Here is a 53,641-nt window from a genome sequence, read left to right on the forward strand (position 1 = left end):
CCCGTCCGCCGCTAAGGTAATAGAGCAAGCTCCACTACCTCCGCTCGACTTGCATGTGTTAGGCACGCCGCCAGCGTTCGTCCTGAGCCAGGATCAAACTCTCTTGTAAAATATATATCTCAAAACAAGTTGTATCCCGCTCACTGTTTAATTGGCAAGGTTCTCTCAGCCTCTCGGCTGACGATTTCTTATTTTACTACTTACCTGGCTGTCTGTCAAGGGCTTTTTTGCTCCCTCCCGACAGCTCTTATACTTTACCATCGTTTTGTCTCTTTGTCAAGGGGTATCTCTCGACTTTTTTGTCTCCTTGCCCCTCTCGCGATGGCTTTATTAATATACCACAGCTCTTATGTGGCTGTCAAGGCTTAATCATCTTCTTTTGCAATCCTATCTATTGATGTAATAACATCTCCGTTAACGTCCATAATTTTAACGCCCTGGGCATTTCTATGCATCACAGATATACTTGATACTGCTGTTCTTATAAGTGTTCCATTGGACGTTATCAACATAACATCATCATCATCTTTAACAATCATTATAGCAACCAATTCACCTGTTTTATCTGTTATATTACTGGCTATCAAGCCTTTTCCGCCTCTAGATTGTGTTCTAAATTCACTTAATTCTGTTCTCTTACCATATCCATTCTTTGTAACTAACAATACTTTAGCATTTTTATCCACTAAATCCATGCCGATGATATAATCATCATCGTTTAACGCCATAGCTTTTACACCGCAAGCACTTCTGCCCATAGGCCTTACGTCTTTTTCATTAAACCTTATAGCCATACCTTTTGATGTGCCTATTATAAGCTCGTCATCGCCATTGGTCAATTTTACGCTTATAAGCTCATCGCCATTGTTTAACTTTATAGCTATAATGCCATCTTTTCTGATGTTTTCAAACTCTGATAACTTAGTTTTCTTAATAAGACCATTTCTCGTCACCATAGCTAAATAGCATTTGCTTACCATATCCTCATTTATACCACCTAGCGATATAACGGCATTTACCCTTTCATTAGGTTTTAGCGATAGCAAATTAATAATAGCAGTTCCTTTTGACTGCCTTCCGGCCTCAGGTATTTCATAGGTTTTTAACTTAAATACTCGTCCCATATTCGTAAAAAACAGTATTTGATCATGGGTAGTCGTAGTAAATATGTTCTCCACAAAATCATCTTCTTTTGTATCCATACCCAGTATACCCTTACCGCCCCTCTTCTGCGTCTTATACGCATCTACAGAGAGCCTTTTAATATATCCAAAATGGGTCATGGTTACAACCATATCCTGTTTCTCTATAAGGTCTTCGACATTTATTTCATCGATTTTGTGAGTTATAAGTGTCCTGCGTTCATCAGCAAATTTATTCTTTATCTCACTTAACTCATTTTTTATAATATCCAAAACCATCCATTCATTTGCTAATATTTCTTTGTAATGTTGAACTTTTTTCATTATCTCATCGTATTCTTCATCGATCTTTTTTCTCTCAAGGCCAGTAAGCCTCTGCAATCTCATATCCAGAATTGCCTGTGCCTGAACATCAGAAAGGTTAAAGTTTTTCATAAGGCCATCCTTTGCTACCTGTACGGTCGGAGACGACCTTATGAGGTTTATAATAGCATCAATATGATCCAATGCTATTTTTAAGCCTTCCAGTATATGAGCTCTATCCTGAGCTTTATTCAACTCATAACGAGTTCTCCTCACTACCACATCTTTTTGGTGTTCAATGTAGTAGTGGATTATTTCTTTAAGAGTTAAAACCTTTGGTTGACCATCGACAAGGGCCAGCATTATCACACCAAATGTATCTTGCATCTGCGTATGTGCATATAGTCGATTTAAAACTACGTTGGGATTGGCATCTCTTTTTAATTCTATTACTATCCTCATACCTGACCTATCGCTTTCATCCCTTAAATCTGCTATTCCTTCTATTTTTTTATCCCTTACCAATTCTGCAATCTTTTCTATGAGCCTTGCTTTGTTTACCATATAAGGAATCTCTTTGACTATTATCCTCGTCTTTGTCTCAGATACCTGTTCTATCTCCGTTTTAGCTCTTACTATGATCTTACCTCTTCCAGTAGTATAAGCCTCTCTAATACCCTCGTAACCCAGGATAATTCCACCTGTCGGAAAATCAGGGCCTTTGATATAATTTAATAACTCATCAATTGTTATATCAGGATTTTCAATAGTTTTTATAACAGCATCAATAGCTTCTCCTAAATTGTGAGGCGGTATGTTTGTCGCCATACCCACTGCAATCCCCTGAGAACCATTTACTAGGAGATTTGGAAAACGAGACGGCAGCACTTTTGGCTCTTGAAGAGTCTCTTCAAAATTAGGCATAAAATCAACGGTTTGTTTATCCAGGTCCGTAAGCATCTCCACAGCTATCTTAGAAAGCCTCGCCTCAGTGTACCTTTGAGCAGCAGGGGGATCGCCATCTATGCTTCCAAAGTTGCCATGACCGTCAACCAATGGATATCTTATAGAGAAGTCCTGAGCTAATCTCACCAATGTCTCGTAAATGGCAGCATCACCATGCGGATGGTATTTTCCCATTACGTCTCCCACAATAAATGCGCTTTTTCTGTATCCTTTATCAGGCATCAAACCTAATTGATACATAGAATAGAGTATTCTCCTGTGAATAGGCTTTAACCCATCTCTCACATCAGGTAATGCTCGTCCCACGATCACGCTCATTGCGTAGTCGATATAGGATTTTCTCATCTCATCTTCTATATTTACAGGTAAGATATTTCCTTCTATTGCCATATAATCACCTCAAATCTATATATCAAGATTTTTGACCATTTTAGCATATTTTTGTATAAATTCCCTTCTAGGTTCTACCTTATCTCCCATTAAAATAGTAAATATCTCATCAGCAGCCATAGCATCTTCTAAAGATACCTGTAACAATGTACGGGTTTCAGGGTTCATAGTGGTATCCCACAACTGCTCAGGATCCATTTCACCAAGACCTTTATATCTCTGTATGCTTACATTCTCCCTTCCAATTTCATTTAAAATTTTTTCTAATTCCCTATCACTATAGGCATATCTGACAATATTTTTCCCTTTTTGTATCATATAGAGAGGTGGTTGCGCTATATACACATAACCTGCTTCTATCAGTTCCCTCATATACCTGAAGAAAAACGTCAATAATAAAGTCCTTATATGAGAACCGTCAACATCAGCATCTGCCATAAATATGATCTTATGGTATCTAACTTTTTTAATATCAAAATCATCACCTATACCAGCGCCAACAGCTGTTATTATAGATTTTATCTCCTCGTTTCCAAGTATTTTATCAAGCCTTGTCTTTTCTACATTAAGTATTTTACCTCTTAAAGGCAATATAGCCTGAAATTCTCTATTTCTTCCCAATTTAGCAGAACCACCTGCAGAATCACCTTCCACTATATACAATTCACACAATGATGCGTCTTTTTCAGAGCAATCTGCTAATTTTCCAGGTAATGAACTACTTTCCAGAGCACTTTTTCTCCTGGTAAGTTCTCTAGCCTTTCGAGCCGCCTCTCTGGCCCTTAAGGCGTTTATAGATTTTTCTAATATCGCTTTTGCTATAGGTGGATTCTCTTCAAGAAATGCAGTAAATTTATCATAAAAAATATTTTCTACTAATGTTCTTATCTCGCTATTGCCCAATTTCGTCTTAGTCTGGCCTTCAAATTGTGGATTGGGTAACTTCACACTTATAACAGCTGTTAAACCTTCCCTTACATCATCACCAGATAGGTTCTTATCATCACCTTTTAGGAAACCATATTTCCGGCCATATTCGTTTATGGCTCTGGTTAAAGCGCTTTTAAAGCCACTTACGTGGGTGCCTCCTTCTTTTGTATCTATATCGTTAGCAAAACTATATACATTTTCTACATACGTATCATTGTATTGCAAGGCTATTTCAATCTCAACATCATCTTTACTCATTTCTATATAAACAGGATTTTCATGAAGAACCTCTTTATTCCTGTTTAGGTACTTAACAAATTCAACCAGTCCGCCCTCATAATAGTACTTTTCTTCTGTGCCATCCCGTTCGTCTTTTAATATAATTGTAAGCCCTCTATTCAAAAAAGCCAGTTCCTTAAGCCTTTGAGACAATATTTCAAAATCAAATTCTAATTCCTCAAAGATCTGTCCATCAGGCTTAAATTTGATAAAAGTACCTCTCAGATCGGTATCTCCAACAACTTTTAACTCCGTTACAGGCTTTCCTCTCTCATATCTCTGTCTGTAAATATGCCCATCTACCCTCACTTCCACCTCTAACCATTCTGAAAGCGCATTTACTACCGAAAGCCCTACACCATGGAGGCCACCGCTAACTTTATATCCGCCACCTCCAAATTTTCCACCCGCATTCAACATAGTCAAAGCCACTTCTACAGCAGGTATACCAGCCTGTGGGTGTATGCCCACAGGTATACCTCTTCCGTTATCTTCAACACTTACAGAGTTATCTTTATATATTACAACCACTATCTTATCGCAAAAGCCGGCCAACGCTTCATCTACACTATTATCAACTAATTCATACACAAGATGATGAAGACCCCTTGACCCTGTTGATCCTATATACATTCCGGGTCTTTTTCTTACATGTTCTAGACCTTCTAATATCTGTATTTTACTTGCATCGTATTCTGTCTCTACACTTTTCCTGTCGTTCTTCATAGAATACCTCCATACCTCTAAAAATCATAAAATATTCAATTCATCGACTATATAAGCGCGCTTATAAAGGGTTATCGAAGAAAAAGGCGAAAAATATACTACTTGCTTTCCATCTACATTTGCTATTATCACGGATTTTGACTCTTCATCAGATAGTTTTTCCACGCGGCCATTTATAAGAGCGTGCCTCAACAATTCTATATTGCATTCAGCATTGTTAAAGCTATCTATGTCTAAAATAGCAATTACATCCTTTAATGCGATATCCTTTGTTTCAACAAGGTGAAGAAACATAATCGTCCCTCCAAATCAAAATTCTTTAATATCTCTATTTTCAACGATGTATTTTTTTGCATTAATATTGGAGTTATGCTGTATGTGTGTTCCTGTTATAATAGTTTGATATTTATTTAGTATTTTCAATAGCGACTCTTGCCTCTCAAAATCTAACTCAGATAGCACATCGTCAAGAAGCAATACCGGATACTCGCCCATATCCTCTTTCATTATTTCCATTTCTGCCAGCTTTAAACTTAGTATCAATGACCGCTGTTGACCCTGTGATGCAAAATACCTAGCATCCATATCATCTATAAAGAACCTGATATCGTCTCTATGAGGACCACATGTAGTAGTTTTGAATCTTATATCACTTTCAATCGAATCTCTCAGTCTCTTGCGATAACTATCTTCTATATTCTCGGAATCAACTACATTTGAAATGTACTTTAATTGCACTTTTTTTATTTCAGGCATAAAATCAAAGTGAATTTCCTTGAGCAATTGCGATATTTTCTTTATAAATGCCATTCGATCTCTTACTATCTTAGAACCGTATAATACAAGTTGATCATCCCAGATATTAATCATATCATATTGCTTTTGATTTTTTAAGAGATTATTTCTCTGCTTTAAAACCCGGCCATATTGAAGCACATTATAGTAGTAATCCGGTTTAATCTGTATCAAATCTATATCAATAAAGCGCCTTCTCTCATAAGGCCCTTGTTTGAGCAGTTTTAGATCATCGGGTATAAATACTACCACGTTTAAATTGCCAAAAAGTTCATTTATGTTCGATATTGTACTTCCATTCAATCTTATATACTTTTTATCACCTTTTTTATAAAAAACCTCAATTGTCTTATCACTGCCTATATCATCAACAGTACACTTTATAAAAAAACTATTGTGATGATACATTACCATATCGTCATTTTTCGCATTTCTATATGATTTCCCTAAAGCGCATACAGTTATAGCTTCCAGCAAATTGCTCTTTCCCTGAGCATTTTTTCCTAAAATGATATTAAGGCCATTGTTAAAAGAAACAGTTATATGCTCAAAATTTCTAAAGTTATCTAGCTCAAGTTTTTTTAAAAACAAATGATCACCTCATCAGATAACAAATATGTCATCTTGACCTTCAACGCTGATCACATCGCCTTTTCTAATCTTTTTTCCTCTCTGAAGACATACACTGCCATTGACCTTAACATGCCCATCCTTTATCATCAATTTTGCCTGGCCGCCTGTTGGCACAACATTGGCTAACTTGAGCACCTGTTCCAATTTAATATAATCCGTGTTTATCTTTACATTCATACAGCTTATCACCTCGCAAGCTTTACAGGTAGAATAAAATATATATAGCTATTTCCATCTATTGGTTTAATTATACATGGTCCCACGTTATTTGTAAATTCCATGCATATACTTTCATCATCTATAGCTCGAAGTATTTCTATTAGGTACTTTGAGTTAAATCCTATTTCTATGTCGAGGCCCTCCACATTCGCTGCCATTTCTTCATAAACACTACCGTGTTCTGAACTTGATGTTATTTCAATTCTGTTATTGTTTATATTCAATTTTACAGTGTTGCTTTTTTCATCGCGGAGGATAACAGAAGCGCGTTCTATGCTGTCCTGAAATTCACGGGTATCCGCTATAACCCTTGTCTTATATTCAGTTGGTATTATTTTTTCATAATTGATAAAGTTACCGCTTAAAAGTCTGGAAACAATTGTTATTTCCTCCGTGTTAATCTGTACACTCTTATCGTCAAATATAATCGTTATATCACCGTCGATATCAGAGAGTATTTTTGAAATTTCTGATAGATTTTTTCCTGGTATTATAACTTTGTTAGTTCCATAGTTCCTATCCATTTTGTCATTTCTGATGGCCAGCCTGAATCCATCCAGGGCTACCAATCGTATTTCGTCGTTATCAATTGACAATAATTCTCCAGTGAAAACAGGCTTTGTTTCATCTTGAGCTACAGCAAATATAGTTTTCTTAATCATATTGTTAAATTTTTTTGCACTTATTGTTATAAAATTATCAGATATTATCTTCGGTATATCCGGAAAATCTATAGGATCGATTCCTAGTATATCAAATTTAGAATTCCCAGATCTTAACGTAACTATGTTGTTATGGTCTTTCTTGTATTCTATATGCACTCGATTGTCAGGTAACCTTTTTACAATATCACTGAATATTTTTGATGAAACAACGACGGAACCTTGTTCTTTTACATCCGATTCAATACGGCATCTTATAGCTAATTCAGTATTGTTGCCGGTTAACGTTAGGGTATTGTTATCTGTCTTAAGCAATATGCCTTCCAATATAGGAAGGGTTGATCTTTCGGATACAGCTTTCTGCGCGTTATTCACAGCGCTATTGAGTTTATTTCTTTCACAGACTAAATCCATTTTTTCTCCCTTCTTTTTTTTATTTTTGTAGTAGTATCTAGTAGATATCTGTTGATTTGTGGATATCTAAAATTTTTGCGTAAAAATAAGTAAAAAATAATGTTGATATTGAAGTTAGAGTTATCAACATTATCCTATTTTAAAATCGCGACGATTAGATATCCACAATAAGCTGTGGATATGTGGATATCAGTTTTCCACAATTTTTTTCTTTATTTTGTTTATTTCATCTTTAAGAGTTGTGTCTTTTTCAATATCATTGGAAATTTTTTCACAAGCATGGATTACCGTAGTGTGATCTCTGCCGCCAAATTCTTCGCCTATTTTAGGCAGTGATTCGTCTGTCAATTCTCTGCAAAGATACATGGCAATCTGTCGTGGGTATGTTATATTTCTCGATCTCTTCTGGGATTTAAAATCTTCAACTTTTAAGTTAAAATGTTCTGCTACGACTCTTTGGATAAGTTGCAGCGTTATTTTCTTATTTTTGTTGGGCGTTGCTATGTCTTTTAATGCTTCCTGTGCTACGCGTTCATCTATAACTCCTCCTGCCAGTGATGCGTATGCAATTAATTTTATCAGTGCTCCTTCTAACTCCCTAATATTTGAAGTTATATGGTTTGCTATAAAAAGCAGTATATCGTTGGGTATTTCTATGTTTTCTGATTCTGCTTTTTTCTTTAATATAGCTACTCTTGTTTCTAAATCTGGTGGCTGTATATCAGCTATTAACCCCCACTCGAATCGCGATCTTAGTCTATCCTCTAATGTAGGAATTTCTTTTGGTGGTCTATCGCTGGATATGATGATTTGTTTATTTGTTTCATGGAGCGAATTGAATGTGTGGAAAAATTCTTCCTGTGTGCTTTCTTTTCCAGCAATGAACTGTATGTCGTCTATTAATAGTACGTCTACATTTCTATACTTATTTCTGAAAGACTCGTTATCATGATTTTTAATGGCGTTTATTAATTCATTGGTAAATTTCTCAGATGTCACATACATGCAGTTCATGTTTTGATTTCGTTCCATTATATAATGACCTATTGCATGCATGAGATGAGTTTTTCCAAGACCTACGCCACCATAAATAAACAGAGGATTGTAGGCACGGGCTGGATCTTTAGCTACTGCCAGTGCTGCTGCATGAGCAAATCTATTGCCGTTGCCGACTACAAATGAATCAAATGTGTATTTAGGATTTAAATTACTTGATGCAATTATTTTTTCTTTCTTTTTGTTTTTTGCGTTGTATGATTCTCGTAGTGTTTCTAATTCTTCATCTGATGCTATAATATATTTGATCTTGATGCGCTGAGATGTAAATTTGTAAAAAGCCTCTTCTATCAAGCTGTCATATCTGTTTTTTAAGACATTTCTGGTAAAAAAGTTGGGAACGGCAACTATTAAGTTTCCTTCGTCGATAGCTACAGGATGCATAAATTTGAGCCAGGTATCAAAGCCAACTTCTGATATCTGGCTTTTTAAGTATTCTAAGGACTTTTGCCAGTTTTCATAAAGGTCTTGCATATTTTTTTCCTCCTGTAAGGAATTATATTACCTGTTTATATGTGCATAATAATAAATAACAGCCTGTGGATATTTTGTATTATTTGATCGGTGTAAAAACTTGTGGATAAAGTTATATACATAATTAATGCCTTTATAGATAGGGTTTAAACGATTAATACAAAAATAACAAACAAGTTTTCCACATAGTTTTCCACAACTTGTGGATAAGTTAAGTTATCCACAGCTAAGTATTATATTATCAAATAATTGATTTTATATCAATTATTTATTCACATATCCACAGAAGTAACAAATAATATAGCAGGATAGTGTTGACACGAAGTACATCTGCATATATAATCATTAATATAGTTGGGTAGATTGGGAGGTGTTTTTTTTGCTTAGAACATATCAGCCTAAAAGAAGGCGTAGAAAAAGAGTACACGGTTTTAGACAGAGAATGAGAACTCGTAGTGGTAGGGAAGTCTTAAGAAGAAGAAGATTAAAAGGCAGAAAGAGATTAACTGTATAAGGCCCGTAGTGGCCTTTTCTGCGAATTTGAGGAGTTTTTATGTTGCATACTATTAGGTTAAAACGCTCTGATGATTTTAAGAACGTTTTTGAAAATGGTAGATATTTGTCTAATGAGTATTTCGTTGTGTACTATTTTAAAAATGGATTGAACTACAATAGGGTTGGTTTTTCTTCATCGAAAAGAATTGGTAAAAAAGTACGTCGTAATAGGGCTAAGAGATTGCTTAAAGAGGTATATAGGATAAATGAGGAAAATATTAAAAAAGGGTATGATATCGTATTGATTGCAAGGGATGGTATTTTTGAAGTAGATTTTTATAAATTGCAAGAAACCTTTATTTTGACACTTAAAAGGGGTAATTTGATTGCTGATTAAAAGAATTGTATTGCTTTTGATAAGGTTTTACCAGATTTATATTTCACCGATTAGGCCTGGAAAGTGCAGATTTCGTCCAACGTGTTCTCAATATACATTGGAGGCAGTCCAAAAGTATGGAGTAGCAAAAGGGTTAATTATGGGTCTTTGGAGGATTTTAAGATGCAATCCGTTTTGTAAAGGTGGTTATGATCCCCTAAGATGATATGAGGAGGTTGTTTGTTTGAGTGTAACAGAAGTTCTGGGTTATATATTTCGATTTATATACTCGTTTACCCACGACTATGGTATAGCTATTGTAGTTTTTACGGTGCTCATAAAAGCCATATTATTGCCGTTTTCTTTTCAACAGTTTCATTCGATGAAAAAGATGAGCGATATACAGCCGCTTATTGCTAAATTACAGGAAAAATATAAAAACGATAAAGATAAACTAAATCAGGAAATAATGAAAGTATATCAGGAGAATAAAGTTAATCCATTAGGTTGTGGCCTACCCATAATAATATCGTTTATAATACTTGTACCAATGTATAATCTTTTGAGAGTCTATCCGGAATTTAAAGGTGTTCCATTTATGTGGTTACCGGATCTTTCAAGGCCGGATCCCACGTTTATATTGCCTGTCTTAACAGGTATTACCATGTATATTTCATCTATCACTGCTACACCTCCTGGTGCTGCCCAGAACACTGCACAAAATAAGTCTATGAGTATATTTATGAGTATATTCTTTGCATGGATGACCATAAATTTTCCATCTGGTCTTGCAGTATACTGGATAGTAAGCAATATATTTCAGATCGTACAGCAGCTTATTTTTATAAGGATGTTGTATAAAGGTATAGGTGAGGATGCTGTTGCTGTAAGTTCAGTTAAGAAAGATAGTAAAGGCAAATAAAAGGGGGGTTACTCGATGATCGTCGTTGAGAGAAGCGGTAAAAGCGTTGATGAGGCGGTAAATCGGGTTTTAAAAGAGTATAACGTTGACAAAGAGAATGTAATTGTGGAGGTATTGGAAACTGGTAATAAAGGCTTTTTGGGTATATTGGGTAATAAACAGGCGAGAGTAAAAGTCATGATTAAAACCCCTTTGGATTATGTTAAAGATTTTCTGGATAAGACCATAGAAAAAATGAACCTTGAAGTTAGTTACGAGTTAAAGCAGGAAGGGGATTTGATAAAAGCTGATTTTACTGGATATAATGTGGGTTTATTGATAGGCAAGCGGGGTGAAAATCTGGATTCATTGCAGTATTTGTGCAATCTGGTAGCAAATAAATTCAGTAATGGAAAACATGTTCGTGTTTTATTGGATGCCGAGAATTATAGAAGTAAGAGAGAAGAATCATTGAGACAGCTGGCATATAGAATGGCCAAAAAAGTTGTAGAAACGGGAAGAAATATCGCCCTTGAACCTATGTCTTCGTATGAGAGAAAAATTATTCATCTTGCTTTACAGGATAATCCAGATGTTGAGACATATAGCCTCGGTGAAGAGCCTTATAGAAAAGTTATAATCGCGTTAAAATAAACCCAGTGTACACTGGGTTTTTTTGTGGAGGAATATGACATGAACATGGATGATACGATTTGTGCTATTTCTACTCCTATAGGCGAAGGCGGTATAGGCATTGTAAGGATCAGTGGACCGCAGTCTCTGGAAATTTTGAGTAAAATATTTAGCGCAAAAAACAGGGTTTTTAATTATAAATCCCATACTATCCACCACGGGTTTATAATAGATCCACAGGACGGCAGAGTAATCGACGAGGTGCTGGTTATGTATATGAAAGGGCCAAAGACATATACGAGGCAAGATGTGGTGGAGATAAACTGCCATGGCGGATTGATTCCGGTTAAAAAAGTACTTGATCTTACCATAGCCTGTGGTGCCAGATTAGCTGAACCAGGTGAATTTACGCTGAGGGCATTTATCAATGGAAGAATTGACTTGTCACAGGCAGAGGCGGTTATTGACCTTATACGCTCAAAGACAGATTTATCTCATATCGCATCGGTGAACCAGCTAAAAGGTGGATTATCTGATAAAATTAATGACATAATGCAAAGACTTTTAGGCTTATATGGTCATATAGAGGCATTAAATGATTTTCCGGAAGATGAAGTAGATCCGCTGGGCGATGAGACGATAATTGAGGTTATCGATGCAAGTATCAATGAAATAGAAAAGCTTCTGGAAACATATGATACTGGCAAGATCTTAAGAGAGGGTTTAAATGTGGTGATAATCGGCAAGCCCAATGTGGGTAAGTCGTCGCTTTTAAATGCCCTTTTGAAAGAAAATAGGGCTATTGTGACCGATGTACCTGGTACTACAAGGGATATTATCGAAGAGTATATCAATATAAAAGGTGTTCCTGTTAAAATAATTGATACGGCTGGGATAAGGCGTACGGAGGATATAGTAGAAAAAATAGGCGTTGAAAAGTCATTAGAATACTTAAATAAAGCTGATTTGATTGTGTTTATGGTTGACGCGTCTATACCTTTAGATGAATTGGATATGGAAATTGTAAAATATTTAGAGGGTAGAAATGTGATAGTATTAGCAAACAAAATTGATCTTACCATAAAAGCAGACATAAGAAAATTAAGTTCGATTGGTGATATAATTACTACATCCACGAAAACAGGGGAAGGACTGAATGTCCTTTATGATGCCATATATGATAGAGTTTTTAAAGGAAAGAATATTTTTGGAGATCTGGGTGGCAGTATATTTATAAATGCGCGCCATAGATCCCTGTTATTGAAGGCCATTAATGCTTTAAAAAGCTGTGAGAAGACCTTTGACCAGGGTTTACCATTAGATTTTGTATCCATTGATTTAAGGACTGCTATTGACGCTTTGGGTGAAATAACAGGTCAGGTTGTATCGGATGAAGTTCTTCACAGTATCTTTGATAGATTTTGTATAGGGAAGTAGGTGAGTGAAATGTATTCAGCAGGGTATTATGATGTGGTGGTAATCGGTGCCGGTCATGCTGGATGTGAGGCAGCTTTGGCATCTGCCAGACTGGGGCTTAAGACATTGATCGTAACTATAAGCCTGGAAGGGATTGCAATGATGGCATGTAATCCGTCCATCGGCGGTCCTGCTAAAAGCAATCTGGTTAGAGAAATTGATGCCCTGGGAGGAGAAATGGCTATAAATAATGATAAGGCTATGATACAGATAAGAACGTTAAATACAGGAAAGGGACCTGCTGTAAGAGCTCTGAGGGCTCAATGCGATAAAAAACTTTATCAAAGTGAAATGAAAAAAACTCTTGAACGGCAGGAGAATTTAGATATAAAACAGGATGAGGTAGTAAAGATATATGTGGAAGACGGACATGTTACTGGCGTGCTTTTGAAATACGGGGCGAGATACGACGCCAAAGCAGTTATCGTGGCTACGGGTACGTATTTGAGAGGTAAAATAATAGTAGGAGATGTAAGCTATAGCGGTGGGCCAAATGGTTTGTTTCCGGCCAATGAACTATCAAAGAGCCTTGAGGAATTGGGCTTTAAATTGAGGAGGTTCAAGACAGGTACTCCTGCCAGGGTTGATAAGAGGTCAATAGATTTTAGCAAATTAACGATACAGCCGGGCGATGAGAGGATTACGCCATTTTCGTTTATGAACGATGAACTGGATATCCCCCAGATCCCGTGCTGGCTTACGTATACCAATGAACGTACCCATGAGGTCATAAGAGAAAACATCCATCTTTCCCCGCTTTATTCTGGAGTTATAAAAGGGGTGGGGCCAAGGTATTGCCCCTCCATAGAAGATAAGGTCATGAAATTTCCTGATAAAAAAAGTCATCAGATATTTATAGAACCGGAAGGTAAAGATACTTTTGAGATGTACGTACAGGGAATGTCCAGCAGTTTGCCTGAAGAAGTTCAAGTGGCTTTCTTGAGGACTGTAAAAGGTCTTGAAAATGTTAAGATAATGAGGACAGCCTATGCCATAGAATATGATTGCATTGATTCGACAAAACTTAAACACACGTTGGAATCTAAAGACATAAGTGGATTGTATTTTGCTGGACAGATAAATGGAACATCAGGATATGAAGAGGCAGCGGCACAAGGCATTATAGCGGGTATAAATGCAGCTTTAAAGATAAAAGGTCAGCCCCCTTTTATACTGGATAGATCTAACTCGTATATCGGTACATTGATTGATGACCTTGTTACAAAGGGTACCAACGAGCCGTATAGGATGCTTACTTCAAGGTCTGAATACAGGCTTTTGTTAAGACAGGATAATGCTGATTTGAGGCTTACAGAAAAAGGATATGAAATAGGCCTGGTTACTCGTGAAAGATATGAGAAATTTAAGAAAAAGAAGGCCCAGATAGAACAGGAGATTGAGCGCTTAAAGAATACCAGGGTATCGCCAACGCAGGACGTGGTGAATTTCTTAAATGAAATGGGCAGCGCTGGAATATACAGTGGAATAACTTTATATGAGTTGTTAAAAAGGCCTGAAATTAGTTATGCATCCCTTGCTAAAATTGATCCAGATAGGCCAAAGGTAAGTATGGCTGTAGCTGAGCAGGTAGAGATACAGGTAAAATATGAGGGGTATATAAAAAAACAGCTCCAGCAGGTGGAGCAATTTAAAAAACTGGAGAACAAAAAACTTCCACCAGACCTGGATTATTCAAAGATATATGGATTAAGCCTTGAAGCAAGACAGAAGCTAAATGACATTAAGCCTGTTTCTATTGGGCAGGCATCTAGAATATCTGGAGTATCTCCGGCAGATATTTCAGTACTGCTGGTTTACCTGGAGAAAGGCAGGAAAGGCGATGGATGATTTAAAAGAATTGCTATATGATACGTGCTCGAGTTTGGGTATAGAATTACATGAGGTACAAGTAGAGCAATTATTAAAATACATGGAATTGTTAAAGGAGTGGAATAAGAAATTTAATCTTACTCGAATAACCGATGACAGAGAAGTGATCATAAAACACTTTGCCGATTCATTAGCCATTATTAAAACAGGAGAAGTACCTGAAAAGTGTTATGCTATAGATGTAGGCACAGGAGCAGGTTTCCCAGGGATACCTTTGAAAATATATTATCCTGAAATTCATATGACACTTCTGGACTCTCTTAAAAAAAGGGTTGGTTTTTTATCTGAGGTGATTAAGCAACTGAATTTAAAGGGGATTGATGCGGTACACGGCAGAGCAGAAGATATAGCGAGGGATGTAAACCATAGAGAAAGGTATGATTTATGTCTTTCCCGTGCTGTAGCACCCATGAATGTTTTATGTGAGTACTGCCTTCCTTTTCTCAAGGTAGGCGGTACCATGGTAGCGATGAAGGGGAGAAATGTAGATGAGGAGATAGAGGATTCTATGAAAGCGCTGGATATCCTTGGTGGTCAGTATATAAGTACATTTAAATATCAATTACCACCAGATATTATTCACTGTGCGGTTATAGTAAGGAAAAAAAGATCGACACCTGGAAAATATCCTAGGAAAGCAGGCACGCCAGAAAAAAACCCCTTATAAAATGAATAAAAAATTTTAGGAAATAAAGAAGGATTTTCCAAAAATATGTAGAATATAATATTATGAAGTAGGCCAATAGGTTTAATGAAACCTAATATAAAGGTATTTGATATAGCAGCTGATGCTTTTAACAGTAGAATTGTAAAATAATAAGTGGTAAGGAGAGATGGAAATGGGTCAAATATCCATGAATAGTGAAGTTGAATACATACCCATCAACATGATTCTTCCTAATCCATATCAGCCACGAAAGCATTTTAACGACAGCAGTTTAGAAGAATTAAAAAATTCTATTATGACATATGGCGTATTACAACCTATAAGTGTTAGAAAGATAAGCGAAGAAAAGTACGAATTGATAGCGGGGGAGAGAAGATTAAGAGCGTCCAAGTTAGCCGGTATGGAGGTTATTCCTGCTGTAGTACTTAAAGCCGACGAGATAGATTCTGCGATTATTGCGTTAATTGAAAATCTCCAAAGAGAGGACCTGGATTTTTTAGAGGAAGCTGAAGGCTATCAAAATCTACTCCACAATTACAATTTTACTCAGGAGGAATTGGCACAAAAGATAGGAAAAAGCCAATCGACGATTGCTAATAAGATTAGGCTTTTGAAGCTTTCGCCGGAGGTATTAAAGATTATAAAAGAAAATAATTTAACAGAAAGGCATGCTAGAGCTTTATTGCGTCTTCACGATGACAAAATACAATTGAAGGTATTAAAACAGGTTGTAAAAAAGAAATTAAATGTAAAAGAAACTGAAGATCTCATTAACAGGGTTTTAGACTCATTGGAAAACAGAGAAAAGGTAGAAAAGAAGAGAAAATTTATAAAAGCATTGAAAGATGTGAGGATTTACATAAATACTATTAAACAAGCCGTAAATCTTATGAACAAAAGTGGTGTCAAAGCGGTATTGAACCAGGTTGAGGGCGATGATTATGTGGAATTTATCGTCAGGATTTCAAGGTGATTTGTCTGCATAGTTCCTCGAGAAATTCTTTATCAGCCTCATCAAATGCAGATAATTCATCGCTATCTATGTCTATCTCACCTATAATTGCACCGTTTTTGTTGTAAAGGGGTACAACTATTTCTGATTTTGTCTCGACGCTACAGGCGAGATAGTTGCTTTCTTTTGTTACATCTTCTACGATTATAGTGTTATTTTGCGCAACAGCGCTACCACATATTCCTTGCCCAATTTCGATTCTTGTGTGTTCAGTAGGCCTGCCTATATAAGGGCCTAATTCTAAAGCACCATTTTTTATAAAGTAAAAGCCAACCCAATGATAGTGTGGGACATTTTCTTTTAATAATTTAACTATTTTTTCATACATCGTGTAATCATCATTGGCTGATATAACCTCTCTGATTTTTTGCATTAGATCAGCAAAAAGTTTTTTCTTTTCATTAATGCTCATCATAGACATACTCCTTTGTATAGAATTGATCTTATATTTATTATAACATAATCTTCTCATGTATACTATTTTTTAAATTCATTTATTTCAATTCGTAATTTGAATGGTGCAAAATCATTTGAGTACGAAATATTGTAAATTACGAGTAAAAGATTTATTTAACGACGAAGCTTGCGTATAAAGCAGGAATCACAATTTATTAAACAGTAAAGTTATTCCCACAATAATAAAGACGATGCCAGAACCCGTTTGTATGAGGTTAGAGGGTAGATATTTGTTTATTAGGGTGCCCCCTAAAACTCCGATTAATGCGCTTAAAATCAGTGCAAGGGATGATCCTATATAGACACCCCATATATTTCTATACCTGCTGGCAAGTAACATGGTGGATAATTGTGTTTTATCTCCTAACTCAGCTAGAAATATTAAGAAAAAAGACAATATTAATTCCCTGTACATTTTTTGCACCCCACTTATTGTTTATTTGTTGTTGTTATCTTTTGAGATTTTTTCTTTTGTTTCACGTGAAACAGTGTTATAATATAGAGCAGATAATATGCTGCAAAAATTGTCGTAATAAATGACATAATGAATTGTCCCTGGATCGTATTTACGTGAAGCAAGATGCCAAGATAGATATTGATTAAAGCAGGCAATGATATCAATCCCCTTAGAGGGATATTGATGTCGTTAAATACGGTAGTCCATGAAAAAAACAGCCAGATCAACAAAATATACAATAATTTTATCTTTCTCATCATTTTTTGACACCTTTATTAAAATATGCAATTACATTTTATTTATTTATATTTATAAAAGATAAAAAGTATGTTATAAAGTGGGTTGAGTGATATGAAAAAAATATTGGCAATTGCAAATCAAAAGGGTGGTGTGGGCAAAAGCACGACAACGATAAACTTAGGGGCGGCATTGGCACTGAAAGGTAAAACAGTGCTCATAATAGATATTGATCCACAGGGTAATACCACTAGCGGTTTGGGTATAGAAAAAGAGAAGAGTAAAAGTATAATATACGACGTGATCGAAGGAAAGGTAGACTGCAAAGAGGCTATAATAAAGACCAATTATGATAACCTGTATATAATTCCATCGGATGTAGATTTAGCAGGCGCCGAAGTAGAATTGGTAAATGTTCCTGGGAGAGAATATAAATTAAAATCGGCATTGGATCCTGTACGCGAAGATTATGATTACATACTTATAGATTGTCCGCCTTCCTTAGGCCTTTTGACCGTAAACGCATTGGCAACAGCGGATGGAGTAATAATACCCATCCAATGTGAATATTTTGCGCTGGAAGGCGTGGCACAGCTGCTTACCACCATTAAGATTGTTCAAAAACACATCAACAAAAAATTAGATATAAGTGGCGTTTTACTCACCATGTATGACGGCAGGACAAATCTGTCCGTTCAGGTGGCTGAACAAATAAAAAAGTATTTTGCAGATAAAGTATATAAAACAACAATACCCAGGAACATCAGATTAAGTGAAGCTCCCAGTTATGGTATGCCTATTCAATACTATAGTCCGAGATCTAAGGGTGCTGAGGCGTACAACGAGCTGGCTAAAGAGATATTAGAAAGGGATGTGAACAGTGAATAAGAGAGGGTTAGGTAAAGGTCTTGAAGCCTTATTGCCAAAAAGTATTGATGATGATGGTATTGTATATATTGAGATTGAGAAAATATACTCAAACCGATCACAACCTCGTAAATATTTTAATGATGAAAAGCTTCGAGAACTGGCCGATTCTATAAAAGAACATGGTATGATACAGCCTATAATTGTAAGAGCGGCAGATAATGGATATGTAATTGTAGCAGGTGAGAGAAGATGGAGAGCCGCGAAATTAGCAGGAATGAAGGAGGTTCCTGCTATAGTCAAAAACGTGAGCAATAATGAAGTACTTGAGCTGGCGCTGATTGAAAATCTGCAAAGAGAGGATCTAAACCCTATAGAGGAGGCGCTGGCTTACAAGACATTGATAGAAGAACATGGTATGACACAGGAGGATGTCGCAAAAAAAATAGGAAAGAGCAGGCCTGCTATAGCGAATAGTATACGACTATTAAATCTGGATGACCGTGTAATAGATTATTTGATAACAGGAGAGCTTACGACAGGACACGCGAGAGCCTTATTGTCATTACAGGATGGAGACATGCAGTTTGATGTTGCTAAGAAAATTATCAAAGATGGTTTAAACGTGAGACAGACAGAGAACCTGATAAAAAGAATACTAAATGGAGAAAAAAAAGCAATAAAACCGAAAGAAGCCGATACCAGATACAAATTTATACAGGATGATATGGAGAAGGTTCTGGGGACCAAGATTAATATCAAAAAAGGCAAAAATAAAGGTAAGATAGAAATAGAATTTTATTCTGATGAGGACCTTCAAAGAATTTATGAGTATTTATGCAACAGATGATAGGTTGTATAATATAATAGTTTTATGAAGATATGTATATGAGGGGGCTTACATCGTGATATACCTGGATAACGCGGCTACAACATGGCCAAAACCAGAGAATGTATATGATGAAGTTAAAAACACCATGATTAAATATGGTGCAAATACGGGGAGAGGGAGCCATAAGCTTTCTATAGCAGCATCCAGGATAGTCTATAATACCAGAGAACTGCTTGCAAAATTTTTAAACGCGAGAAGCCCCATGGAGATTATATTTACAATGAATTGTACTATGGCTTTAAACATGGCCATAAAAGGGTTACTAAAGACCGGAGATCATGTCTTGATCACATCTATGGAACATAATTCGGTTATAAGGCCTCTTAATGCATTAAAATCAAAGGGCATTAATTACGATATAATCTGGTGTAATCATGAAGGTTTATTAGATCCCGAAAATCTCAAAAAGGCGATAAAAAGTAATACTAAACTTATAGTAACAACAATGGCTTCTAATGTTTGTGGATCCTTGATGCCCATAAATGATATAGCAGCTATAGCCAGGTCTTATGGGATAGTTTATCTCATAGATGGTGCGCAGGGATTGGGGGTTATAGATGTAGATACGAGGAAAATGGGAGTTGACATTATTGCCTTTCCTGGCCATAAAGGGCTCTTAGGGCCTCAGGGAACAGGTGGTTTATATATCAGCAGTAAATTAAAGCTGGATACTATTATAGAAGGAGGTACAGGGAGCCATTCAGACTTGGATAGCCAACCGGAAGAAATACCTGATAAATTTGAGAGTGGGACATTAAATACGCCTGGTATTGCAGGATTAGGTGCAGGTATCAAATATATTGAAGAAAGGGGTATTGATGATATAAGGAAACATGAAATGTATCTGACAGATTGCCTTATACGTGGGCTAAGAGAAATAAAAGGTGTTGTCGTATATGGACCACAGGATTTGAGCCAGAGGATTGGTGTCGTCAGTATAAATATTGATGACATAGATTCATCGCTTGTAGGCCACATACTGGATTTAAAATATGACATTGCTACGAGAAGCGGCCTTCATTGCTCGATTCTGGCGCATAAGACGCTGGGCACGGTAAATCAAGGAACCGTGAGGTTCAGTGTGGGTCCATTTAATACGATTGATGAAATTGAGAATACAATAAAAGCCGTATATGACGTTGCTAAAAATTTTGTATAGGAGGATTGTTGATGGATGTTTTAAAACTGTTGGGTTCATTGCATTTAAGCGTGGTATCTGGAATCATAATAGTTTTATTATTTATTCTATTATTTCTTTATATATCCCTATTTATAAAGTTGGGAAAATTGAAAAGGCGTATAGATGTTTTCATGAAAGGAGAAAACGGAGTAAATATTGAAAAATTACTTAAAAGCTATATGTCAGAAGTTGAAACGGCCTTAATGAAGGTAAATGATTTTCAAAAGCAAATGGACGAGATAGTTAGAAAGCTGGAAATGAGTATAAAAAAAGTTGCAATTGTCCGTTACAATGCTTTTGATGAAGTAGGCAGTGACTTAAGTTTTTCTATAGCGCTCTTAGACGATCACGATGATGGAGTAGTTATAACGGGTATATACGGCAGGAATGAGACCACGACATACGCAAAGCCTATAAAAAATGGTATGTCTAATTATAAATTATCTGCAGAAGAACTTGAAGTCATAGATAAAGCTAGAAAAAAATTCATATAGAAGAATAAGAGATACACTTCCGGTTATAATATTTCAGGAGGTGTATTTTTTTGTTAATTGCAATAGATCGCGGAATGGAAGATCTAAAAACATTACTTGAAAGCCAGGGATATCAGGTTATCTATATTGACGAAGGGTTGATGTGTGATGCGTATATATACAGTAATGCATTTGGTCAACAACTTAAGTATATAAAACCCGGGAAAAATGGGACGCTGTTGATAAGCGGATCTATGGAATACGATAATATCCTTAATGCTCTTAAGACCAGGCTCATAACACCGTTATTCGAATAGGGTGGTAAGATGGACGAAAAAGTGAAAGGGAATTTGATTATAATAGGTGGTGCAGAGGATAAAGAGCATGAGTGTAAGATACTAAATTATGTGGTAGATTCAATAAAAGCAAAAAAAAATTCATTGCTTATAATAACGACAGCGACTCAAAAGCCTCAACAAGTCTTTGATATTTATAAGAAGGTGTTTAAAAGGCTAGGAGTAGATGAAATAGAAACACTGGATATATCTGGTAGGGAAGACGCTAATGATAAAAAAAATGTAGAAAAGGTATACGATGCAGGGGGTATTTTTTTTTCCGGCGGCGATCAGCTCAGGATAACTAGTATATTGGGTGGGACAAGGGTCAATGAGGCATTGATTGATGTGTACAGGAAAGGGACGGTTATTGCTGGTACCAGTGCTGGAGCTTCTGCTATGAGCAGCACCATGATAGTGGATGGTGAAGCGGATACACCTAAAAAAACCACATTAAGCATGGCACCAGGTCTTGCGTTTATAAATGAAGTGGTCATTGACCAGCACTTTGCCCAGAGAGGAAGGATAGGAAGGCTTCTGTATGCTGTGGCGCAAAATCCTTACACACTGGGAATAGGAATCGATGAGGATACAGCTATCGCTGTAGATAGCAATGGTTTGTTTCAGGTAATAGGTACCAATAGTGTTACAGTATTGGATGCCAAAAACATTCGTTATTCCAATATATCTGAATTGAGCCGTGGCGATGTATTGGAGCTAATTGGAGTAACTTTACATGTATTATCGCCAGGATCAGGCTTTGATCTCGCAAAGAGAGAACCGATTTTAAAAGGAGGTTTATAGCTGCTTAGCAGCAATTGTTATGAATATTTTAGGTATAAATATATACAGGGGCAGAAATATTTATTGCCATAGGCCTGTTATCAAATTGACCTTAGATCTTGAAGGCTATAGCGACATACCGACAAAGGATATACCGGATTTTAATGCAAAATTGCTGGATTTACTTCCGGGTTTGAAAGAACACTATTGCAGTGCAGGAAAACCTGGGGGTTTTGTCAAAAGGCTTTATGATGGAACGTATCTTGCTCATGTTACAGAGCATGTAATATTGGAATTACAACACATGGTCGGATATGACGTGAGGTACGGCAAAGCCAGATGTATTGAGGGCGAGAAATATTACATAGTCTATGAATATGTGTTAGAGGATTGTGGCTTAAGGTCGGGAAAGCTGGCAGTGGATTTATTAAACAAGTTATTAAAAGGAGAATGCATCGATTTAGATAATAAGATATCAGATTTAAGGAAAGTGATAGCCGAATTTGACTTAGGTCCGAGTACTAAGGCAATAGTAGAGGAGGCTAAAAGGAGGGGTATTCCTGTAACGAGGATAGGTAACAGCAGCATATTGAGATTGGGGTATGGTAAATACCAGAAATTAATAGAGGGTACTATAACGGAGAATACCAGCTGCATAGCTGTGGACATATCCTGTGACAAACAGCTTACCAAAAAGATATTGAGAGAGTACGGTATCCCTGTTCCTGAAGGCTATGAGGTCTATTCAGAAGATGATGCCGTTTCCATAGCCCGGGAATTAGGTTATCCTGTGGTAGTGAAGCCTTTAAGCGGCAATCAGGGGAAAGGCGTCTGTTTAAATCTAACTTCAGATGAAGATGTGAGGTTGGCATACAGGATCGCAAAGGGATACTCGGAGAATATCATTGTAGAAAAACATATACAGGGACGCCATTATAGAGTATTGGTGGTAAAAGATAAGGTAGCAGCGGTTTCCGAGAGGATTCCAGCTCATGTGATTGGCGATGGAAAAAGCAGTATAAAACAACTTATAGATAAACTAAACGAAGATCCCAACAGAGGGGAAGGACATGAAAAACCCCTGACAAAGATTAAAATAGACCCTATTGTACTTATGGTGTTGAATAGACAGGGGAAGGACCTCAATTATGTTCCTCAATCAGGTGAGAAAATTTATTTAAGAGATAACGATAATTTGAGCACAGGTGGTATAGCTGTAGACTGTACTGATAAAATACATCCTGATAATGTAGCAATAGCTATAAGAGCGGCACAGGCTATAGGACTGGATATTGCAGGAGTAGATATCACGGCGCCAGATATATCAAAACCTTTGACAGTTACAGGAGGCGTTGTTATAGAGGTAAATGCTTCTCCAGGTATAAGAATGCATTATTTTCCCCAAAAGGGCCAGCCCAGGGATGTGGCTAAATCTATAATAGATATGCTTTACCCCTATGGCAGCAAAAGTACAATACCTATTGTAGCTGTTACAGGTACCAATGGTAAAACTACTACTACCAGAATGATAGCGCATATTTTGAGCGCTTGTGGTTATACAGTAGGTATGACGACAACTGATGGCATATATGTGGATAATAAGCTTATATTAAAGGGCGATAATACAGGTCCTTTAAGTGCAGCTACGGTTTTGGCGGATAAAAATATAGATGCTGCTGTTTTAGAAACGGCTAGAGGAGGTATTATAAGGGCCGGTTTAGGATACGATTTGAGCGATGTTGGTATCATCACCAATGTTACGGAAGACCATCTCGGACTTGATGGTATAGAAACTCTGGAAGATATGGCCTTTGTTAAATCTTTGGTGGTAGAGGCCGTAAAAGAAGATGGATATGCGGTTTTAAATGCTGATGATAGTATGACGGGTTATATTGAAAGCAGGGTAAAATGTAAGAAAGTGTACTTTTCCATGAATGAGAACAACCTGTTGATAAAAAAACATATTTTGTCAGGGGGCACTGCTGTATATTTAAAAGATGATATGATAATGGTAGCAAACAGGGATTCGATAGTTCCAGTCATAGATATTAAAGATATACCAGCAACCCTGAATGGCAGTGTGAAGTTTAATGTTCAAAACAGCCTCGCTGCTACAGCTGGATGCTGGGCTTTGAGGATTCCGATCAAGGATATATCAAAAGGGCTTTCGACATTTTATTGTGATCAAAAGCACAACCCAGGTAGATTTAATATATTCAATATAGGCAATTACAGGGTACTGGTAGATTATGGGCATAACATAGATGGTTATAAGGCTGTGATAGAAGCGGCGACTAAAATGGGTGCGGATAGGCTTGTGGGTATCATAGGCGTACCGGGTGATAGAACTGATGATAGCATCAGACAGATTGGGGAGATATGCGGTAAGGCTTTTGATGTAATTTACATAAAAGAAGATCAGGATCTAAGAGGAAGAAAACCGGGAGTTGTAGCTAATATATTAAGAAAAGGCGTTGAAACCACAGGATTTGGGAAAGAGATAAAGATAGTGTTGTCAGAAAGCGAAGCATTGGAAATGGCTATGGCAAACGCAATGCCTGGTGACCTTATTATGATATTCTATGAAAAATACGATAAAGTCATAAACACTATAAGACGGGTAGCTCGAATGACAAACAAGAAAATAGATGCAGATAGCCTGGCATCGCAGAAGATTTGAGAGCCTATAATAAGGCTCTCTCTCTTTTGAGGTTTTGAATGGCATAAAAAAGTCCTTTGGTTATATAATCGGCCATTCTCATGACGAGATTTAACCGCGTGTTTTGTAATAACATAAATTCCATAAAGCCGCTCATGTTAACAATGCCGTTTATATGAAAATTCCCTATCTCTGGTAATTGTTTGTTAACACCAGCACCAGGCCTTATAGGACCAGGTCCGAAGGTTACATAACCTACATTTTCCAGTTTACCAAGGCACGCATCAACCGTGATGATGAAAGGATTATCTAATCTTTTAATCATTTCAACGGCTTCTAATAGATTTTTAGCGTGCACAGGTTCATCAAGGGTACCATATATGTATACATTACTTGATTCAACGTTTCTATTTTTTAAATTATGCCCCACGAGAGGCCCCAGACAGTCGCCAGTGGCCCTATCTGTACCTATGCAGAGTAAAATGATGTTTTGATAAGGCTTACGTACAGCTTTAATTTCCTCATATAATACGGACTTAAATTCGCTAAGCTTTTCATAGTTGTATGCGTTGTAATAATAAGTCATAAAATACACCTCGATATTATAATTGACATTTAATGCACTTTTGATACATAGGGATGCAAATATAGCAGGATCATGATAAAATTACTTATAGGGGGTGTGATTGTGTTCAATGATATATTTTTGAATATACCGCAGAAGTGGATAGATATAATGTGGATAGCTGTAAAAATAATAGTGGCATTTATTGTTACAAGATTGACGCTTTTATTGCTTTATAAGGCTGTTGACAAATTTTTTAGAAACTATAAGAGCAGCAAATTTAATATTTCTGAAAGAAAAATAAAAACCATGGGTACTCTCGTAAAAAATATATCAAAATACGTTATATATTTTATATTTGTAACAATTGTACTGAGTTTTTTTAACATAAAGATCGAATCGCTGCTTACGGTAGCTGGCATAGGTGGATTGGCAGTAGGTTTTGGTGCTCAAAGTCTGGTAAAGGATGTTATTACAGGCTTTTTTATACTATTTGAAGATCAGTTTGGAGTCGGTGACTATATAACCGTTGACAAATACAGCGGTATTGTAGAAGAGGTGGGTTTGCGCGTAACCAAGATCAGAGATTTTTCTGGTGCTATTCATATTATACCAAATGGGCAGATAACATCGGTTACCAACCACAACGCCGGCAATATGAGGGCATTGGTGGAGATATCTGTGGCTTATAAAGAAGACCTGGATAAAGTACAAAATGTGCTTCAGATGGTGTGCGATGAAGTGAGAGAAGAAATGTCAGATAAAATCGTAGATGGCCCGACCGTCCTGGGGGTCAGCGGCATTGGTTCAGGTGCGGTAAATATTACTATTGTGGCTATAGCAAAACCTATGAAGCACTGGGAAGTGGAGAGAGAATTGAGGCTCAAGATAAAAGAAGCCTTTGATAAAGAGGGTATAGAAATGCCTTACAATAAAGTTGTGATCTATAATGAGGGAAAAGAGGGGTGTTAATTGATGAAAGAGTATACCCTTGGCGATATCGTTATGATGAAAAAACCACATCCGTGCGGAAATAATGAATGGGAAATAATGAGGCTTGGCGCGGACATAAGGATAAAGTGCACAAAATGCGGGCGAATGGTGATGCTGCCCAGGCTTGAATTTGAAAAGAAAATGAAAAAAATACTCAGGAGCTCTGTTGAAAAAACCGGAAATCAATGATATAATTAATAATCGCGTATCCTTGGTCCATTGCGGACCCTTAAGTCCAGAAGGAGGTGAAGGTATGAGGTCGTATGAGTTTGTCTACGTTTTAAAGCCTGAAGTAGAGGAAGAAAAACGGAATGGATTGTTGGAGAGATTCAAATCTATAATAGGGCAAAAAGGCGAAGTAACTAATGTAGATGAGTGGGGTATGAGAAGACTTGCGTATCCCATAAAAAAATTTAATGAAGGATATTATGTTTTTTTGGAGTTTAACGGCGAAAGAGATATACCCAGTGAGTTAGAGACGACCTGTAGAGTTACCGATGAGATACTCAGGTATCTTATCGTAAAAAAGGGAGAGTAATAAAAAATGATTAATATGGTAGTTTTGATAGGTCGTTTGACAAAAGACCCTGTATTAAGGTTTATACCTGGTAGTGGTGTTCCTGTAGCTTCTTTTACTTTAGCAGTAGACAGGAATTTTACCAATCAACAGGGTGTAAGGGAAGCAGATTTCATACCCATAGTGGCGTGGAGAAAACTGGCTGAGATCTGTGCCAACAATTTGACTAAAGGCAGATTGGTGGCTGTTACAGGCAGGATACAGACGCGCAATTGGGATGACCAGGAAGGAAAAAGACATTTTATCACGGAAGTAGTCGCTGATAATGTGAGGTTTTTAGATTGGGGAAATAATAACAAGCAGGGATTCAATGTTAGTCAGGATAATGATATAGCCCACGATCTGGATTCGTTGGATGGTTTTGTGCCTGTAGAGGGTGAAGATGAGCTTCCGTTCTGAAAGGAGGGGAAATCGTGAACAAAGAAGAAGTAAAGAATGATAAAAAGAAAAACAAGAAGAAGAAAAAAGTATGCAGTTTTTGCACCGATAAGATAGAAGAGATTGATTATAAAGATATAAATAGATTGAAAAAATACATGTCTGAAAGAGCAAAAATACTACCGAGAAGGATCACAGGTAATTGCGCAAAACACCAGAGACAACTTACCGTTGCTATAAAGAGGGCGAGGCATTTAGCTTTACTTCCATTTACAATAGAATGATGCTATAATTAAAGAGGGCGAGGCCCTCTTTTTTACTAATATTCATAAAGGAGTGTGCCGATGAATAATAAGAATACACAGGGTATAGTTGAGGGAGCTATGCTCTCAGGTATTGCTGTAATAATAGCGATTGCCAGTGCGTATATTCCTTTTTTATCTTTTTTGTACGTGGTATTTCCTGTCCCTATAGCTGTCATCGGATACAGGCATGGACTAAAAATAAGCCTGTTGTCGTTGATAGTGGCATCGGTGATAATTGCGATATTGTCTGGTCCTCTGTCGTTACTCGGAACTATGGGATTGGGTAGTATTGGCATAGGCATAGGGTATTTTCAAAAGCTGAGAGTATCCCCCGTAACAACATTATTTGGAGCTTTTTTTATAGGCCTATTTTCTATACTTTTAAGCCTTTGGATTGCGTCTAAAATTGCTGGTATTAATGTTGTATCACAGAATATCGATGCTTTTAGACAGGCTATGCAATTGAATATAGAGATATATAAAAAGATGGGTATACAGGGGCAAGCATTACAGGACATAAATGTGTTGATGCAAAACATGCTGGCTATGTTGAAAATGCTTATGCCATTTATCATAATGGCGTCGGTGTTTATCGTTGTGTTTATAAATTATTTAGTAAATAACATGGTTCTAAAAAGATTAGGTTATAAGGACGTTGCCACACTTCCGCCATTTTCTACTTGGATTATGCCCAGGAGCGCGGCAATAATTTTTTCACTTTTTGTAGTAGCTGGATTTTTTATAAAGGCGGAAGCGGTGGGGCAAAATGTGGTACATGTAATAAATAATTTTTTAGCGATTGGATTTGTGGCATTTTTTATTGATGGATTGTCGTTAGCTACATTTTATATGAAAAAGGCAGGTATGAATGGATTTTTTAAAACGATAATATTTATTATGCTATTATTCTATGGTTATTTTAATATGCTGGTTTTTGTGATAGGTTTACTGGATGCAGGTTTAGATTTCAGACACCTCAGGATGGATTCCAGGAGGTAGCTCTATGCTAAATAAAAAAATTGTCCAATTTTTAAACCAAAATATAAGGATGTTTGTGCTGCTTACAGCGTTGATGATTGCCGTAATTTCATATTATAACCTGTTAATAGGAGGCATATCCTTTATAATTTTTTTGTCTGTAGTGATAAAGGTGTATGATAATATAAGTGAGCAAAGGGAAGAGCTCTGGAGAGAGATAGAAGAGGCAGCTGTTCAACTGGATGTTATGGTAAAGAAATCTCTGGAGAACTTGCCTTTAGCTGTGGTGATCGCGGATAAATCGCGCATAATATGGCGTAATTCTTACTACAATGAGAATTTTAAGGGTTATAGCGATATCGATAAAAAGGTAATTAATTTTATAACTCAGGGTTTAAATAAAAAGAACGTCGATAATACGCTGGATGTGGGCGATAAGAAATACTGTATGATAAAAAAAGTGGATAAAGTGAATGACGATGATATATTCATTGTGTATTTTTTTGATGCAACAGAAGAATTTCACTTAAAAAAGGCTTATGAGGATATTTTACCTGTAATAGGGCTTATACAGGTAGATAATTACGATGAGGTTATGCAGGGATTGGACGATCTTGATAGAGCTTTAATAGTGGCTGAGGTCGATAATAGATTGAATAAATGGGCCAATTCCATTGATGCGTGTTTGAGGAAGTATGAAAATGATAGTTATATAGTGTTTATGACAAACCAGAAGCTTAAACAGGCCGAAGAAAAGAGATTTGATATATTAGATGAAATAAGAAGCATTGATGTGGGCAACAAAATACCTATAACCCTGAGTATGGGTATTGCGTCATACAGTGATAATATAAGAAATATTTATATGGATTCAGATACCGCATTGGATCTGGCTTTAGGTAGAGGTGGAGATCAGGCGGTAGTCAAAAGAAAAAACAGGATATCTTATTATGGAGGTAAAACTCAGGCTGTAGAAAAGAGGACAAAAGTAAAAGCAAGGGTTATTGCTCATGCTCTTGGACAATTGATATCAGAGTCATCCAATGTAATAATTGTGAGCCATAATTATATGGATATGGATGGGTTGGGTTCGGCAATGGGAATATTAAGGGCCAGTAAGGAGTATGGCAAAAATGCCTATATAGTGATGGATACGGTAAACGCTACAGTACAGGATTTTCTCGATAGAGTTATGGAAGATGAGGAGTACAGCAGTTCATTCATTGATGTGGACCAGGTAGATAGCCTTATGGATGAAAGAAGCCTTCTTGTAGTTGTGGACACCCAACGTCCTGCTTACATGACGTACCCTGAGATCTTAAAGAAAGTTAATAGAATTGTCGTTATAGACCACCACAGGAAAACCAATGATTCTATAGATAAAACCATATTGACGTATATGGAACCATATGCGTCTTCCACCAGCGAACTGGTGACAGAGTTGTTGCAATATATGAAAGATAGGATAGAATTAGATAAAATAGAAGCAGAAGCATTAATGGCCGGCATAATGCTTGACACCAAAAATTTTACTTACAAGACCGGTGTAAGGACCTTTGAAGCCGCATCATTCTTGAGGAGAATGGGTGCAGACTCTACTCACGTGGTTCAGGTATTTAAAGATGATATACAGACATATTCTATCAGAGCCGAAATAGTAAAAGCTGCGGAATTCATGGATAATGGCATAGCTATTTCAATATGCCCATCAAATGTGAGTAATATACATTTATTGGTAGCAGAGGCTGCCAATGAGCTATTAAATATAAAAGGAGTAGAGGCTGCTTTTGTGATGAGCCAGATCAATAATACGGTGATTATCAGTGGAAGATCGATGGGCGATGTCAATGTTCAACTTATACTGGAAAAATTAGGGGGTGGTGGTCATCTCGGAATCGCCGGAGCACAGTTGTTTGATGTAAATATAGATGAAGCTAAAAAATTGCTCTATGAAGCAATAGATAAATATTTTGAGGAGGAGATGTCATGAAGGTTATTCTTTTAAAGGATGTAAAGGGGTTAGGGAAGAAAGACGACGTGGTAAATGCCAGTGACGGTTATGCTAGAAACTATTTGATACCACGAGGGCTGGGTGTAGAAGCTACTGAAAGCAGTATAAGGCAGTTAAAGGAAAAAAAGCGTATGGAGGAGGAAAAAAAGGCCAGAGAAAAAAAAGAGGCACAGGATTTGGCTCAGAGATTGAATTCGACCGGCGTTGTTATAAAAGTTAAAGCAGGAAATGACAAGATTTTTGGGTCTGTCACATCAAAAGAAATAGCGGAAAAGCTCAAAGAACAACATGGCATTGACGTAGATAAGCGTAAGATCATGTTAGAGGAGCCTATAAAATACCTGGGGACTTTTTATGTAGATGTATGGCTGTATCCGGAAGTCACAGCGAAGTTAAAGGTGGTTATTGAGGGGGAATAATAGATGCAAGTAAGGGTTCCACCACACAACATAGAAGCAGAACAGGCGGTACTGGGTGCAATTTTATTAGATAATGATGTGATTACCGATGTAGTGGAATTATTAAAGCCAGAAGATTTTTACAGGGAATCACATAGCATCATATACAGGACCATATTAGAATTATATGATAAGAATCAGCCTGTAGATTTGATTACGGTAACAGATGAATTAAATCAGCGCAAACTTCTAGATAAGGTGGGAGGAGCCGCATATCTTACTTCATTGGTGGCAGGAGTAACCTCAATATCCAACGTGCAGCATTACTGCAAGATAATTGAGGAAAAAGCTGTCATGAGGAGGCTTATTGTGGCCTCATCTGAGATAATGGATGCAGGATACAGTGAATCTGACGATGTAGAAGGTATATTGGATATTGCTGAACAGAAGATATTTGATATAGCTCAAAGTCGCAACAGGCAGCCGTTTACTCCTATTAAAGATATCCTTATAGAAACTATAGACAGAATCGATGAATTGTATAAAAATAAGGGTAAAATAATAGGATTGCCATCTGGTTTCGTCGATCTGGACATGAAGACATCGGGATTTCAGCCGTCTGATCTCATACTTATAGCGGCGCGCCCGTCTATGGGCAAGACGGCTATGGCGATGAACATTGTAGAATATGTAGCTATAAAACAAAAAGTTCCTGTAATGGTATTCAGTTTAGAAATGTCCAAACAGCAGTTGACGCAAAGGCTTTTATGTTCTCTTTCAATGGTAGACAGCCATAAGTTGAGGATGGGAGATTTGACAGAAGAGGATTGGCCCAAACTGGCTGCTGCTGTTGGCATACTTTCTGAAGCTCCTATATATATAGACGATACCCCTGCTATCACCACTATGGAAATGAGAGCAAAATGTAGGCGCCTGAAGCTGGAAAAGGGACTTGGTCTTGTGGTTATAGATTATCTACAGCTTATGCAGAGCAATAAAAAGGCTGAGAGCAGGCAGCAGGAGGTATCGGAGATATCCAGGTCATTAAAGGCTTTAGCGAGAGAAATAGATGTTCCTGTTATTGCCCTTTCGCAGCTTTCCAGGGCTCCTGAAACCAGATCTGATCATAGGCCGATGCTAAGTGACTTAAGGGAATCGGGATCTATAGAGCAGGACGCGGACATAGTTATGTTTTTGTACAGAGATGATTATTACAATCCTGACACAGATAAAAAAAATATTGCAGAAGTCATTATAGCCAAACAGCGAAATGGTCCAACAGGGACAGTTGAACTGGCGTGGTTGGGTCAGTATACAAAGTTTGCGAATATTGCTAGAAATTTGAAAGAGTGATATTATGGAAGATTGGGAATATCTTAAGCGTATACCTTTATTTAAAGATCTCAAAGAATCTCTTGTAAAGGAGATCGCGAATATTGCTGTTATCAAAAGGGTTAAGAAGGGAACCGTTTTATTTCAGCAAGGAGAACCAGGCGAAGCTGTTTATGTGGTCAAAGAAGGATCTGTTAAGATTTCGATGATGGATGAAGAAGGTAAAGAGTATATTATACACGTAATGAAGCCAGGAGAGGTCTTTGCTGAAGCAACCTTATTTAGCAGCGGGCCTTATCCTGCTGATGCTGAGGCATTGGAGGATTCCATTCTCATCGTGTTGAACAACGATAGACTTGAAGAATTGATAAGATCAAATAGTGAACTGGCTCTTGAACTCATAAAAGTCATGGCCAAGAGATTGCAAGACATAAGTAAACAGATAAATAGTCTTGCACTGAGGGATGCTATAGGCAGAACAATTTCCACACTTATAAGATTGGCGGAAGAAAAAGGAGAAAAGTCTGGCGATAAGATAATGATAAAGGAAATATCCAGGCAGGAATTTGCCAGTATGGTAGGTACGACCAGGGAGACTGTAACAAGGATATTAAATCAGATGAGTAAAGAAAACCTGCTGGAATTGGACAGGCAAAAGATTATTATCAGGGATATAAAAAGATTGAGCACGTATATGAGATAAACTGTATAAGGAAGGGTAGGATAATGAATAAGATAAAATTGGGTTTTATAGGGTTGGGTTATATAGGCAAAATACATGCTATCGCTTGTTTTGCAATGCCATTGGTTTTTCCCGATTTGCCTTTTGAGGTACACTTAGGTCCTGTTTATAAAAGGGATCTTTTATCGCTTCCTCATTTTTTTGAAAAAGGCGTTAAAAGCATAGGCGAGCTCTTAGATGCAGAAGGCCTCACCGCTGTGGATATATGTACGCCTAACTATTTGCATTTTGAAGAGGCTATGAAGGTTATCGATAGAGGTTATGATATATATCTGGAAAAACCTATAGGTTTAAACGGCGATGAGGCGTTCAAAATAAAGGAAGCCGCTATAAAGAAAAATGTTATAAACCAGACTGCCCTTATGTATAGGTTTATGCCAGCTGTAGCTCAGGCCAGGGACATGGTGAAAAACGGAGAAATAGGACAGATTTTAAATTTCAAAGCCATGATGTTGCACTCGGGTTATCTAGATCCCAACAGGCCTATTTCGTGGAAAATGAAAAAGGCTACATGTGGCGGTGGTGCTATTGTAGACATGGGGATTCATCTGATCGATGCCGTGAGATTTATGCTGGGTGAAATAACATCTTTAAGGGCGCAATCCAGGACGTTTTTTAAACAAAGGCCTTCAAAACAGGGGTCAAACATTATGGAGGATGTTGATGTAGATGACTGGACTAATGTGGATGTAGAACTGGAGTCAGGTGCATGGGGTTCTATAGAGGCATCCAGGATTTCTGCTGAAATGGAAGAAGAGACGCGTTTTGAGATATACGGTACAAAAGGGTCTATTATGATATCCACGAAACATCCGGATTATGCTATTTTATACAAAAAACAGGAAAACAGGATGTATTCAGGGATATATGATGGCGAAGGGGCCTTTACAAAATACGTCAGGACTATCTATCCTGGAGAAAAATTTTCTATGGGTTATATGGTAAACATGCACATGGCCAGCCTCATTAATTTTTTCAAAAACATATGTGAGGGGCGAATCGTATATCAGGAAACTCCTACTTTTGAAGAAGCATATAAAGACCAATTGATTTTGGATAAGATAGTTAATGTTTAATAAAATATGGCAGGTGATGTAATGAAAATTACGCGATATGTGTCTAGTGGTATGCTGGAGAATTGCTATGTGGTGGAGGACGAAAACAACAAGGTATGTGCTGTAATAGATCCCGGTGACGTAATTGATGAACTAATTGACCATATAAATGGATTGAATGTCGGATATATAATGTTAACCCATGGCCATTTTGACCACATAGGCGGTGTGCAAAAAATAAAGGCTATAACGTCTGCTCCTGTTGTAATACATAATGGCGATGTAGAAATGCTAAAAGATCCTATGCTTAACCTTTCGGCGCATGTGGGAATGGATATTTCTCTTAAGCCGGATATAGTCCTTAATGGAGGAGAGTTGATAGCCGTAGGTGAAATTACCATTAATGTGGTTCACACCCCTGGACATACGCCGGGGAGCGTCTGCTATGTTTGTGACGGTGTTATGTTTTCTGGTGATACAATTTTTGCTCAAAGCATAGGAAGAACTGATTTTGTGGGCGGAGATAGCAAAAAAATTAAAGATTCTATAGAAATGATGATAAAATTGTATCCTGATGTTATGCTGTATCCAGGACATGGAGAAAGCGCGATGATGAGAGAGTTTGTAAAGAATTGGAGCACATTAAAGCTAATACTTTAATGTGCTCCAACGTTTATAGTATGATTTCCACATGGTATTCTGCAAGCCACGTATTGATCTGGTATAAATAGGCAAAAAGTTGAGCGCTGCCCATGAGCTGGCTAAACCATGCCGGCGTATATTCTGATGCATCTGTGTCTATCAATTCGCGTATTTTTTCAGGATTTATGAGTGGCAATATGGGAGATGTAGGATCTTCTAAAATCTGAGTTACCAGGTTTTTCGTGGCTTTTAAGTAGGCGGGATGGTGTGTTTTGGGGTATGGGCTCTTTTTCCTGTATAGCACCTGATCGGGTAGCAATCCTTTTAAGGCTCTTCTCAATATACCTTTTTCCATATTATCACAAGTTTTCATATCCCATGGTATATTCCAAGCGTATTCCACTATCCTGTGGTCAGCATAGGGTACGCGTACTTCCAGACCTACTGCCATACTCATGCGATCTTTTCTATCCAATAGCATACTCATAAATCTTGTCATATTAACGTAGAGTAACTCTCTCATGCGGTATTCGTGTGGGTTTTCGCCTTCCATATGAGGTACCTCCTTTAGGGCTTCTTTATACCGCATATATACATATTCCATAGGGTGTAATATTTTTACCAGTTCAGGTGATAGCAATGCGCTTCTCTCTTTTAATTTTCTTATCCATGGGAAAGTGTTTAATGCGACAACTTCAGGATTTCTAAACCATGGGTATCCTCCGAATATCTCGTCGGCACATTCCCCTGATAATGCTACCGTCGCACCTTTTTTTATTTCGCGACAGAAAAGGTACAAGGATGAATCTATGTCCGCCATACCTGGCAGGTCTCGTGCTACAACCACTGTCTTCAGAGATTCTACTAATTGCTGGGTGTCTATTATTATATTGTGGTGCTGGGTATTTAGGTATTTTGACATAATTTCTATCCAGTGATTATCAGAATTAGGCTGAAATTCATTTGCTTTAAAGTAAAGATCGTTATCCACATAATCCACAGAATAGGTGTGAATATTTTCCATGCCTGCATTTTTAAGTACATTCTGGGCTATAGCTGTTAAAGCGCTGGAGTCTAATCCACCGGAAAGGAATGTGCACACAGGGACATCTGCTACCAGCTGTCTTTCTACGCTATTTTTTAACAGCCAGCGTACTTTTTCAGCAGTGGTCTCAATATCGTCGGTGTGAGGTTTGCTTTCCAATCTCCAGTACTGGTTTTGATGTACGCCTTTTTGGTCAAATATCAGCCAGTAACCGGGTTTTAACTCATATATGTCTTTAAAGACACCTAGTCCCGGTGTTCTGGTTGGACCCATGGCAAAGATTTCTGCAAGACCTATAGCATCTACTTGAGGTTTTACCAGTGGGTGAGCCAGTAATGCTTTTATTTCAGAGCCGAATATAAACGAATTTTTTCTTACGGTGAAGAAAAATGGCTTGACCCCAACCCTATCGCGAGCTGCAAATAATATTTTCTTTCTATCGTCCCATATGGCGAAGGCAAAAATTCCATTAAATTTGTTTACACACATAGTTCCCCATTCAATGTAAGAAATCAGGAGTACTTCTGTATCTGAACGAGAGTGGAATGTATACCCTCTACACTCCAATTGCTGGCGCAGATCGTTGGTGTTATAGAGTTCACCATTATATACAATGGTATAATCAGCATTGTTATACCTTCTCGTCATAGGTTGCTTTCCTCCTGCCGGGTCCACCACTATAAGCCTTCTATGGGCAAAGGCAGCGTGTGGTGAGAGAAAAATCCCTGATTCATCAGGTCCACGATTTGCTAATGTTTCACCCATTTTTTCAAGGATGGTTCTTTTATCACTCAAATTTTGTTCATAATCAACCCATCCAGCAATTCCACACATGATATATCCTCCTCAATTGAATATTTTTTTCATTTATTAATGATTTCTAATTATAAGATATGACTTAGGACAGAAAGTGTTACAAACAAGCAGTGATAATTAGTTTTACTATCAAAATGATTATGCTATAATATTTATTACAACTTATGTAGGGGGTATCTATGAAATGGGAGAAAGCTTGAGCGAAAAAGCTTATAAGAACAGGTATCTGATATTGTCGGCAGTGCTCATAGGTTCGATGATGGGACCGCTGGATGGCAGTGTTGTGAATATAGCTATGCCGACCCTACAGCGCTATTTTAATGTGGACGTGGGAACGGTAAGCTGGGTATCGATGTCTTATCTTCTGGTGCTGAGCAGTATGTTATTGACCTTTGGTAGATTGGGAGATATGCTGGGGTACAAACGGTTATTTCAGATAGGAATGATTTTGTTTGCTGCCTCTTCGGCGGTATGTGGTCTGTCGCCTAATATAGGTGTTCTGGTAGTGGCAAGGGGGGTACAGGCATTAGGAGCCGGTATGATGATGTCCATGGCGCCTGCTATAATTACAAAAGTATTTCCTCCTGCAGAGCGGGGTAAAGCACTGGGATTTAACGCTATGGCAGTGGCCGTGGGTCTGGCGGTCGGCCCTACTATCGGAGGTTTACTGATATATGCCTTTTCGTGGAGGGCTATATTCTATATAAACGTACCTATAGGTATCATAGGCTATATATGGGCTGAAAGAGTAATAATTGAGGAACACAAAGTAGTAAAGGAACGCTTTGATGTCATAGGTGCTGCTACTGCATTTGTATTTTTAATATCCCTGCTCATGTATATAAGTAAAGGCAACGCTTTTGGTTGGACATCTCCAACAGGCATAACACTGATTATTGTTGCGGCGATTTTTTTATGTGCGTTTATATATGTAGAAACCCATGTAAACGAACCCATGCTGGATTTTTCACTGTTTAGAAATAGGCTGTTTACGGCAGGCAATTTAAGTGCCCTCTTTAATTTTATGGCGCAATTTGTTATGACATTTTTAACGCCGTTTTTTCTGACGTATAGAGGATTCTCTACAGAAAAATTAGGGTTGATTATGACCGCGTTTCCTCTTACGGTATTTGTGGTTGCTCCTATTTCAGGAATGCTAACGGATAAAATGGGTTCAAGGATTTTGAGTACCATAGGCGCTCTTATATGCTCTGTTGCTCTTTTTTTGATGAGTACTTTACGTAATACATCTGGTGCTATAGATGTTATATGGAGGCTTGCCTTATTCGGAATAGGAAATGGCATGTTTCAATCCCCTAATAATACGGAGATAATGGGAAGTGCGCCAAAAGAGAGATTGGGCATTGCATCCAGTGTGTTAGCTACCATGAGAAATGTAGGTATGGTGCTGGGTATTGCTATTGGTGGGGCTATATATACGGCGCGCAGGGCGTACTTTTTAAATGTATTAGGTTTTGGAAGTGCGGCTGCTACGCTGTATGGACTTAAAGACGCATATGTCGTGTCTGCTGCCATAGGTATTATAAGCGCCGTATTATCGTTTGTAAGGGGAAGTAGGGATATATTGTCTAAATGACAGACTGTTGTGGTATAATTTTACGGGGAGGTGATATTCTTGAAATTAATTTTTTGCGGCGGCGCCATGGAAGTTGGTGCATCCTGTTATCTTGTGAGAGTGGCTGGGAAAAATATTTTGCTGGATTGTGGCATCAGGATGACGTCAAACAAAGATTCGTTACCTGATTTTAGCCTTATACAGGACAATGGTGGGGTCGATGCTATTTTTATAAGCCACGCCCATATAGACCATACAGGTGCACTTCCAGCTATAAGCAGACAGTATCCCAATGCCAGGATATACATGACACAGCCTACAAAAGATCTGGTGAGGGTTTTGCTTTACGATAGTCTCAAGATTATGGAAAGAGAAGCGGAGATACCCATATACACTGAAAATCACGTTATTGATATGCTGGATAGGGTCATGTGCTATTCGCCCCACGTAAATATAAAGCCTTTTGACGACTGCGACATCACAGCTACTTTTTATAGTGCAGGGCATATATTAGGAGCGGCCTCATTGTATTTAAAAACCCCTGAAGGCAGCATATTTTATAGCGGGGATTTCTCAGGGTTTAAACAGAATGCTATAGAAGGTGCTTCAATACCAAGGCTCAGGCCTGATATAGCTATCATTGAGTCTACGTATGGCGATAGGTTGCATGCAAACAGGGAGATGGAAGAAAAAAGATTGATAGATATGGTAAGGAATGTAATCAGCAGAAAAGGCAATGTATTGATACCTGCTTTTGCCCTGGGGAGAGCTCAAGAGGTCATACTTATCTTAAGGAGAGCAATAGCTAAAAAACAGTTACCTGATACTGAGATATATGTGGACGGATTGGTAAAGGATATATGCAGGGTTTATATGCAAAACCCCAATTACCTTAGGAGTCAGTTGGCTAAGAAGGTTTTAAAGGGCAACGACATCTTTTTTAATGATACCATTCAAAAAGTAACTTCATCAACTATGAGGGATGATATCATTAAAAAAGATGGTGGTTGTATCATAATATCCAGTTCAGGGATGCTTACGGGTGGGCCAAGCCAGATATATGCGCAGAAGTTTGCAGGTGGCGAGAAAAATTTTATAGCTATAACGGGGTATCAGGACGAAGAAGCTCCGGGTAGACAGCTGGCAGATCTGGCAGAAGGCAAGGTGGAGGACAGGGTCATTAAGATTAATGATATTAACATCAATGTCCACTGCGATGTAGGTAAATATGCCCTTTCAGCTCACGCAGATATGATGGAGATATTGGGCCTTTTAGGAAAGCTGCGACCAAAGTCTGTTATACTGGTTCACGGTGGACCTGATGCCATTACAAAATTGGGGCAGGAGGTCATGAAGGAATTTAAAGTAAATGTTTATACCCCTCAAAACGGAGATGATATTGAGATACAGGTGGAAAAACCTCGAAAACAAGTGGCTGATATCGTATATCCTTCCATGAAAGCGGATATTCCGCTAGACGAGAAAAACATGGAAGAGCTCTGGAGGTTTATTTATACAAATATAGGATCTGGAGCTGCATTGAGCGCCCAAGATATTGCCCATATCTGGGGGTATGAGGAGCAGAGTCTGGAAGAAATAAGTGATTTATTGGATAAATCTATTTATTTTGATCACGACAGAAAAATGATGTTTTTGTATCACGCTTTAGACCTTGCTGCCATTGAGGATAGGAAAAAGCCCAGGATCATGGAAGTAAATAAAATGCTGGAACTGGCAAATCAATACTTTACATCTGAAATGGGCGTATACCGGATAGGTGCCAGGCAGGATGAGAGCTGTGCTTTAGTTTATTTCAATTTTCCAGATGTGGCGAAAAATAGGTATCAGGATTTATTTCAAAAATTCCAAGAGGAGACTGGCTGGAAGGTAGAGATAAATCAGAATATAAATACATCGGCTATAAATAGAGAAATATTGAAGGCATTGCCAGCAGGTGTAACCCCTGTGGGTAAAATCTCTTACGATATCTTTAGAAAAGTAGTTGAAATAAAAATTGATCAAAGCCTGGGAGATCAAGAGTTGAAAGATATAAAAGAAAGATTTAAAAACGGCACAGGAATGGATTTATTTATAAATCATCCAGGAGATGCACAGCAAGAGGTAATAGATAAAAGTCATCAGAAAACTATCGATAGCAAAATGATGGAACAAAATGCGGCATTAAACCTTATAGATCAGGCTTTTAAAGATTATCCTCACAGGCCCTATAAAAAGAGCATAAAGTCAAAAGGCGGGACGAGGTATATAGAGCTATCCTTTATATCAAAACCTGTAGGAGAAAGATATACCTCGCTTATAAGAGAACTGGAGGATAAGACGGGATGGGCCATAACGATTTCATCATCGTGCAATCAGGTAGAAATTTTAAATATTGTGACCACATTATGCGAAAAAAAGGGGATTGCTTTAAGGAAAAACCCCAGCATATACCTCGATTCTATGCAAATAAAGATATATCCCGTGGAACCTTTAAATAGCGATCTCATAGAAAGTCTATCAGAATCGCTTAAGGAACTCACAGGGTTTACTGCTATAGCGTAAGTTGAAAGTATTTTTTTAAGCCATTGTACAGTGCCTGGGCCACCTTTTGCTTATAATCTACATCGCGAAGATGTCCTTCGTCTACTCTGTTTCTTATGCAACCGGCTTCAACCAGTATACCAGGATTGCCGTAAGATAATCTATTTGTGTTTGCCGCGTGGATACCAAGACTATCCAGCGGCAATTTTTCTTTCATAGCTGAATGTACGGCTTTAGCCAGGTTAAGACTTTCCTTTGATGATGGATGATAATACACTTTAAAACCTGATACCTTTGGATCGTCGATAGTGGTACCAATACATATCAATATTCCTGGAGGCAGTTTTAAAAGTTTTTCTGTTCTTTCAGCTAAGCTTATAGGTTTTTCGTTTATTATGGTAACATTGCTGCGCATGAGTTTTAAAAGAGTATATAGATTTTTTGAAATTTCCAGCGTAGGTTTTTCTTCTTTCAGGCTGGTTGGACTTATAGCTTTGGGGTTGCGGGACGGCTCTAAGTATATTACCTTATTCTCAAATAGGGGAATAAGTGGAGATCTGTCCACATAAAGGTATACCCGCGAAGGCAAACCCGGCGTCACTTGAATGGTATATCTGGAACTATGGACAAGGTGAATTATTGCATCGATTACATTACTCTTTGAAGATTTTAATTCTAAAAAATCAATGGTACTGTCTTTTATGTTGAAAATACCTTCGGGCATGTTGAATTTACAAGGGGAAAATTCTATTTTAATGATTTTATCGAGGCTTTTATCCTTTACCACAGGCAAACCGGTAAATTCAAAGACAATTCTGGATTTTAACTGATTTACAGCTTCCCGGCACGATGAATAGGTATCTGTTACTAAATTCGTTAAGAAAAATATTGATTGCAATTGTTTCGCCTCCACTTAAAAACCTGATGGCATTTATAGTATATTTATATTCACAGTATGTGGCTTGATATGCATATAATTATGTGAAGGAGTGAGATTATGTTGAGCATAATTCCTATAAGGACACATATTATAACCGAAAAAGATGACATAGTGGAGGTTGTGTATAAGTACACCCACAATATAGCAGAGAAAGGCGACCTTATAGCCATATCAGAGAGTGTTGTAGCCATAACACAGGGTAGGGCTTATATACCGGAAACCGTAAAAGCGGGTATGATGGCAAAATTTTTATGCCGTTTTCCAAAAAGATATGGGTCATTAACTTCTCCTGCTGCATTTCAGCTGGCGATTGACGATGTGGGAAAAATAAGAATTTTATTGGGGGCTTTAGCTGGAGGAGTAGGTCGGCTATTGGGAATAAAAGGCTGGTTTTTCAGAGTAGCAGGAAAACAGGTAGTCATGATAGATGATGTTGCAGGTACTATGCCGCCGTATCACAGGCACATTATTTTAGGCCCTAAAAATCCTGATAAAGTGTGTCAGGCGATAAAAGAAAGAATGGGAATTGATGCGGTAATCGTTGATGCCAATGACCTGGGCTATGTAGATGTCATAGGGGCATCAAAGGGTGTTATTGCAAAAGAGGTTGAAAGACTGTTGAAGAGCAATCCATCGGGCAATTACGAGCAGCAAACTCCTATTGTGATAATAAAGGATTATAAATCAACTTTAACAATAAATTAATGTCATTTTAATTTAGTATGTGATAAAATATATTTGAAATAAGCAGTAAGGGGGAATTCGGTGTCTAGATTTATAAATGCTATCAGCAAGTCCGATATAAGGTTGTTTTACGTTATCAACAAGAAAGTAAAGTGTAAACTTTTAGATAGGGTAATGCCCGTTATAACGAATCTAGCAGGTCCGCTGGTAGTTATTCCTATTACGCTATTTCTTTATATTTTAAGTAAGGAAAATATGTTATTGAGGAGAATGGCATTGGAGTCGATGTTATCACTTTCCGGCAGCCATCTCGTTGTTCAAGCCCTTAAACATGCGGTCAGCAGAGAAAGGCCTGGCTTTGTACTCGACGATGTATATACATTTAAAGACTTTTATGATTATTCATTTCCTTCAGGTCATACCACGGCTGCCTTTAGTATGGCTATATCTACATTCATTTTTTACCAGCCTGTTGGTATGTTGTTGATTTTTGTAGCTTTTATGGTGGGTATATCCAGGATGTACATCGGCGTGCATTACCCTTCAGATGTCTTAATAGGGGCAATACTAGGTACAATTTTTCCTCTTGTCATACATTCGATTTTGACTTAGATTAGAATAATTAAAGGGGTTTTGAGATTTGGAAAGTGTAAAGATAAAAACGGCTAATTATTTTTACCTGCTGATTTTAGTATTGTTGTCTACCGCTGGTGGGTATGTACAGCTAAAAAATATATTTTCAGGACTTATAATAACTGAATTTGGATTTATCCTCTTGCCTATCCTTGTTTACCTTTTTGCCAAAAGATATGATGTAAAAAGTATACTGAAAATTAGAAGGATAAAAATTAGCTATATTTTATTTGCAGTTATAATCGCATTGGTAGGGTGGGTAGTATCGGAAGCCATAAGCGTGATATGGTTATTTCTGGCCGGCAGATGGATAGTTGTTCCTCCAAATCCTATTCCTGCACCCGAAAATACGCGCATATTCATTGAAGAGATAATAACAGTGGCATTTAGCGCAGCTGTATGCGAAGAGCTTTTTTTTAGAGGCTTTTTCATGACAGCTTATGAGAGAGCAGGATCCAGGCGAGCGATTGTGATGTCAGGTATTTTTTTCGCATTATTGCATATGAACCCCGCTTCTATACCAGCTATAGCCTTTTTGGGCATACTGTTCGCTTATTCAGTATATAGAACGGGATCTGTCTTTATGAGTATGATCATACACTTTGTCTACAACTTTATGAGTGTCAGTATAATGAAGCTAGCAGGAGGAATAGAGCAGCAAGCAACATCAATCCCTTTAGAGTCAGCTATTGCATGGCTGGTATTAGGGGTAATGGCATTTTTAGTCCTTGTGAAATTGTTAAAGAAGTTAGATGCTGTTACAAAGCCGGAGTATAAACCGGCAGTGGGAGGTACTGCCGATTTTCTCCGCTGCTCCATCGGTCATTGGCCTATTGTTTTGAGTATTATCCTCATCTTTGGTCAGATTGTTTTACTTCGCGTGTTTAAATTTTGACGGCACTGTGTCGTCGTTTTTTTATGAGATTTTCTGTTCGATATTTTTCGTTTTGTATGAATCAAGGTACATTTCTCCAACTTTATATATATCTCCCGCTCCCATTGTCATGATAATGTCTCCCTTAGTGGCTTTTTGCCGGAGGGAATTTACCACCTCATCAAACGTCTTTACATACTCGGCATCAATACCCCTTTGTCTTAGTAAATCTACCAGCATTTTTGAGTTCACAATGCCGTTGTCTTTTTCCCTGGCGGCGTATATGTCTGTAATGATTACATGATCTGCGCAATCAAAGGCTTGAGAGAATTCATTTAGTAGTGCCTTTGTTCTGCTAAAGGTATGGGGTTGAAATACGCATACTATCCTCTTGTGAGGATAATTTAAGGCAGCTTTTAGAGTAGCCTTTATCTCAGTGGGATGATGGGCATAGTCGTCTATCACAGAAATCCCATTTATATTGCCTTTGTATTCAAACCGTCTGTGAGTTCCCCTGAAATCTTTTATAGCTTTTTTTACAATATCCATATTGATGCCAATAGTAATCGATGCAGCAATTGTAGCCAATGCATTATATACGTTGTGTTGCCCCGGTACTGATAATTTAAATTTGCCTAAATTTTGTCCATTATAAAATACGTCAAATTCCGGGTAACCATTAGAGTTAAATGTTATATTTTGTGCGGTATAATGCGATGGCCAATTTATCCCATATGTGATTATATTTCTATCTTTAACCCTTTTTAATATATCACGTACGTGCTCATTATCATTACATGCTATAATATAGCCTGAGTCCGGCACCAATGATATAAATTTTAGAAACGATTCTTTTATCTGGTTTATATCCTTAAAATAATCCAGATGGTCGCTATCAATATTTAATACTATTGCAATATAGGGATAAAATTTAAGAAAACTATCATAGTATTCACAAGCTTCTGTTAAAAAGTAAGGGCTGTTTCCTATCCTCACGTTGCCACCTATATCGTCTATTTCGCCCCCTAATAATATCGTGGGATCTAATTCGGCCTGCTGCATGGTTATGGCTAGCATGGATGTTGTAGTGGTTTTGCCGTGGCAGCCGGCAACTGCGATGCCATAGTTGTAATTTTTCATTAAAGAGCCTAAAAGCTCTGCCCTATCTATAATGGGTATGCCAAGTTCTTTTGCCTTTAATATTTCAGGATTATCATTTTTTACAGCGGCTGTGTGAACTATTAAATCAGCGCCTGTCACGTGGGAAGGATCGTGACCGAGGTAAACGATAATGCCATCTCTTTTCAGCTTTTCGGTTATATTTGAAGATTTGATGTCACACCCGCTTACATTGAAGCCTTCTTTAAACAGGATCTCAGCCAATCCGCTCATGCTTATGCCGCCTATTCCTACCATATGTATGTTTTTATATTTATTTAAATCAATAGACATTATTAGTCTCCTTTCACGTACTGATAATTTTAATTATTACCAATTTCGCTGATGGTATAACAAAAAGACTCATATACAATTATATCATATGATAAAAAATAATTTGTAGTTTCTTTATTTGGTAAAATATTTGTGATAATATTAAAGAGAAATTAGTGAGCGGAGGTTTAGGGTTGAAACGGGCAGAGCGAATTGCAGCGATCACCAAGATTTTATGTGAGAGTCCTGGGAAAATACATACCATAAATGAGTTTTCCGAGATGCTGGATAGTGCCAGGTCATCCATAAGTGAGGATATAGACCGGATACAAGATGCTTTTGAAAAATTACATATGGGGAAAATAAAAACTATTCCAGGTGCAGCTGGCGGTATCCAGTATATACCATATATTGATATTAAGTATTATGAAGGATTTGTAGAGCAACTTTGCAAGATATTTTCACAAAAAGAGAGGATTATATCGGGAAATTTTATATATACTACAGATGTGATATATAATCCTCAGCTGGTGGATAAAGTTGCACAGATCCTGGCTTATTCATTTTTAAATGTGCAAGCAGATTATGTGGTCACTATCGAGACAAAAGGTATACCTATAGCTTTTGCTGTTGCCAGATTGCTTAAGTTACCCTTGGCCGTTATCAGGCAGGAAAACAAGGTGACAGAAGGACCTGTCGTAAGTATAAACTATGTGTCGGGTTCTACAAGGAACATAAGGACCATGTATTTATCAAAGAGATCGATAAAAGCCAACTCTAATGTTATTATTATCGACGATTTTATGAAAGCCGGGGGTACAGCTAAAGGTATTGTGGATATGATGAAAGAATTTGATTCCAGGGTGGTGGGAATAGGCGTCTTTATAGCCACAAAATATCCTACCGAAAAATTAGTTTCTGATTACGTCTCTGTTTTGCAGCTAAACGCTGTTGACGAAAGAAAGGGGATAATCGATATACAAAGCGGCGATTGGGTAAAAAATTTTAAAAAAATAGAGGATTTTCAGTTAAAATGAAGAATATATAGTGTAGACAGAGGACGGAAGGTGGTGAACTTCTTGAATATCACTGATGTGCGAGTCAGAAAGATAGCAAATGAAGGCAAGATGAAAGCGGTGGTTTCTGTTACTTTTGACGACGAATTTGTGGTCCATGACATAAAAGTGATAGAGGGGCAAAATGGTCTATTTATAGCCATGCCGAGCAGAAAATCACCTGATGGAGAATTTAGGGATATAGCTCATCCAATAAATGCTGAGATGAGGGCGAGATTGCAAGATGCTATTATAAATGAATACAATAAAGCAAAGGATGTGAATAACCAATAAATTAACGAGAATAGGGAAAAATAGGGGACAATGTCCCTTTATTTTTTTATTTTTTTGTATACAATTTAGAAATATAATATTATAATTATCTATGGACTATTAATGAGGAAGGTTGATAAGATGATGCATGCTGTGATTTTAGCGGCAGGAATGGGTACAAGGATGAAATCAAAGCATCCAAAAGTCATTCATCAGATTCTTGGTAAGCCTATGGTTGAATATGTCATAACAGCTGTCAAAAAGGCCGGGGTAGAGCACATTACGCTGGTTATAGGGCACAAGGCCGAAGAGGTAAAAGAGGCCGTGAGGTCGGATGTCGATTTTGTGCTTCAGCATCCGCAGCTGGGGACGGGGCACGCTGTAATGGTCGCCCAGGGGAACTTGCCTGACGAAGGGGAAGTTCTTATATTGACAGGGGATACACCTTTAATTACGCCAGAAACCCTTGATAAAGTAATAAGGTACCACAGGGAAAATAGATATGCTGCTACTGTTATTACGGCTATGCTGGAGGATCCTTCAGGGTATGGTAGAATTGTAAGAGATTCCAATGGAGATATCATCAAGATTGTAGAGCATAAAGATGCATCTCCTGAAGAATTGGCCATATCCGAGATTAATGCTTCGATGTATTGTTTTGATGTAAAAAAACTAAAAGAAGTGTTGGGTCAACTTTCTAACGATAATGCCCAGGGCGAATATTATTTAACAGATACCATTGCTCTCATGAGAGAAAAAGGCTATCGAATTGGAGGGTATGTAGCTGATTCTGAGGAAATACTGGGCATAAACGATAGGGTGCAGTTATACGAAGCGTCTAAAGTGATGAGGAAGCGTATATTGAGGCAGCATATGCTAAATGGTGTAACTATTATAGACCCTGACAGTACCTATATAGGTCCTGATGTAAAGATTGGTCAGGATACGGTTATTTATCCCGGTTGTGTCATGGAAGGCGATGTAGAGATCGGCGAAGACTGTTACATCGCGGGGTCGAGACTCATTGATTGCAAGATCGGCAAAGGATGCAGTATATTAAATTCGGTGATAGTATCTTCTGAAGTAAAGGACCATGTAAATATGGGCCCCTTTGCCTATATAAGGCCGGAAAGCGTCATTGGCAATAATGTTAAGATCGGGGATTTTGTGGAGATCAAGAAATCCATTATAGGGGATGGGACCAAAGTACCACATTTGACCTATGTAGGCGATGCTCAGATAGGTTCTCAATGTAACCTTGGTTGTGGAACTATTTTTGTAAACTATGATGGGAGGGTAAAACATAAAACTATTGTGGGCGACCGTGTCTTCATTGGTTGCAATACGAATTTAATAGCACCTCTATTGATTGAAGATGATAGTTATATAGCTGCGGGCTCTACGATTACGGATAATGTACCTAAAAAAGCCCTGGCCATAGCCAGAGAAAGGCAAGTAATAAAAGAAGGCTGGGTAGAAAGGAAATTTAATAAACGGGAGGATAATTGATGAACGTACAAGGGAGTAAAATAAAGATTTTTTCCGGCAATGCCAATAGGGAACTTGCAAAGGCTATTGCCGAAAATGTAGGTGTACCTCTTGGCGATGCTGAAGTCAAAACTTTTAGTGATGGAGAGATATGCGTAAAAATCAATGAAACGGTGAGGGGAGCCGATGTCTTTATAATTCAACCCACATGTCATCCCGTAAACAATAACCTCATGGAGCTTTTGATCATGATCGATGCGTGTAAAAGGGCATCTGCAGGAAGGATCAATGCTGTCATCCCTTATTATGGGTATGCAAGGCAGGATAGAAAGGCAAGGGCGAGGGACCCTATCACGGCAAAACTGGTTGCAGATTTGATCACTGTAGCCGGCGCTGATAGGGTTTTGACCATGGATTTGCACGCGGCTCAGATCCAGGGCTATTTCAACATACCTACAGATCATTTATTGGGCGCACCCATACTGTCAAAATATATTATCAATATGAATATTAAAAATCCCATTGTGGTATCACCTGACCACGGAAGTGCCGGGAGGGCCAGAAATTTTGCTGAAAAACTGGACTGTCCTATGGCGATCATCGATAAAAGGCGGCCTAAAGAAAATGTAGCAGAGGTTATGAATATCATAGGTGATGTAAAAGGTAAAACAGCTATTTTGATAGACGACATGGTCGATACCGCGGGTACTCTTACCCTGGCTGCTGAAGCGTTAATAGAGAACGGCGCTGTAGAGGTATACGCTGCTGCAACCCATGGCGTTTTATCGGGACCGGCTATAGAGAGGATAGAATCATCTCCGATAAAAGAGTTAATAATAACCGATTCTATTCCATTGCCTGAACACAAGAGATCGCCGAAGATCAAGGTGGTCAGTGTAGCGCCGCTGTTTGCTGAAGCTATTGTAAGGATTTATGAAGGAATGTCTGTGAGCAAATTGTTTGAATAAGAAGAGCCCTAAAGAGAGGGCTCTTCTTAAATTTTATACCTTTTCTTATCATTTAAATAACGAACTTTTTTGATATAAAGTCATATCTTATATTAAAAAATGTATAAAAAGTGTTTAAATACTGCGACTTATATAGCAGAAATTGAATAATGGAGGGGTATTTAATGTTAATATATTTAGATCCCGGGCATGGCGGTTCGGATCCAGGGGCTTCAGCTAATGGTATGCTTGAGAAGGATATAACGCTTAAATTAGCGAAAAAAATTCGAGAAAATTTAGTAGAAAAATATGAAGTGAATGTGGCATTGACAAGAGAAGATGATAAAGATGTGAGCCTCAAAGATAGGGTGGAAATGGCCAATAAAGCAGAGGCAAATTTTTTTCTATCGCTTCATGTTAATGCAGGGGGTGGAGAGGGATACGAAGATTATATCTACAGCGGCCTAAGCGCCCTTTCTAAAACTGCTGCATTAAGGGAGATCTTACACAGCGTATTAGCCAATTTTTATACAGGTTATCGCTGCGTTGATAGGGGCATGAAAAAAGCCGGTTATTATGTGTTAAAAGAGACAATTATGAGCGCTGTTTTATGTGAAAATCTCTTTATTGACAATGCATATGATACAAAGCTATTAAAAGATGAAGTATTTATTGAAAATTTAGCAAGAGCATATACAGAAGCTATTGCTATGACATTAAATCTCGATAAGAAAGTTAAGTTATTATATGCTGTACAGGTAGGTGCGTATTCCAGTATTGTTTATGCTTCAAGGATGGCAAATGAACTTAAGTCAAAAGGATATGATGCTATTATAAAAGAGATACCAGCTCAATGATAGCGATAAGAAAACCAACTGGCCATTACGATTATGAAAAAACTTTTTATCATTGTTGGTATAAGTCTTAGACTTATACCAACAATCTCATCAGCAGCTTCGATAGAATGTGATGGTCATATTTCCTTTTTATAATTTACCGTAGCCACGGTAGATATACCGCCTCTGGCATTAAATTCGGCTGTTACAGTCATTTCTATTGGATCTAACAAATTCTTCAAGTCGTTTAATATTCTGTTTACTACATGCTCTTGCAATATGCCTACATTCCTAAAAGAGTTTAAGTAGTATTTAAGGGATTTTAACTCTACCAGCTTGTCAGATGGTATATACTTTATAGTGATTGTACCAAAATCCGGAAGACCGGTCCATGGACATACTGATGTAAATTCTGGCTCAATATATTTGACTTCTGTATGGCTATCTGGATATTCAAAGGGTATTGCCTCTAATATGTCCGTATCTATAGCATCATATCCGTCTATATCCCATCTTTTATCATATTTAGACATTATCACATCAGACCTTTCAAAAAATTGATTTTATATTGCTTTTAGGCTATATACATGACCCTACGACTACTAACACAATAAAATTATATAAAAGATAGTTTTAATGTGCAAGCGTGAAAAATATAAATCTTGATTTGTAATTTATAACCTATTTGTAGATATTGTAAATTATGAATTGAGCAGCGGTTTTTGTTGCAGAACATGACGGATTTTGCTATACTATTATCATAATTATCATAATAGAGGTATGGTAGATTTTATATTAAGAAGGGCTTTGGAATAAACAATATTTAGTTGGAGGTGAGATTTTAAATGAAGGTATTAGTAACAGGCTTTGATCCATTTGGAGGGGAAAAGGTAAATCCAGCGTTTGAAGTTATAAAGAGACTAAGCAGCAATATTGCAGGGGCTGAAATTGTAAAGTTGCAAGTACCAACGGTATTTAGAAAATCAATTGACGTGACAATAAAAGCTATTGAAGAAGAAAAACCAGATTTTGTTTTATGCATAGGACAAGCCGGTGGGCGATTTGCAATTACAGTGGAGAGGGTTGCGATCAATATAGATGATGCCAGGATACCAGATAACGAAAACAATCAGCCCATAGATACGCCAATTGATCCAGAGGGGGAACCTGCTTATTTTGCCACAATCCCAATAAAAGCGATAGTTGAAGCTGTTAAAAATGAGGGGATTCCTGCGGCGGTATCAAATACTGCTGGAACATATGTGTGCAATCACTTGCTGTATGGAGTTTTGAATTATATAAACAAAAATGATTTGAATATCAAGGCTGGATTTATACATATACCATTTTTGCCTGAACAGGTAGTTGATAAGCCCAATATGCCCTCCATGTCCATTGAAACCATGGTAAAAGCTATTGAAATTGCAATAACTACAATTGTTGCATCAAAGTAGGAATGGTAAAATACAGTTTTGCTAAACACCAAATTTACTAAAGGAGTGATATGATGATTAAATTGATAGGTGTTTTGATTGTTATTTTAGGGTTTGCCTTTAAATTTGATGCAATTGGCATAGTTATAGTTGCTGGAATAGTAACAGGGTTGGTAGGTGGTCTTGATATTGTAAAGATATTAGAAACTTTGGGTTCTACATTTGTAGCAAACAGGTACATGTCTCTGTTTATAATGCTGCTGCCTGTTATAGCCGCTTTAGAGAGGAATGGATTAAGAGAAACAGCAACCAAATTCATATCCAAGATTAAACAGGCTACACCGGGTAGAGTGATTTTAAGTTATGGTATCATAAGAATAATAATTGCAGCTTTTAATATTAGTCTGGGTGGAGTTGTAGGCTTTATAAGACCTGTTATTCAACCTATGGCTGTTGGTTCCATAGTGAACAGAGCAGGCAAGATAGATGAAGAGGACCTGGAAGATATAAAAGCTATGGGAGCAGCGCAGGAAAATGTATCCTGGTTTTTTGGACAGGTTTTATTTATCGCGGGTGCAGGAATCTTATTAGTTAAAAGTACACTTGATCAACTAGGATATAAAGTGACGCCTCTTAAAGCGGTGGAAGCAGAAATACCTGTGGCAATATCTGCGATGATAGTTAGTGCTATATTTTTATATATCAGGGATAAAAAATTTATTAAAAAGTATTTTAAAGAAACAAACGTTAGCCAGAGATTAAGCAAAGGGGTAATGTCAAATGACCAGTGAAAACCTTCTTGAAGCAATATATATAATATGTGGCATTGTATCAATCTATGTTGCAATAAAAACTTTAATGGACAGTAAGCACAAATCCAGATATGGCACCACATTATTCTGGGCATCATTAGGAGTTATTATGGCATTTGGAAGATGGCTTCCTAGTATTGTATCGGGTATTCTTGTAATAGTGATGGCACTGCCAGCTATGTTTGGCTTAGTAAAGCCTGGAACAGAAAAGCCCGTAGCAGATGAATACAGGAAAAGGATGTCCGATAAATACGGATATGCGCTTTTTATACCTGCTTTTACTATGGGTATCAGCGCAGTGCTCTTTGCCATATTTACAAAACTTGGGGCTCTTGTAGGACTTGGAATCGGTGCTATAATTGCGGCTATTATTGAAATAGTTATGACGAAAGATACTCCAGCTGTACTTTTAAATGAAGGCAAGAGGATGCTGGACACAGTAGGACCTCTTTCCATGCTTCCGCAACTTTTAGCTTCATTAGGTGCTATATTTACTGCAGCGGGCGTTGGCGATGTAATAGCAAGTGGAGTCAGCAAAATTGTCCCTCAGGGGAATATATTTATTGGGATAGTTGTGTATGCACTAGGTATGGTTATCTTCACCATGATTATGGGAAATGCTTTTGCAGCATTTTCAGTTATAACAGTAGGTATAGGAGTACCATTTGCGATTAAATATGGCTTAAATCCGAATGTTGTAGGTATGTTAGCACTTACAAGCGGTTACTGTGGAACGTTAATGACTCCAATGGCAGCGAATTTTAATATTGTACCTGTTGCTGTACTTGAAATGAAGGATAAATACGGGGTCATCAAAAAACAAATTCCTATTGCTATATCAATGCTTATCATACAGATAATGATCATGTATTTCTTTGGAAGAGCGTAATTTTCACACTTTTATTGACAAATTCTATAAACAGTGCTATAATTGAATTTGCATCAGGTAAAAATGCTATGAGTTAATGATTAATCTTCTTGACATACCCCTTAAAGCTGTGGTATATTAATAAAGCCATCGCAAGAGGGGCAGGGAGACGAAAAAGTCGAGAGATACCCCTTGACAAAGAGACGAAACGATGGTAGAGTATAAGAGCTGTCGGGAGGGAGCAAAAAAGCCCTTGACAGACAGCCAGGTAAGTAGTAAAATAAGAAATCGTCAGCCGAGAGGCTGAGAGAACCTTGCCAATTAAACAGTGAGCGGGATACAATCTGTTTTAGTATATAGTTAAGTATAGCTTACAAGTAGGTGAATCTATATCATACGGAGAGTATGATATAGGGCACATTTTACAAGAGAGTTTGATCCTGGCTCAGGACGAACGCTGGCGGCGTGCCTAACACATGCAAGTCGAGCGGAGGTAGTGGAGCTTGCTCTATTACCTTAGCGGCGGACGGGTGAGTAACACGTGAGCAACCTGCCTTTAAGACCGGGATAACACTTCGAAAGAGGTGCTAATACCGGATAACATTTATACACCGCATGGTGTATAAAGAAAGGGG

The 53,641-nt window shown here is 37.7% G+C and carries 56 protein-coding genes and 2 rRNA genes; 42 read left to right on the forward strand and 16 right to left on the reverse strand.

From position 1 onward, the window contains the following. From BUB87_RS08200 to dnaA, 8 genes are all read right to left on the reverse strand, one after another. A 16S ribosomal RNA gene (locus BUB87_RS08200) occupies positions 1 to 109 on the reverse strand; the annotation flags it as partial. A gap of 256 nt (positions 110 to 365) precedes the next feature. Further along, entirely contained in the window at positions 366 to 2,801 is a 2,436-nt protein-coding gene (gene gyrA / locus BUB87_RS08205) for a DNA gyrase subunit A (RefSeq protein WP_073343921.1), read from the reverse strand. A 15-nt stretch (positions 2,802 to 2,816) separates the two neighbouring features. Beyond that, on the reverse strand, positions 2,817 to 4,736 hold the full coding sequence (gyrB, locus tag BUB87_RS08210) for a DNA topoisomerase (ATP-hydrolyzing) subunit B (protein WP_073343924.1): 1,920 nt from the start codon (positions 4,734 to 4,736) through the stop codon (positions 2,817 to 2,819). A gap of 24 nt (positions 4,737 to 4,760) precedes the next feature. Then, positions 4,761 to 5,030 carry an extracellular matrix regulator RemB gene (remB, locus tag BUB87_RS08215; protein WP_073343927.1) on the reverse strand — a complete coding sequence of 90 codons (270 nt, stop codon included), beginning with the start codon at positions 5,028 to 5,030 and terminating at the stop codon, positions 4,761 to 4,763. Positions 5,031 to 5,045: 15 nt separating this feature from the next. Continuing rightward, complete coding sequence (gene recF, locus BUB87_RS08220) at positions 5,046 to 6,122, reverse strand: DNA replication/repair protein RecF (RefSeq protein ID WP_073343930.1); 1,077 nt, start codon at positions 6,120 to 6,122, stop codon at positions 5,046 to 5,048. A 12-nt stretch (positions 6,123 to 6,134) separates the two neighbouring features. Next, positions 6,135 to 6,341: an RNA-binding S4 domain-containing protein gene (locus tag BUB87_RS08225; protein WP_073343933.1), complete on the reverse strand. Its 207-nt coding sequence runs from the start codon at positions 6,339 to 6,341 to the stop codon at positions 6,135 to 6,137. An 8-nt stretch (positions 6,342 to 6,349) separates the two neighbouring features. Further along, the gene (gene dnaN / locus BUB87_RS08230) at positions 6,350 to 7,459 is read right to left on the reverse strand and encodes a DNA polymerase III subunit beta (protein WP_073343936.1); all 1,110 of its coding nucleotides are present in this window, start codon (positions 7,457 to 7,459) and stop codon (positions 6,350 to 6,352) included. Positions 7,460 to 7,648: 189 nt separating this feature from the next. Beyond that, complete coding sequence (gene dnaA / locus BUB87_RS08235) at positions 7,649 to 8,989, reverse strand: chromosomal replication initiator protein DnaA (RefSeq protein WP_073343939.1); 1,341 nt, start codon at positions 8,987 to 8,989, stop codon at positions 7,649 to 7,651. 379 nt (positions 8,990 to 9,368) lie between these two features. Here dnaA and rpmH point away from each other — a divergent pair, with 379 nt between their 5' ends. The 9 genes from rpmH to noc all read left to right on the forward strand — a co-directional run bounded on the left by rpmH (position 9,369) and on the right by noc (position 16,400). After that, positions 9,369 to 9,503 (forward strand): 50S ribosomal protein L34, encoded by a 135-nt coding sequence (gene rpmH / locus BUB87_RS08240; protein WP_073343942.1) that lies wholly within the window; start codon positions 9,369 to 9,371, stop codon positions 9,501 to 9,503. A 39-nt stretch (positions 9,504 to 9,542) separates the two neighbouring features. After that, positions 9,543 to 9,881, forward strand: coding sequence for a ribonuclease P protein component (rnpA, locus tag BUB87_RS08245; RefSeq protein WP_073343945.1), 339 nt, complete (start codon positions 9,543 to 9,545; stop codon positions 9,879 to 9,881). A 10-nt stretch (positions 9,882 to 9,891) separates the two neighbouring features. Further along, complete coding sequence (gene yidD / locus BUB87_RS08250) at positions 9,892 to 10,086, forward strand: membrane protein insertion efficiency factor YidD (RefSeq protein ID WP_456059096.1); 195 nt, start codon at positions 9,892 to 9,894, stop codon at positions 10,084 to 10,086. 18 nt (positions 10,087 to 10,104) lie between these two features. Then, the gene (locus tag BUB87_RS08255) at positions 10,105 to 10,782 is read left to right on the forward strand and encodes a YidC/Oxa1 family membrane protein insertase (protein ID WP_073343948.1); all 678 of its coding nucleotides are present in this window, start codon (positions 10,105 to 10,107) and stop codon (positions 10,780 to 10,782) included. Between the two features lie 15 nt (positions 10,783 to 10,797). Further along, positions 10,798 to 11,415 carry an RNA-binding cell elongation regulator Jag/EloR gene (jag, locus tag BUB87_RS08260; protein WP_073343951.1) on the forward strand — a complete coding sequence of 206 codons (618 nt, stop codon included), beginning with the start codon at positions 10,798 to 10,800 and terminating at the stop codon, positions 11,413 to 11,415. A gap of 39 nt (positions 11,416 to 11,454) precedes the next feature. Further along, complete coding sequence (gene mnmE, locus BUB87_RS08265) at positions 11,455 to 12,831, forward strand: tRNA uridine-5-carboxymethylaminomethyl(34) synthesis GTPase MnmE (RefSeq protein ID WP_073343954.1); 1,377 nt, start codon at positions 11,455 to 11,457, stop codon at positions 12,829 to 12,831. 9 nt (positions 12,832 to 12,840) lie between these two features. Continuing rightward, on the forward strand, positions 12,841 to 14,718 hold the full coding sequence (gene mnmG, locus BUB87_RS08270; RefSeq protein ID WP_073343956.1) for a tRNA uridine-5-carboxymethylaminomethyl(34) synthesis enzyme MnmG: 1,878 nt from the start codon (positions 12,841 to 12,843) through the stop codon (positions 14,716 to 14,718). After that, a complete protein-coding gene (gene rsmG / locus BUB87_RS08275) occupies positions 14,711 to 15,427 on the forward strand; it encodes a 16S rRNA (guanine(527)-N(7))-methyltransferase RsmG (RefSeq protein WP_073343959.1) in 717 nt (238 codons plus the stop codon). Before mnmG ends, rsmG begins: the two co-directional genes overlap by 8 nt. 166 nt (positions 15,428 to 15,593) lie before the next feature. Next, the gene (gene noc, locus BUB87_RS08280; protein ID WP_073343962.1) at positions 15,594 to 16,400 is read left to right on the forward strand and encodes a nucleoid occlusion protein; all 807 of its coding nucleotides are present in this window, start codon (positions 15,594 to 15,596) and stop codon (positions 16,398 to 16,400) included. Here the strand turns inward: noc and BUB87_RS08285 are convergent. From BUB87_RS08285 to BUB87_RS14390, 3 genes are all read right to left on the reverse strand, one after another. Then, positions 16,384 to 16,854 (reverse strand): GAF domain-containing protein, encoded by a 471-nt coding sequence (locus BUB87_RS08285; protein ID WP_234945997.1) that lies wholly within the window; start codon positions 16,852 to 16,854, stop codon positions 16,384 to 16,386. The two genes, noc and BUB87_RS08285, sit on opposite strands and share 17 nt — an antisense overlap. 186 nt (positions 16,855 to 17,040) lie before the next feature. Continuing rightward, positions 17,041 to 17,310 (reverse strand): TMEM165/GDT1 family protein, encoded by a 270-nt coding sequence (locus BUB87_RS08290; protein ID WP_073343965.1) that lies wholly within the window; start codon positions 17,308 to 17,310, stop codon positions 17,041 to 17,043. A gap of 14 nt (positions 17,311 to 17,324) precedes the next feature. Then, positions 17,325 to 17,612: a hypothetical protein gene (locus tag BUB87_RS14390; RefSeq protein WP_073343968.1), complete on the reverse strand. Its 288-nt coding sequence runs from the start codon at positions 17,610 to 17,612 to the stop codon at positions 17,325 to 17,327. Between the two features lie 91 nt (positions 17,613 to 17,703). On the opposite strand from BUB87_RS14390, the gene BUB87_RS08300 reads away from it, so the two are divergent. Genes BUB87_RS08300 through cphA form a run of 7 tightly spaced genes read left to right on the forward strand, consistent with a single transcriptional unit; the run spans position 17,704 to position 24,799 of the window. Further along, complete coding sequence (locus tag BUB87_RS08300) at positions 17,704 to 18,477, forward strand: ParA family protein (RefSeq protein ID WP_073343971.1); 774 nt, start codon at positions 17,704 to 17,706, stop codon at positions 18,475 to 18,477. Beyond that, entirely contained in the window at positions 18,470 to 19,306 is an 837-nt protein-coding gene (locus BUB87_RS08305; protein ID WP_073343974.1) for a ParB/RepB/Spo0J family partition protein, read from the forward strand. The genes BUB87_RS08300 and BUB87_RS08305 overlap by 8 nt, the downstream gene beginning before the upstream one ends. A gap of 55 nt (positions 19,307 to 19,361) precedes the next feature. Next, entirely contained in the window at positions 19,362 to 20,507 is a 1,146-nt protein-coding gene (locus BUB87_RS08310) for an aminotransferase class V-fold PLP-dependent enzyme (protein WP_073343977.1), read from the forward strand. 11 nt (positions 20,508 to 20,518) lie between these two features. Beyond that, positions 20,519 to 21,022, forward strand: coding sequence for a DUF4446 family protein (locus tag BUB87_RS08315; protein WP_073343980.1), 504 nt, complete (start codon positions 20,519 to 20,521; stop codon positions 21,020 to 21,022). 50 nt (positions 21,023 to 21,072) lie between these two features. Beyond that, entirely contained in the window at positions 21,073 to 21,318 is a 246-nt protein-coding gene (locus tag BUB87_RS08320; protein WP_073343983.1) for a YkuS family protein, read from the forward strand. A gap of 9 nt (positions 21,319 to 21,327) precedes the next feature. Then, positions 21,328 to 22,140, forward strand: a complete 813-nt coding sequence (locus BUB87_RS08325; protein WP_073343986.1) for a cyanophycinase — start codon at positions 21,328 to 21,330, stop codon at positions 22,138 to 22,140. A 19-nt stretch (positions 22,141 to 22,159) separates the two neighbouring features. Beyond that, complete coding sequence (gene cphA, locus BUB87_RS08330) at positions 22,160 to 24,799, forward strand: cyanophycin synthetase (protein WP_073343989.1); 2,640 nt, start codon at positions 22,160 to 22,162, stop codon at positions 24,797 to 24,799. A 4-nt stretch (positions 24,800 to 24,803) separates the two neighbouring features. On the opposite strand, the gene yyaC is transcribed toward cphA, so the two are convergent. Next, entirely contained in the window at positions 24,804 to 25,364 is a 561-nt protein-coding gene (gene yyaC / locus BUB87_RS08335; protein ID WP_073343991.1) for a spore protease YyaC, read from the reverse strand. Between the two features lie 102 nt (positions 25,365 to 25,466). On the opposite strand from yyaC, the gene BUB87_RS08340 reads away from it, so the two are divergent. From BUB87_RS08340 to BUB87_RS08395, 12 genes are all read left to right on the forward strand, one after another. Beyond that, positions 25,467 to 26,315, forward strand: coding sequence for a mechanosensitive ion channel family protein (locus BUB87_RS08340; RefSeq protein WP_234945998.1), 849 nt, complete (start codon positions 25,467 to 25,469; stop codon positions 26,313 to 26,315). A gap of 3 nt (positions 26,316 to 26,318) precedes the next feature. After that, positions 26,319 to 26,525 carry a DUF951 domain-containing protein gene (locus BUB87_RS08345; protein ID WP_073343997.1) on the forward strand — a complete coding sequence of 69 codons (207 nt, stop codon included), beginning with the start codon at positions 26,319 to 26,321 and terminating at the stop codon, positions 26,523 to 26,525. A 64-nt stretch (positions 26,526 to 26,589) separates the two neighbouring features. Then, positions 26,590 to 26,874, forward strand: a complete 285-nt coding sequence (rpsF, locus tag BUB87_RS08350) for a 30S ribosomal protein S6 (RefSeq protein WP_073344000.1) — start codon at positions 26,590 to 26,592, stop codon at positions 26,872 to 26,874. Between the two features lie 6 nt (positions 26,875 to 26,880). Further along, the gene (locus tag BUB87_RS08355; protein ID WP_073344003.1) at positions 26,881 to 27,312 is read left to right on the forward strand and encodes a single-stranded DNA-binding protein; all 432 of its coding nucleotides are present in this window, start codon (positions 26,881 to 26,883) and stop codon (positions 27,310 to 27,312) included. A gap of 14 nt (positions 27,313 to 27,326) precedes the next feature. Further along, a complete protein-coding gene (rpsR, locus tag BUB87_RS08360; protein WP_200792784.1) occupies positions 27,327 to 27,575 on the forward strand; it encodes a 30S ribosomal protein S18 in 249 nt (82 codons plus the stop codon). A 60-nt stretch (positions 27,576 to 27,635) separates the two neighbouring features. Next, on the forward strand, positions 27,636 to 28,595 hold the full coding sequence (locus BUB87_RS08365; RefSeq protein ID WP_073344009.1) for a YybS family protein: 960 nt from the start codon (positions 27,636 to 27,638) through the stop codon (positions 28,593 to 28,595). A gap of 4 nt (positions 28,596 to 28,599) precedes the next feature. Further along, positions 28,600 to 30,564, forward strand: a complete 1,965-nt coding sequence (locus BUB87_RS08370; protein WP_073344012.1) for a DHH family phosphoesterase — start codon at positions 28,600 to 28,602, stop codon at positions 30,562 to 30,564. Beyond that, positions 30,561 to 31,004, forward strand: a complete 444-nt coding sequence (gene rplI / locus BUB87_RS08375) for a 50S ribosomal protein L9 (RefSeq protein ID WP_073344015.1) — start codon at positions 30,561 to 30,563, stop codon at positions 31,002 to 31,004. Before BUB87_RS08370 ends, rplI begins: the two co-directional genes overlap by 4 nt. Before the next feature lie 3 nt (positions 31,005 to 31,007). Further along, a complete protein-coding gene (gene dnaB / locus BUB87_RS08380; protein ID WP_073344018.1) occupies positions 31,008 to 32,336 on the forward strand; it encodes a replicative DNA helicase in 1,329 nt (442 codons plus the stop codon). A gap of 4 nt (positions 32,337 to 32,340) precedes the next feature. After that, positions 32,341 to 33,018 (forward strand): Crp/Fnr family transcriptional regulator, encoded by a 678-nt coding sequence (locus tag BUB87_RS08385; RefSeq protein ID WP_073344020.1) that lies wholly within the window; start codon positions 32,341 to 32,343, stop codon positions 33,016 to 33,018. Between the two features lie 23 nt (positions 33,019 to 33,041). Continuing rightward, a complete protein-coding gene (locus tag BUB87_RS08390; protein WP_073344023.1) occupies positions 33,042 to 34,133 on the forward strand; it encodes a Gfo/Idh/MocA family protein in 1,092 nt (363 codons plus the stop codon). 21 nt (positions 34,134 to 34,154) lie between these two features. Beyond that, complete coding sequence (locus tag BUB87_RS08395; RefSeq protein ID WP_073344025.1) at positions 34,155 to 34,772, forward strand: MBL fold metallo-hydrolase; 618 nt, start codon at positions 34,155 to 34,157, stop codon at positions 34,770 to 34,772. Positions 34,773 to 34,785: 13 nt separating this feature from the next. On the opposite strand, the gene asnB is transcribed toward BUB87_RS08395, so the two are convergent. Next, complete coding sequence (asnB, locus tag BUB87_RS08400; protein ID WP_073344028.1) at positions 34,786 to 36,633, reverse strand: asparagine synthase (glutamine-hydrolyzing); 1,848 nt, start codon at positions 36,631 to 36,633, stop codon at positions 34,786 to 34,788. Positions 36,634 to 36,811: 178 nt separating this feature from the next. Between asnB and BUB87_RS08405 the strand changes: the two genes are divergently transcribed. Both BUB87_RS08405 and BUB87_RS08410 read left to right on the forward strand, forming a co-directional pair. Continuing rightward, positions 36,812 to 38,212, forward strand: coding sequence for an MFS transporter (locus BUB87_RS08405; RefSeq protein WP_073344076.1), 1,401 nt, complete (start codon positions 36,812 to 36,814; stop codon positions 38,210 to 38,212). A gap of 39 nt (positions 38,213 to 38,251) precedes the next feature. Then, positions 38,252 to 40,753, forward strand: a complete 2,502-nt coding sequence (locus BUB87_RS08410) for an MBL fold metallo-hydrolase (RefSeq protein WP_073344031.1) — start codon at positions 38,252 to 38,254, stop codon at positions 40,751 to 40,753. Here BUB87_RS08410 and BUB87_RS08415 read toward each other — a convergent pair. Next, positions 40,743 to 41,630 carry an N-acetylmuramoyl-L-alanine amidase family protein gene (locus BUB87_RS08415; protein WP_073344034.1) on the reverse strand — a complete coding sequence of 296 codons (888 nt, stop codon included), beginning with the start codon at positions 41,628 to 41,630 and terminating at the stop codon, positions 40,743 to 40,745. The two genes, BUB87_RS08410 and BUB87_RS08415, sit on opposite strands and share 11 nt — an antisense overlap. Positions 41,631 to 41,729: 99 nt before the next feature. Here BUB87_RS08415 and BUB87_RS08420 point away from each other — a divergent pair, with 99 nt between their 5' ends. The 3 genes from BUB87_RS08420 to BUB87_RS08430 are packed head-to-tail and all read left to right on the forward strand — an operon-like array spanning position 41,730 to position 43,884. Then, positions 41,730 to 42,377: a coenzyme F420-0:L-glutamate ligase gene (locus tag BUB87_RS08420; protein ID WP_073344037.1), complete on the forward strand. Its 648-nt coding sequence runs from the start codon at positions 41,730 to 41,732 to the stop codon at positions 42,375 to 42,377. A 60-nt stretch (positions 42,378 to 42,437) separates the two neighbouring features. Then, positions 42,438 to 42,968: a phosphatase PAP2 family protein gene (locus tag BUB87_RS08425; RefSeq protein ID WP_200792785.1), complete on the forward strand. Its 531-nt coding sequence runs from the start codon at positions 42,438 to 42,440 to the stop codon at positions 42,966 to 42,968. A 28-nt stretch (positions 42,969 to 42,996) separates the two neighbouring features. Then, positions 42,997 to 43,884 carry a type II CAAX endopeptidase family protein gene (locus BUB87_RS08430; protein ID WP_073344040.1) on the forward strand — a complete coding sequence of 296 codons (888 nt, stop codon included), beginning with the start codon at positions 42,997 to 42,999 and terminating at the stop codon, positions 43,882 to 43,884. A gap of 21 nt (positions 43,885 to 43,905) precedes the next feature. Here BUB87_RS08430 and murC read toward each other — a convergent pair whose 3' ends face one another. Further along, positions 43,906 to 45,315, reverse strand: a complete 1,410-nt coding sequence (murC, locus tag BUB87_RS08435; protein ID WP_073344043.1) for a UDP-N-acetylmuramate--L-alanine ligase — start codon at positions 45,313 to 45,315, stop codon at positions 43,906 to 43,908. Between the two features lie 173 nt (positions 45,316 to 45,488). On the opposite strand from murC, the gene purR reads away from it, so the two are divergent. From purR to BUB87_RS08460, 5 genes are all read left to right on the forward strand, one after another. Beyond that, the gene (purR, locus tag BUB87_RS08440; protein WP_073344046.1) at positions 45,489 to 46,331 is read left to right on the forward strand and encodes a pur operon repressor; all 843 of its coding nucleotides are present in this window, start codon (positions 45,489 to 45,491) and stop codon (positions 46,329 to 46,331) included. A 42-nt stretch (positions 46,332 to 46,373) separates the two neighbouring features. Next, positions 46,374 to 46,643, forward strand: coding sequence for a septation regulator SpoVG (spoVG, locus tag BUB87_RS08445; protein WP_073344049.1), 270 nt, complete (start codon positions 46,374 to 46,376; stop codon positions 46,641 to 46,643). Between the two features lie 120 nt (positions 46,644 to 46,763). Continuing rightward, a complete protein-coding gene (glmU, locus tag BUB87_RS08450) occupies positions 46,764 to 48,131 on the forward strand; it encodes a bifunctional UDP-N-acetylglucosamine diphosphorylase/glucosamine-1-phosphate N-acetyltransferase GlmU (RefSeq protein WP_084111063.1) in 1,368 nt (455 codons plus the stop codon). Next, a complete protein-coding gene (locus tag BUB87_RS08455; RefSeq protein ID WP_073344055.1) occupies positions 48,131 to 49,078 on the forward strand; it encodes a ribose-phosphate diphosphokinase in 948 nt (315 codons plus the stop codon). The genes glmU and BUB87_RS08455 overlap by 1 nt, the downstream gene beginning before the upstream one ends. 164 nt (positions 49,079 to 49,242) lie before the next feature. Then, positions 49,243 to 49,914, forward strand: coding sequence for an N-acetylmuramoyl-L-alanine amidase (locus BUB87_RS08460; protein ID WP_073344058.1), 672 nt, complete (start codon positions 49,243 to 49,245; stop codon positions 49,912 to 49,914). 116 nt (positions 49,915 to 50,030) lie between these two features. Here the strand turns inward: BUB87_RS08460 and queF are convergent, their stop codons facing one another. After that, a complete protein-coding gene (queF, locus tag BUB87_RS08465; protein WP_143156648.1) occupies positions 50,031 to 50,429 on the reverse strand; it encodes a preQ(1) synthase in 399 nt (132 codons plus the stop codon). A 309-nt stretch (positions 50,430 to 50,738) separates the two neighbouring features. Between queF and pcp the strand changes: the two genes are divergently transcribed. The 4 genes from pcp to BUB87_RS08485 all read left to right on the forward strand — a co-directional run. Then, positions 50,739 to 51,347, forward strand: coding sequence for a pyroglutamyl-peptidase I (gene pcp / locus BUB87_RS08470; protein ID WP_073344061.1), 609 nt, complete (start codon positions 50,739 to 50,741; stop codon positions 51,345 to 51,347). Positions 51,348 to 51,400: 53 nt separating this feature from the next. Continuing rightward, the gene (locus tag BUB87_RS08475) at positions 51,401 to 52,117 is read left to right on the forward strand and encodes a DUF969 domain-containing protein (protein WP_084111066.1); all 717 of its coding nucleotides are present in this window, start codon (positions 51,401 to 51,403) and stop codon (positions 52,115 to 52,117) included. Further along, positions 52,107 to 53,027 carry a DUF979 domain-containing protein gene (locus tag BUB87_RS08480; protein ID WP_073344067.1) on the forward strand — a complete coding sequence of 307 codons (921 nt, stop codon included), beginning with the start codon at positions 52,107 to 52,109 and terminating at the stop codon, positions 53,025 to 53,027. Before BUB87_RS08475 ends, BUB87_RS08480 begins: the two co-directional genes overlap by 11 nt. Positions 53,028 to 53,428: 401 nt before the next feature. Further along, positions 53,429 to 53,641 (forward strand): 16S ribosomal RNA (locus tag BUB87_RS08485); the annotation flags it as partial.

The organism is Caldanaerobius fijiensis DSM 17918, from assembly GCF_900129075.1.
GTDB lineage: Bacteria > Bacillota > Thermoanaerobacteria > Thermoanaerobacterales > Caldanaerobiaceae > Caldanaerobius > Caldanaerobius fijiensis.

Bases quoted from the DNA above. Each gene is read 5' to 3' on its own strand.
- gyrA (WP_073343921.1), bottom strand. From the start codon at position 2,801: ATGGCAATAGAAGGAAATATCTTACCTGTAAATATAGAAGATGAGATG.
- gyrB (WP_073343924.1), bottom strand. From the start codon at position 4,736: ATGAAGAACGACAGGAAAAGTGTAGAGACAGAATACGATGCAAGTAAA.
- remB (WP_073343927.1), bottom strand. From the start codon at position 5,030: ATGTTTCTTCACCTTGTTGAAACAAAGGATATCGCATTAAAGGATGTA.
- BUB87_RS08225 (WP_073343933.1), bottom strand. From the start codon at position 6,341: ATGAATGTAAAGATAAACACGGATTATATTAAATTGGAACAGGTGCTC.
- dnaN (WP_073343936.1), bottom strand. From the start codon at position 7,459: ATGGATTTAGTCTGTGAAAGAAATAAACTCAATAGCGCTGTGAATAAC.
- dnaA (WP_073343939.1), bottom strand. From the start codon at position 8,989: ATGCAAGACCTTTATGAAAACTGGCAAAAGTCCTTAGAATACTTAAAA.
- rnpA (WP_073343945.1), top strand. From the start codon at position 9,543: ATGTTGCATACTATTAGGTTAAAACGCTCTGATGATTTTAAGAACGTT.
- jag (WP_073343951.1), top strand. From the start codon at position 10,798: ATGATCGTCGTTGAGAGAAGCGGTAAAAGCGTTGATGAGGCGGTAAAT.
- mnmE (WP_073343954.1), top strand. From the start codon at position 11,455: ATGAACATGGATGATACGATTTGTGCTATTTCTACTCCTATAGGCGAA.
- mnmG (WP_073343956.1), top strand. From the start codon at position 12,841: ATGTATTCAGCAGGGTATTATGATGTGGTGGTAATCGGTGCCGGTCAT.
- rsmG (WP_073343959.1), top strand. From the start codon at position 14,711: ATGGATGATTTAAAAGAATTGCTATATGATACGTGCTCGAGTTTGGGT.
- noc (WP_073343962.1), top strand. From the start codon at position 15,594: ATGGAAATGGGTCAAATATCCATGAATAGTGAAGTTGAATACATACCC.
- BUB87_RS08285 (WP_234945997.1), bottom strand. From the start codon at position 16,854: ATGATGAGCATTAATGAAAAGAAAAAACTTTTTGCTGATCTAATGCAA.
- BUB87_RS08290 (WP_073343965.1), bottom strand. From the start codon at position 17,310: ATGTACAGGGAATTAATATTGTCTTTTTTCTTAATATTTCTAGCTGAG.
- BUB87_RS14390 (WP_073343968.1), bottom strand. From the start codon at position 17,612: ATGATGAGAAAGATAAAATTATTGTATATTTTGTTGATCTGGCTGTTT.
- BUB87_RS08300 (WP_073343971.1), top strand. From the start codon at position 17,704: ATGAAAAAAATATTGGCAATTGCAAATCAAAAGGGTGGTGTGGGCAAA.
- BUB87_RS08315 (WP_073343980.1), top strand. From the start codon at position 20,519: ATGGATGTTTTAAAACTGTTGGGTTCATTGCATTTAAGCGTGGTATCT.
- BUB87_RS08325 (WP_073343986.1), top strand. From the start codon at position 21,328: ATGGACGAAAAAGTGAAAGGGAATTTGATTATAATAGGTGGTGCAGAG.
- cphA (WP_073343989.1), top strand. From the start codon at position 22,160: ATGAATATTTTAGGTATAAATATATACAGGGGCAGAAATATTTATTGC.
- yyaC (WP_073343991.1), bottom strand. From the start codon at position 25,364: ATGACTTATTATTACAACGCATACAACTATGAAAAGCTTAGCGAATTT.
- BUB87_RS08345 (WP_073343997.1), top strand. From the start codon at position 26,319: ATGAAAGAGTATACCCTTGGCGATATCGTTATGATGAAAAAACCACAT.
- rpsF (WP_073344000.1), top strand. From the start codon at position 26,590: ATGAGGTCGTATGAGTTTGTCTACGTTTTAAAGCCTGAAGTAGAGGAA.
- BUB87_RS08355 (WP_073344003.1), top strand. From the start codon at position 26,881: ATGATTAATATGGTAGTTTTGATAGGTCGTTTGACAAAAGACCCTGTA.
- BUB87_RS08365 (WP_073344009.1), top strand. From the start codon at position 27,636: ATGAATAATAAGAATACACAGGGTATAGTTGAGGGAGCTATGCTCTCA.
- BUB87_RS08370 (WP_073344012.1), top strand. From the start codon at position 28,600: ATGCTAAATAAAAAAATTGTCCAATTTTTAAACCAAAATATAAGGATG.
- rplI (WP_073344015.1), top strand. From the start codon at position 30,561: ATGAAGGTTATTCTTTTAAAGGATGTAAAGGGGTTAGGGAAGAAAGAC.
- dnaB (WP_073344018.1), top strand. From the start codon at position 31,008: ATGCAAGTAAGGGTTCCACCACACAACATAGAAGCAGAACAGGCGGTA.
- BUB87_RS08385 (WP_073344020.1), top strand. From the start codon at position 32,341: ATGGAAGATTGGGAATATCTTAAGCGTATACCTTTATTTAAAGATCTC.
- BUB87_RS08390 (WP_073344023.1), top strand. From the start codon at position 33,042: ATGAATAAGATAAAATTGGGTTTTATAGGGTTGGGTTATATAGGCAAA.
- BUB87_RS08395 (WP_073344025.1), top strand. From the start codon at position 34,155: ATGAAAATTACGCGATATGTGTCTAGTGGTATGCTGGAGAATTGCTAT.
- asnB (WP_073344028.1), bottom strand. From the start codon at position 36,633: ATGTGTGGAATTGCTGGATGGGTTGATTATGAACAAAATTTGAGTGAT.
- BUB87_RS08420 (WP_073344037.1), top strand. From the start codon at position 41,730: ATGTTGAGCATAATTCCTATAAGGACACATATTATAACCGAAAAAGAT.
- murC (WP_073344043.1), bottom strand. From the start codon at position 45,315: ATGTCTATTGATTTAAATAAATATAAAAACATACATATGGTAGGAATA.
- glmU (WP_084111063.1), top strand. From the start codon at position 46,764: ATGATGCATGCTGTGATTTTAGCGGCAGGAATGGGTACAAGGATGAAA.
- BUB87_RS08455 (WP_073344055.1), top strand. From the start codon at position 48,131: ATGAACGTACAAGGGAGTAAAATAAAGATTTTTTCCGGCAATGCCAAT.
- BUB87_RS08460 (WP_073344058.1), top strand. From the start codon at position 49,243: ATGTTAATATATTTAGATCCCGGGCATGGCGGTTCGGATCCAGGGGCT.
- pcp (WP_073344061.1), top strand. From the start codon at position 50,739: ATGAAGGTATTAGTAACAGGCTTTGATCCATTTGGAGGGGAAAAGGTA.
- BUB87_RS08475 (WP_084111066.1), top strand. From the start codon at position 51,401: ATGATTAAATTGATAGGTGTTTTGATTGTTATTTTAGGGTTTGCCTTT.
- BUB87_RS08480 (WP_073344067.1), top strand. From the start codon at position 52,107: ATGACCAGTGAAAACCTTCTTGAAGCAATATATATAATATGTGGCATT.